The sequence below is a fragment of the Mycobacterium adipatum genome (assembly GCF_001644575.1).
GTDB lineage: Bacteria > Actinomycetota > Actinomycetes > Mycobacteriales > Mycobacteriaceae > Mycobacterium > Mycobacterium adipatum.
On record NZ_CP015596.1, the window covers coordinates 1 to 57,508 of the forward strand.

52 protein-coding genes, 1 tRNA gene and 3 pseudogenes are annotated in these 57,508 nt (G+C 65.8%); 22 read left to right on the forward strand and 34 right to left on the reverse strand.

Annotation, left to right across the window (positions count from 1 at the left end; genetic code table 11):
• Positions 1-12: 12 nt before the first annotated feature.
• Positions 13-2,747, forward strand: a pseudogene (locus tag A7U43_RS00005) ((Fe-S)-binding protein); the annotation flags it as partial.
• Positions 2,748-2,776: 29 nt separating this feature from the next.
• On the opposite strand, the gene A7U43_RS00010 reads toward A7U43_RS00005, so the two are convergent.
• A complete protein-coding gene (locus A7U43_RS00010; RefSeq protein WP_067989677.1) occupies positions 2,777-3,136 on the reverse strand; it encodes a hypothetical protein in 360 nt (119 codons plus the stop codon).
• A 113-nt stretch (positions 3,137-3,249) separates the two neighbouring features.
• On the opposite strand from A7U43_RS00010, the pseudogene A7U43_RS00015 reads away from it, so the two are divergent.
• Positions 3,250-4,589 (forward strand): annotated as a pseudogene (locus tag A7U43_RS00015) (pyridoxal phosphate-dependent aminotransferase).
• Between the two features lie 28 nt (positions 4,590-4,617).
• Complete coding sequence (locus A7U43_RS00020; protein WP_067989680.1) at positions 4,618-5,868, forward strand: YibE/F family protein; 1,251 nt, start codon at positions 4,618-4,620, stop codon at positions 5,866-5,868.
• Here A7U43_RS00020 and rfbA read toward each other — a convergent pair.
• Genes rfbA through A7U43_RS00040 form a run of 4 tightly spaced genes read right to left on the reverse strand, consistent with a single transcriptional unit; the run spans position 5,822 to position 9,166 of the window.
• Complete coding sequence (gene rfbA, locus A7U43_RS00025; protein WP_067989682.1) at positions 5,822-6,685, reverse strand: glucose-1-phosphate thymidylyltransferase RfbA; 864 nt, start codon at positions 6,683-6,685, stop codon at positions 5,822-5,824. The two genes, A7U43_RS00020 and rfbA, sit on opposite strands and share 47 nt — an antisense overlap.
• Positions 6,686-7,051: a nuclear transport factor 2 family protein gene (locus A7U43_RS00030; protein WP_067989684.1), complete on the reverse strand. Its 366-nt coding sequence runs from the start codon at positions 7,049-7,051 to the stop codon at positions 6,686-6,688. It abuts the gene before it with no gap.
• 46 nt (positions 7,052-7,097) lie between these two features.
• Positions 7,098-7,835, reverse strand: coding sequence for a maleylpyruvate isomerase family mycothiol-dependent enzyme (locus A7U43_RS00035; protein ID WP_067989685.1), 738 nt, complete (start codon positions 7,833-7,835; stop codon positions 7,098-7,100).
• Between the two features lie 2 nt (positions 7,836-7,837).
• Positions 7,838-9,166 carry a cytochrome P450 gene (locus A7U43_RS00040; protein ID WP_082901964.1) on the reverse strand — a complete coding sequence of 443 codons (1,329 nt, stop codon included), beginning with the start codon at positions 9,164-9,166 and terminating at the stop codon, positions 7,838-7,840.
• A gap of 64 nt (positions 9,167-9,230) precedes the next feature.
• Here A7U43_RS00040 and A7U43_RS00045 point away from each other — a divergent pair, with 64 nt between their 5' ends.
• Complete coding sequence (locus A7U43_RS00045; protein WP_067989687.1) at positions 9,231-9,848, forward strand: TetR/AcrR family transcriptional regulator; 618 nt, start codon at positions 9,231-9,233, stop codon at positions 9,846-9,848.
• Positions 9,849-9,856: 8 nt separating this feature from the next.
• Here A7U43_RS00045 and A7U43_RS00050 read toward each other — a convergent pair whose 3' ends face one another.
• From A7U43_RS00050 to A7U43_RS00060, 3 genes are all read right to left on the reverse strand, one after another.
• On the reverse strand, positions 9,857-11,500 hold the full coding sequence (locus tag A7U43_RS00050) for a DUF7159 family protein (RefSeq protein ID WP_082901965.1): 1,644 nt from the start codon (positions 11,498-11,500) through the stop codon (positions 9,857-9,859).
• 149 nt (positions 11,501-11,649) lie between these two features.
• Positions 11,650-12,219: a dCTP deaminase gene (gene dcd / locus A7U43_RS00055; protein WP_067989691.1), complete on the reverse strand. Its 570-nt coding sequence runs from the start codon at positions 12,217-12,219 to the stop codon at positions 11,650-11,652.
• 23 nt (positions 12,220-12,242) lie between these two features.
• Entirely contained in the window at positions 12,243-12,674 is a 432-nt protein-coding gene (locus A7U43_RS00060; RefSeq protein ID WP_067989693.1) for a cupin domain-containing protein, read from the reverse strand.
• A gap of 62 nt (positions 12,675-12,736) precedes the next feature.
• Here A7U43_RS00060 and A7U43_RS00065 point away from each other — a divergent pair.
• The 3 genes from A7U43_RS00065 (at position 12,737) to A7U43_RS00075 (ending at position 14,418) form a co-directional block, all read left to right on the forward strand.
• Positions 12,737-12,810, forward strand: a tRNA-Gly gene (locus A7U43_RS00065).
• Positions 12,811-12,954: 144 nt separating this feature from the next.
• Positions 12,955-13,614 carry a hypothetical protein gene (locus A7U43_RS00070; protein ID WP_156525798.1) on the forward strand — a complete coding sequence of 220 codons (660 nt, stop codon included), beginning with the start codon at positions 12,955-12,957 and terminating at the stop codon, positions 13,612-13,614.
• A 102-nt stretch (positions 13,615-13,716) separates the two neighbouring features.
• Positions 13,717-14,418 (forward strand): plasmid pRiA4b ORF-3 family protein, encoded by a 702-nt coding sequence (locus A7U43_RS00075; RefSeq protein WP_052543539.1) that lies wholly within the window; start codon positions 13,717-13,719, stop codon positions 14,416-14,418.
• Between the two features lie 7 nt (positions 14,419-14,425).
• Here A7U43_RS00075 and A7U43_RS00080 read toward each other — a convergent pair whose 3' ends face one another.
• Entirely contained in the window at positions 14,426-15,748 is a 1,323-nt protein-coding gene (locus A7U43_RS00080; protein WP_052545499.1) for an ISL3 family transposase, read from the reverse strand.
• A gap of 254 nt (positions 15,749-16,002) precedes the next feature.
• Positions 16,003-16,125: a hypothetical protein gene (locus A7U43_RS30520; protein ID WP_257747829.1), complete on the reverse strand. Its 123-nt coding sequence runs from the start codon at positions 16,123-16,125 to the stop codon at positions 16,003-16,005.
• Positions 16,126-16,229: 104 nt separating this feature from the next.
• On the opposite strand from A7U43_RS30520, the gene A7U43_RS00085 reads away from it, so the two are divergent.
• Positions 16,230-16,931: a plasmid pRiA4b ORF-3 family protein gene (locus A7U43_RS00085; RefSeq protein ID WP_052543539.1), complete on the forward strand. Its 702-nt coding sequence runs from the start codon at positions 16,230-16,232 to the stop codon at positions 16,929-16,931.
• A 7-nt stretch (positions 16,932-16,938) separates the two neighbouring features.
• Here the strand turns inward: A7U43_RS00085 and A7U43_RS00090 are convergent, their stop codons facing one another.
• The 16 genes from A7U43_RS00090 to A7U43_RS00160 all read right to left on the reverse strand — a co-directional run bounded on the left by A7U43_RS00090 (position 16,939) and on the right by A7U43_RS00160 (position 36,583).
• Positions 16,939-18,261 (reverse strand): ISL3 family transposase, encoded by a 1,323-nt coding sequence (locus tag A7U43_RS00090; RefSeq protein ID WP_052545499.1) that lies wholly within the window; start codon positions 18,259-18,261, stop codon positions 16,939-16,941.
• Between the two features lie 86 nt (positions 18,262-18,347).
• Complete coding sequence (locus A7U43_RS28920) at positions 18,348-18,557, reverse strand: tyrosine-type recombinase/integrase (protein ID WP_335582830.1); 210 nt, start codon at positions 18,555-18,557, stop codon at positions 18,348-18,350.
• 342 nt (positions 18,558-18,899) lie between these two features.
• Positions 18,900-20,165: a hypothetical protein gene (locus tag A7U43_RS00095; protein WP_067989697.1), complete on the reverse strand. Its 1,266-nt coding sequence runs from the start codon at positions 20,163-20,165 to the stop codon at positions 18,900-18,902.
• A gap of 323 nt (positions 20,166-20,488) precedes the next feature.
• A complete protein-coding gene (locus A7U43_RS00100; RefSeq protein ID WP_067989700.1) occupies positions 20,489-21,442 on the reverse strand; it encodes an LLM class F420-dependent oxidoreductase in 954 nt (317 codons plus the stop codon).
• 59 nt (positions 21,443-21,501) lie between these two features.
• Positions 21,502-22,749: a type II toxin-antitoxin system HipA family toxin gene (locus tag A7U43_RS00105; protein WP_067989701.1), complete on the reverse strand. Its 1,248-nt coding sequence runs from the start codon at positions 22,747-22,749 to the stop codon at positions 21,502-21,504.
• Complete coding sequence (locus A7U43_RS00110) at positions 22,746-22,994, reverse strand: helix-turn-helix domain-containing protein (protein WP_335582831.1); 249 nt, start codon at positions 22,992-22,994, stop codon at positions 22,746-22,748. The genes A7U43_RS00105 and A7U43_RS00110 overlap by 4 nt, the downstream gene beginning before the upstream one ends.
• A gap of 196 nt (positions 22,995-23,190) precedes the next feature.
• Positions 23,191-24,198, reverse strand: a complete 1,008-nt coding sequence (locus A7U43_RS00115) for an ABC transporter ATP-binding protein (RefSeq protein WP_067989703.1) — start codon at positions 24,196-24,198, stop codon at positions 23,191-23,193.
• Positions 24,195-25,223, reverse strand: coding sequence for an ABC transporter ATP-binding protein (locus A7U43_RS00120; RefSeq protein ID WP_067989704.1), 1,029 nt, complete (start codon positions 25,221-25,223; stop codon positions 24,195-24,197). Before A7U43_RS00120 ends, A7U43_RS00115 begins: the two co-directional genes overlap by 4 nt.
• The gene (locus tag A7U43_RS00125; RefSeq protein ID WP_067989705.1) at positions 25,220-26,182 is read right to left on the reverse strand and encodes an ABC transporter permease; all 963 of its coding nucleotides are present in this window, start codon (positions 26,180-26,182) and stop codon (positions 25,220-25,222) included. The genes A7U43_RS00120 and A7U43_RS00125 overlap by 4 nt, the downstream gene beginning before the upstream one ends.
• A 1-nt stretch (position 26,183) precedes the next feature.
• On the reverse strand, positions 26,184-27,221 hold the full coding sequence (locus A7U43_RS00130) for an ABC transporter permease (protein WP_067989707.1): 1,038 nt from the start codon (positions 27,219-27,221) through the stop codon (positions 26,184-26,186).
• 2 nt (positions 27,222-27,223) lie between these two features.
• Positions 27,224-28,882: an ABC transporter substrate-binding protein gene (locus tag A7U43_RS00135; protein WP_067989709.1), complete on the reverse strand. Its 1,659-nt coding sequence runs from the start codon at positions 28,880-28,882 to the stop codon at positions 27,224-27,226.
• Positions 28,883-29,066: 184 nt separating this feature from the next.
• Positions 29,067-30,737 (reverse strand): hypothetical protein, encoded by a 1,671-nt coding sequence (locus A7U43_RS00140; RefSeq protein WP_067989711.1) that lies wholly within the window; start codon positions 30,735-30,737, stop codon positions 29,067-29,069.
• A 94-nt stretch (positions 30,738-30,831) separates the two neighbouring features.
• Entirely contained in the window at positions 30,832-32,652 is a 1,821-nt protein-coding gene (locus tag A7U43_RS00145) for a glycoside hydrolase family 15 protein (RefSeq protein ID WP_067989713.1), read from the reverse strand.
• Positions 32,645-34,045, reverse strand: a complete 1,401-nt coding sequence (gene zwf / locus A7U43_RS00150) for a glucose-6-phosphate dehydrogenase (RefSeq protein ID WP_067989715.1) — start codon at positions 34,043-34,045, stop codon at positions 32,645-32,647. Before zwf ends, A7U43_RS00145 begins: the two co-directional genes overlap by 8 nt.
• Before the next feature lie 76 nt (positions 34,046-34,121).
• The gene (locus A7U43_RS00155) at positions 34,122-35,528 is read right to left on the reverse strand and encodes an APC family permease (RefSeq protein ID WP_067989718.1); all 1,407 of its coding nucleotides are present in this window, start codon (positions 35,526-35,528) and stop codon (positions 34,122-34,124) included.
• Positions 35,525-36,583, reverse strand: coding sequence for a DmpA family aminopeptidase (locus A7U43_RS00160; protein ID WP_067989719.1), 1,059 nt, complete (start codon positions 36,581-36,583; stop codon positions 35,525-35,527). Before A7U43_RS00160 ends, A7U43_RS00155 begins: the two co-directional genes overlap by 4 nt.
• A 93-nt stretch (positions 36,584-36,676) precedes the next feature.
• On the opposite strand from A7U43_RS00160, the gene A7U43_RS00165 reads away from it, so the two are divergent.
• A complete protein-coding gene (locus tag A7U43_RS00165) occupies positions 36,677-37,288 on the forward strand; it encodes a TetR/AcrR family transcriptional regulator (protein WP_067989722.1) in 612 nt (203 codons plus the stop codon).
• A gap of 14 nt (positions 37,289-37,302) precedes the next feature.
• Here A7U43_RS00165 and A7U43_RS00170 read toward each other — a convergent pair whose 3' ends face one another.
• The 5 genes from A7U43_RS00170 to A7U43_RS00190 are packed head-to-tail and all read right to left on the reverse strand — an operon-like array spanning position 37,303 to position 41,836.
• Positions 37,303-37,965: a phosphodiesterase gene (locus A7U43_RS00170; protein ID WP_068001610.1), complete on the reverse strand. Its 663-nt coding sequence runs from the start codon at positions 37,963-37,965 to the stop codon at positions 37,303-37,305.
• Positions 37,962-38,831 carry a glycosyltransferase family 2 protein gene (locus tag A7U43_RS00175; protein ID WP_067989723.1) on the reverse strand — a complete coding sequence of 290 codons (870 nt, stop codon included), beginning with the start codon at positions 38,829-38,831 and terminating at the stop codon, positions 37,962-37,964. The genes A7U43_RS00170 and A7U43_RS00175 overlap by 4 nt, the downstream gene beginning before the upstream one ends.
• Positions 38,828-39,778: a glycosyltransferase gene (locus A7U43_RS00180; protein WP_082901968.1), complete on the reverse strand. Its 951-nt coding sequence runs from the start codon at positions 39,776-39,778 to the stop codon at positions 38,828-38,830. Before A7U43_RS00180 ends, A7U43_RS00175 begins: the two co-directional genes overlap by 4 nt.
• Positions 39,678-40,916, reverse strand: a complete 1,239-nt coding sequence (locus tag A7U43_RS00185) for a glycosyltransferase family 4 protein (RefSeq protein WP_067989725.1) — start codon at positions 40,914-40,916, stop codon at positions 39,678-39,680. The genes A7U43_RS00180 and A7U43_RS00185 overlap by 101 nt, the downstream gene beginning before the upstream one ends.
• Positions 40,913-41,836 carry a glycosyltransferase family 1 protein gene (locus tag A7U43_RS00190; RefSeq protein ID WP_231963492.1) on the reverse strand — a complete coding sequence of 308 codons (924 nt, stop codon included), beginning with the start codon at positions 41,834-41,836 and terminating at the stop codon, positions 40,913-40,915. Before A7U43_RS00190 ends, A7U43_RS00185 begins: the two co-directional genes overlap by 4 nt.
• 310 nt (positions 41,837-42,146) lie before the next feature.
• Here A7U43_RS00190 and A7U43_RS00195 point away from each other — a divergent pair, with 310 nt between their 5' ends.
• The 8 genes from A7U43_RS00195 (at position 42,147) to A7U43_RS00230 (ending at position 47,855) form a co-directional block, all read left to right on the forward strand.
• Positions 42,147-42,602, forward strand: coding sequence for a phage holin family protein (locus tag A7U43_RS00195; RefSeq protein ID WP_335582832.1), 456 nt, complete (start codon positions 42,147-42,149; stop codon positions 42,600-42,602).
• On the forward strand, positions 42,589-42,846 hold the full coding sequence (locus tag A7U43_RS00200) for a DUF3618 domain-containing protein (RefSeq protein ID WP_067989731.1): 258 nt from the start codon (positions 42,589-42,591) through the stop codon (positions 42,844-42,846). Before A7U43_RS00195 ends, A7U43_RS00200 begins: the two co-directional genes overlap by 14 nt.
• Positions 42,843-43,136, forward strand: a complete 294-nt coding sequence (locus tag A7U43_RS00205) for a DUF4235 domain-containing protein (RefSeq protein WP_067989733.1) — start codon at positions 42,843-42,845, stop codon at positions 43,134-43,136. The genes A7U43_RS00200 and A7U43_RS00205 overlap by 4 nt, the downstream gene beginning before the upstream one ends.
• A gap of 2 nt (positions 43,137-43,138) precedes the next feature.
• Positions 43,139-44,482 (forward strand): cytochrome P450, encoded by a 1,344-nt coding sequence (locus A7U43_RS00210; RefSeq protein ID WP_156525799.1) that lies wholly within the window; start codon positions 43,139-43,141, stop codon positions 44,480-44,482.
• Entirely contained in the window at positions 44,479-45,552 is a 1,074-nt protein-coding gene (locus tag A7U43_RS00215) for a M42 family metallopeptidase (protein ID WP_067989734.1), read from the forward strand. Before A7U43_RS00210 ends, A7U43_RS00215 begins: the two co-directional genes overlap by 4 nt.
• 35 nt (positions 45,553-45,587) lie before the next feature.
• Positions 45,588-46,607 carry an iron-containing redox enzyme family protein gene (locus A7U43_RS00220; protein ID WP_067989737.1) on the forward strand — a complete coding sequence of 340 codons (1,020 nt, stop codon included), beginning with the start codon at positions 45,588-45,590 and terminating at the stop codon, positions 46,605-46,607.
• A 128-nt stretch (positions 46,608-46,735) separates the two neighbouring features.
• Entirely contained in the window at positions 46,736-47,122 is a 387-nt protein-coding gene (locus A7U43_RS00225) for an STAS domain-containing protein (protein WP_082901969.1), read from the forward strand.
• Between the two features lie 49 nt (positions 47,123-47,171).
• Entirely contained in the window at positions 47,172-47,855 is a 684-nt protein-coding gene (locus tag A7U43_RS00230) for a GAF and ANTAR domain-containing protein (RefSeq protein ID WP_067989739.1), read from the forward strand.
• A gap of 4 nt (positions 47,856-47,859) precedes the next feature.
• Here A7U43_RS00230 and A7U43_RS00235 read toward each other — a convergent pair whose 3' ends face one another.
• Together A7U43_RS00235 and A7U43_RS00240 are read right to left on the reverse strand one after the other, a co-directional pair.
• Entirely contained in the window at positions 47,860-48,036 is a 177-nt protein-coding gene (locus tag A7U43_RS00235) for a CDGSH iron-sulfur domain-containing protein (RefSeq protein WP_082902338.1), read from the reverse strand.
• Positions 48,037-48,083: 47 nt separating this feature from the next.
• Entirely contained in the window at positions 48,084-48,782 is a 699-nt protein-coding gene (locus A7U43_RS00240) for a HemK2/MTQ2 family protein methyltransferase (RefSeq protein ID WP_067989742.1), read from the reverse strand.
• A gap of 664 nt (positions 48,783-49,446) precedes the next feature.
• On the opposite strand from A7U43_RS00240, the gene A7U43_RS00245 reads away from it, so the two are divergent.
• The gene (locus A7U43_RS00245) at positions 49,447-51,024 is read left to right on the forward strand and encodes a cellulase family glycosylhydrolase (protein WP_197499933.1); all 1,578 of its coding nucleotides are present in this window, start codon (positions 49,447-49,449) and stop codon (positions 51,022-51,024) included.
• A gap of 285 nt (positions 51,025-51,309) precedes the next feature.
• Positions 51,310-53,136: a cellulase family glycosylhydrolase gene (locus A7U43_RS00250; protein ID WP_197499934.1), complete on the forward strand. Its 1,827-nt coding sequence runs from the start codon at positions 51,310-51,312 to the stop codon at positions 53,134-53,136.
• A gap of 6 nt (positions 53,137-53,142) precedes the next feature.
• Here A7U43_RS00250 and A7U43_RS00255 read toward each other — a convergent pair whose 3' ends face one another.
• Positions 53,143-53,976: a glycoside hydrolase family 16 protein gene (locus tag A7U43_RS00255; RefSeq protein ID WP_067989749.1), complete on the reverse strand. Its 834-nt coding sequence runs from the start codon at positions 53,974-53,976 to the stop codon at positions 53,143-53,145.
• 185 nt (positions 53,977-54,161) lie between these two features.
• Between A7U43_RS00255 and A7U43_RS00260 the strand changes: the two genes are divergently transcribed.
• From A7U43_RS00260 to A7U43_RS00270, 3 genes and pseudogenes are all read left to right on the forward strand, one after another.
• On the forward strand, positions 54,162-55,328 hold the full coding sequence (locus tag A7U43_RS00260; RefSeq protein ID WP_067989751.1) for a hypothetical protein: 1,167 nt from the start codon (positions 54,162-54,164) through the stop codon (positions 55,326-55,328).
• 178 nt (positions 55,329-55,506) lie between these two features.
• A pseudogene (locus A7U43_RS00265) lies at positions 55,507-55,913 on the forward strand (IS481 family transposase); the annotation flags it as partial.
• Between the two features lie 219 nt (positions 55,914-56,132).
• Positions 56,133-57,434 (forward strand): HNH endonuclease signature motif containing protein, encoded by a 1,302-nt coding sequence (locus tag A7U43_RS00270; protein WP_067989755.1) that lies wholly within the window; start codon positions 56,133-56,135, stop codon positions 57,432-57,434.
• Positions 57,435-57,508: the final 74 nt, after the last annotated feature.

Here is a 57,508-nt window from a genome sequence, read left to right on the forward strand (position 1 = left end):
CCCGCTGGTCGCCGCTGGCCGATCCTGGGCTTCCTGCAGGACTTCTTCGCCCTCGCCGTGCTGCTGGGCATCGTGACGTTCGCCATCATCCGTATCGCCCGCGAGCCCAAGAAGATCGGCCGCGAATCGCGTTTCTACGGATCGCACACCGGCGGCGCCTGGGAGATCCTGTTCATGATCTTCCTGGTCATCGCCACCTACGTGCTGTTCCGCGGCGCCGCGGTCAACGTGCTCGGCGAGGAGTTCCCCTACCAGTCCGGCGCGTTCGTCTCCGACGCGATGGCGTGGCTGCTGGCCCCGTTGGGCGCGACCGCCAACATGTGGATCGAGACCCTCGCACTGATGGGTCATATCGGCGTCATGCTGGTGTTCCTGCTGATCGTGCTGCACTCCAAGCATCTGCACATCGGCCTGGCGCCGATCAACGTCACCTTCAAGCGGCTGCCCGACGGCCTGGGTCCGCTGCTGCCGATGGAGCACAAGGGCGAGCTGATCGATTTCGACGATCCCGCCGAGGACGCGGTGTTCGGCCGCGGCAAGATCGAGGACTTCAGCTGGAAGGGCTACCTCGACTTCACCACCTGCACCGAGTGCGGCCGCTGCCAGTCCCAGTGCCCGGCCTGGAACACCGGTAAGCCGCTGTCCCCCAAGCTCGTCATCATGAACCTGCGCGACCACATGTTCGCGAAGGCGCCCTACCTGATCGAGGGCAAGGAGATGCCCGAAGAGGGCTCCGTCGACTTCGAGAAGCTGGGCGACAGCCTGCACGGACACGGCGTGCCCGAGGACGGCTTCGCGCGCATCGAGGGCTCCGGCCCCGAGCAGGCGCTGCGCCCGCTCGTCGGCACCGCCGAGCAGGGCGGCGTCATCGATCCCGACGTGCTGTGGTCGTGCACCAACTGCGGCGCCTGCGTCGAGCAGTGCCCGGTCGACATCGAGCACATCGACCACATCGTCGACATGCGCCGTTACCAGGTGATGGTCGAATCCGAGTTCCCCGGCGAGCTCGGCGTGCTGTTCAAGAACCTGGAGAACAAGGGCAATCCCTGGGGCCAGAACGCCAAGGACCGCACCAACTGGATCGACGAGGTCGACTTCGACGTGCCGGTGTACGGCCAGGACGTCGACTCGTTCGAAGGTTTCGAGTACCTGTTCTGGGTCGGTTGCGCGGGCGCCTACGAGGACCGCGCCAAGAAGACCACCAAGGCCGTCGCCGAACTCCTGGCCACCGCGGGGGTGAAGTACCTGGTGCTGGGCACCGGCGAGACCTGCACCGGCGACTCGGCGCGGCGTGCCGGCAACGAGTTCCTGTTCCAGCAGCTCGCGGCGCAGAACGTGGAGACCATCAACGAGCTGTTCGAGGGCGTGGAGGCCGTCGACCGCAAGGTCGTGGTTACCTGCCCGCACTGCTACAACACGATCAACCGCGAATACCCGCAGCTGGGCAGCAATTACACGGTGGTGCACCACACCCAGCTGCTCAACCGCCTGGTCCGCGACAAGCGGCTGATCCCGGTGACCTCGGTCGATCAGCAAGTCACTTACCACGATCCGTGCTTCCTGGGCCGGCACAACAAGGAGTACGAGGCCCCGCGTGAGCTGGTCGGCGCGGCCGGCGCGACACTCACCGAGATGCCGGCACGCCGATCGCGGACTGTGCTGCGGTGCCGGTGGCGCGCGGATGTGGATGGAAGAGCACATCGGCAAGCGCGTCAACACCGAGCGCACCGAGGAGGCCATCGACACCGGCGCCTCCACCATCGCGACCGGTTGCCCGTTCTGCGCGTGATGATCACCGACGGTGTCGACGACGTGGCGTCCACACGCAGCATGGAAAAGGGCCCCGAGGTGCTTGACGTGGCCCAGCTGCTGCTGGGCTCGCTGGACACCAGCCTCTACACGCTGCCCGAAAAGGGCACGGCCGCAGCGGCTTCCGCGCAGCGCGCCGAGGCACGCGCCGCCCTGGAGGCCGAGGCCGAAGCGGGGCCGCACCTGTTGTCGAAGAAGCGGCCGAGGAGCAGGCCGCCAAGCCTGCCGCACCGCCGGCCGCCGCCGCGGCACCGGTCACCGGTCTGGGCATCGCGGGCGGCGCCAAGCGCCCGGGCGCCAAGAAGGCCGCCGCACCCGCGGCAGCCGCACCCGCTACCGAGGCTGCCGCACCCGCGGCACCGGTCAAGGGACTCGGAATCGCCGGCGGGGCAAAGCGTCCCGGCGCCAAGAAGGCCGCCGCTCCGGCAGCCGAAGCCGCCCCGGCCGCCGAGACCGCTCCCGCCACGCCCGAACCCGAGGTGAAGGGGCTCGGCATCGCCTCCGGCGCACGCCGTCCGGGTGCAAAGAAGGCGCCCGCCGCGGCGGCGCCCGCTGCCCCGAAGCCCGCGGAGACCGCGTCCGCCGAGCCGGCCGCGACCGAGCCCGCCGAACCGGGCAAGCCCGAGCCGCCGGTGGTGGGCCTGGGTATCGCCGCCGGCGCACGCCGCCCCGGTGCGAAGAAGGCCGCTCCCAAGGCGCCCGCCGCCGAACCGGCTCCGGCCGCCGAACCCGCCGCCGAGGCCGAGGTGCCCGCCGAGGCACCCGAGCCGCCGGCGTCGTCGAACGGCTCGGGAGGCGACGACCGCGTCGCTCCCGGTGACGAGGCACCGGTGAAGGGGCTCGGCATCGCCAAGGGCGCCGCCGCCCGGCAAGCGCTGAGGCTCCATCTGCGCGAGTGGCCAGTTATGACACGGTTTCAGCCCGAATACGTGTCATAACTGGCCACTCGCCTGGTTCTAGACCTGTTTCAGCTGGAATGGCGTCGCACTGGTGATGCCGCCCGGACAGGCACCATGGAATCGGCGGACAGCACGCCGCGGAGCGTCGCCGGATCGAGCTCCATCGAAATGACCGCCGGCTGGAAACTGCCATCGGCACAAATGAAACCGTCGGGTTTGGTCACCGAGAAATACCAGACGCCATTTGTCAGGGTCATCGGGCTCGTCCAGCCCTGATTGCTCGCGACGGTCCCCGCGCAGCCGGCCGGCCCGCAGGTACTGGCGATCTGCCAGATGTTCTCCGGATCGCCCTCCGCACCGGAGAAGGTGCCGTTGAGCAGCGGGGGCTGCGCCTGCGCGGAGCGGCGAATGCCCACACCCACCGCCATCGTGATACCGAATACCGCACCCAGCGAACGTGTTATCGACGTCATAATGATCGGGAAAATAGCACCACGCCACCGTAAAACGGCGCATACGCACCGGATATCGCCGTCAATTTATGGCCAGGGTGTCGAATTGTTACGTCACTCAGAAAATCGGTTTGCCCGACCGTGGGAGACTTGATGCCGTGAGTACCCATCAGCTGCCGGACAAGACGTGGCATTCCAGCCAGCAGCCTCGCCTGCGCACGTTCGCCCAGTCGACGAAGCTGCAGGACGTTCTCTACGAGATCCGCGGCCCGGTACACGAACACGCCTCCCGGCTGGAGGCCGAGGGCCACCGCATCCTCAAACTCAACATCGGCAACCCGGCGCCGTTCGGATTCGAGGCCCCGATGTGATCATGCGCGACATCATCGGCGCCCTCCCGCACGCCCAGGGCTACTCCGATTCCAAGGGCATCATCCCGGCGCGGCGCGCGGTGTTCACCCGCTACGAGCTCGTCGAGGGCTTCCCCAAGTTCGATGTCGACGACGTCTTCCTGGGCAACGGGGTCTCCGAGCTCATCACCATGACCCTGCAGGCGCTGCTCGACAACGGCGACCAAGTCCTCATCCCGGCCCCGGACTACCCGTTGTGGACGGCCTCGACCGCACTGGCCGGCGGCACCCCGGTGCACTACCTGTGCGACGAGACCCAGGGCTGGAACCCCGATATCGCGGACCTGGAGTCCAAGATCACCGACCGCACCAAGGCGCTGGTGGTGATCAACCCGAACAACCCGACCGGCGCGGTGTACAGCCGCGAAACGCTGGAACAGATGGTCGCGCTGGCCCGCAAGCACCAGCTGTTGCTGCTCGCCGACGAGATCTACGACAAGATCCTCTACGACGATGCCAAGCACATCAGCCTCGCGACGCTGGCACCGGACATGCTGTGCCTGACGTTCAACGGCCTGTCCAAGGCCTACCGGGTGGCCGGATACCGCTCGGGCTGGCTGGTGATCACCGGCCCCAAGGAGCACGCCAGCAGTTTCATCGAGGGCATCAACCTGCTCGCCAACATGCGACTGTGCCCGAATGTGCCTGCCCAGCACGCGATTCAGGTCGCGCTCGGCGGACACCAGAGCATCGACGACCTGGTGCTGCCGGGCGGCCGGCTGCTCGAACAGCGCGATACCGCCTGGACGAAGCTCAACGAGATCCCCGGGGTCTCCTGCGTCAAGCCCGAGGGTGCGCTCTACGCCTTCCCGCGGCTCGACCCGGAGGTGTACGACATCCACGATGACGAGCAGCTGGTGCTGGATCTGCTGCTGCAGGAGAAGATCCTGGTCACCCAGGGCACCGGATTCAACTGGCCCACACCGGACCATCTGCGCATCGTGACGCTGCCGTGGTCGCGGGATCTGGCCAATGCGATCGATCGGCTCGGCAACTTCCTGGTCAGCTACCGGCAGTAGCCCCAGGCCCGCCGCCTACGCTGTTGCGGTGGCGCATTCACATTCGCATTCGCTGAGCGGTCCGGCGCCGCTGGGGCCGCTGGCGGCCCGCATCGTGGTCGGCTTGCTGATCGCCCTCGGTGTGCTGACACTGGCCGGCGCGGCCTGGCTGTGGCCCAGCCAGCAGAAGGTCGACATCCCGCTGCCCTTCCAGAGCTCGGCCGGTGGCAGTGTCAGCACCGAGGCCGGGCACGTGCAGGCCGTCACCATGGCCCAGTGCGGGGGCCCGTCGGTGGGCGTGGTGATCACCGCGCCGCCGGCGCCGACGACCGGCGCGGACGCGCACTGCACCCAATCGTTCATCGCCATCGATTCCGGCCCCAATGCCGGCGCCTACACCCTGCTGGAATTCAGCGGCGGCCCCGGGCAGCCGCAGCTGGCGGTCGGCGACGATATCCGGATCACCCGCGCCGTGGATCCCACCGGGACCACCGCGTACTCGTTCTACGACTATGAGCGGGCCTGGCCGTTGGCGGCGCTGGCCGCCGCCTTCGCGGTGGTGGTCGTCGCGATCGCAGGCTGGCGGGGGCTGCGGGCACTGATCGGTATCGTCGTCGCGTTCGGGGTGCTGGTGGTGTTCATGCTGCCCGCGCTGCGCGACGGCGCCGGCGCGATACCCGTCGCGCTGGTGGCATCCTCGCTGATCCTCTACGCCGTGCTCTATCTGGCGCACGGGGTGAGTCTGCGCACCAGCGCGGCGCTGCTCGGTACCCTGACCTCGCTGGTGCTCGCCACCGTGTTGTCCTGGGGTGCAATCGAACTGACCCAGCTGACGGGGTTGTCCGAGGAGGAGAACAACGCCGTCGCCACCTACCTCGGCGGGGTCTCGATCACCGGACTGCTGCTGGCCGGGTTCATCATCGGTTCGCTCGGCGTGCTCAATGACGTGACCGTGACGCAGGCGTCGACGGCCTTCGAACTCGCCGAGCACAGCGACTCGCGCCGGGCGGTCTTCTTCGGCGCCATGCGGGTGGGCCGTGACCATATCGCCAGCACCGTCTACACCCTGGTGCTCGCCTACGCCGGCAGTGCGCTGCCGTTGCTGCTGCTGTTCAGCGTGGCCAACCGCTCGCTGGGCGACGTGCTGGTCAGCGAGAGCGTGGCCATCGAGATCGCCCGGTCCGCGGTCGGCGGTATCGCGCTGGCGCTGTCGGTGCCGCTGACCACGGCGATCGCCGCGGTGCTCTCCACACCTACCGTCGCAACAACTCCAGCAGATACCCCCCGTAACCCGACTTGAGCAGACCTCGCGCCCGAGCGGCGAGCTGATCGTCGTCGATGAAGCCCAGCCGCCACGCCACCTCTTCGGGAGCGCTGATCTTCAAGCCTTGGCGCTGTTCGATGGTCCGCACGAAATCGCTTGCGTCCAAGAGGGAATCGAAGGTCCCGGTGTCCAGCCACGCGGTGCCGCGCGCCAGCGTCTCCACCGACAACCTGCCCTGCTGCAGGTAGATCTGATTGATTTCGGTGATCTCGTACTCACCGCGCGCCGACTTCTCCAACGACCGGGCGATCTCCACCACATCGTTGTCGTAGAAATACAGACCGGGCACCACGTAATGCGATTTCGGCTCGGCGGGTTTCTCCTGCAGCGACAACGCCGTGCCGTCGGCATCGAACTCGACCACACCGTAGGCGGACGGGTTGGCCACCCAGTACGCGAAAATGGCTCCGCCGCTGACATTCTGGAAACGCCGCAGACCGGTACCCAGGCCCGGCCCGTAGAAGATGTTGTCGCCCAACACCAATGCCACCGTATCGTTGCCGATGTGCTCGGCCCCGATGACGAAAGCCTGCGCCAGGCCGTCGGGTTGGTCCTGCACGGCGTAGGTGAGGTTGATGCCCAGAGCCGAACCGTCGCCCAGCAGCCGGTGGAATGCGGGCGCATCGTGGCCGGTCGTGATGATCTGGATATCGCGGATGCCCGCCATCATCAGTGTGCTCAGCGGGTAGTAGATCAGCGGCTTGTCATACACCGGCAGGAGTTGCTTGCTGATCCCCAGGGTGATCGGGTGGAGCCGGGTGCCCGACCCGCCGGCCAGGATGATGCCGCGCATCTAGGTGTCGAGGTCCCGTTCGGACAGGCCGGTCGCGGCCAGCGCAGCCTCCAGGGTCTCGTGCCGGAACACGGAGGTGACGTGGTCGTGCACCACCCGGAACGCCGAGGCATCGGGTCGTCCGTCGGCACCGGTGGCGGTCTGTTCGGCGACGACGACGCCGTCGTGCACATAGAGCCTGCCGACCTCCACCACGCCACCGCCGGAGTTCTGCACCCAGTCGAGCAGGGCCTGGTGTCCCTGCAGCGCGCCCTCGGAATCGCCGACCTCGATGTCTTCACTGCACAGGGCGAGCAGGGTGTCGTAATCGGCGGCGTTCAGTGCGTCGTGCCAGGCGAGGACGGTGGCGATCTCCGAGGTGCTCATGGGTACAACTCTAGGGTCCGGCGGGCAGGCGCGAAGCGACCCGGGATCAAAAGGGCGTGCCGGCCAGCCAGCCGTCCCACACCGCGGCGTCGCCGAGGATTTCCAGACCGGCTTGCGCGGCGGTGCGGCGGCGGGTGATGGCCAGCAGCAGATCGACCGCCCGGCCGCGCACGGCCGCGTCTCCCTTGCCGTGGGCGTGCGACCAGGACAGCCCGTCCTCGTCGTGCACGATGGTCCACTCGCCGGTCGGACCCAGCCCCTCGTCGGTGGCGTGCAGGTGCAGCGTCTGCCCGCGTGCGATGGGTGTGTACCGGGCGGTGGCGAGGTCGATCCACTCGCTGACACCATCGGCGGCCAGGTCGGCGGGCAGGGTGAATTCCCTGCCCAAGGCCATGGCGGCGTCCGCCCGGTGCACGATCTGCTCGTGCACGCGGCGCCGGATCCACCAGCCCGGAATGTGCGGGCCCACGAAGGTCCACACCTTGGTGTGCGGGCCGATGCGTTCCACGGTGTCGATGAGGGCCTGCGCGCCGTCATTGAGCCAGTCGATCGCGGCGTCGAGATCCTCGGGCGGTTTACCCTCGCGGACCTCGCGCGGGTCCAGCGGCTCGGTACGGCGTTCGGCGATGATCTGTGTGCACCAACGGTTTCCGCGCCCGACATGGCGGAACAGCTGTTTGAGCGTCCACTCGGGGCAGGTCGGGACCGGGGTCGAGGGATCGGCGTCGCGAATCAGCTCGCCGAAGCTTCTGGTCTGCTCGAGCAGGGCGGCTCGGAAATCCACACCTACGACCGTAGCGCGGTGCGGGAGTCACCGAGGGCGATTGGCAGGCTGGACCATCCGCGCAGCACCCGGGTTTCGCGGCGGGTGCCGTCCCCGGCCAACCGGGCTTCGGGGAAGCGCTCGAAGAACGTCCGCAGCCCGACCTCACCCTCGGCCCTGGCCAGCGCCGCCCCCAGGCAGAAGTGCCGCCCACTGGAGAACGACAGGTGCCTGCCGGCGTTCTCGCGTTCGATGTCGAAGCGGTGCGGGTCGACGAACACGTTCGGGTCCCGGTTGGCCCCGGCGATGTAGACGAGCACCCCGGAGCCGGCGGGTATGTGCCGGCCACCCAGCTCGAGGTCCTTGACCGCGATGCGGGCGCTGAGCTGTACCGGGGATTCCAGCCGCAGAATCTCCTCGACGGCGGTCGGCCACAGCTCGGGACGGTCGGCGAGGGTCTGCAGGTGCTCCGGGTGCTCCAGCAGCAGCCGAATACCGCTGCCCAACAGGTTGACGGTGGTCTCGAAGCCGGCGGCCAGCACCAGCCCGGCGGTGGCCACCAGCTCCCGGTGGGTCAGCGGCCCCTCCTCGGAGGCCTCCGAGGCGCGGATGATCTGGCTCATCAGGTCGTCACCGGGGTTGCGGCGCAGTTCCTCCAGGTGTGCCGAGAGCCAGTCGTTGAAGCCCTGGACGGCCTCGCTGACCACCTTGTACTGCGCCCAGGTCAGGCCGATGTCCAGGCTCGCGGCTCCGTGCTCGCCGAATTGCAGGACGCGCCCCCGATCCTGCGCGGGCACGCCCAGGATGTCTCCGATGACGGTGACCGGCAGTTGGCCGCAGTAGCGTTCGACGATATCGACGGTGCCGTGTTCGCCGATGAGGTCATCGAGGAGCCGGTTGGCGGTGTCCTGCACTCTGTCCCGCAGCGCGGCGACGGCGCGGGTGGTGAACACCGAGGACACCAGCTTGCGGTAGCGGGTGTGCTCCGGCGCCTCCACCGACAGCATCGAGGGCGGCTGCAACGGGTGCAGCACATCTGGTTTGGTGCGGTCGATCACCCATTGCAGCGGGGCGGGCAGGTTCGATCCCAGCGCGAGGACGCGGAAGTCCTCGGAGCGCAGCACATCGCTGCAGATCTTGTGGTCGACGCTCATGTACACGACGCGCGCCTTGACGATCGGGCCTCGGGCCCGCAGTTCCTCGGTGAACGGCACGGGGTTGGCCCGCACCGAGAGGTCGGCGATCAACCGCCCCTGCGGATCCCCGCGGCGGGCGAAGCGTTTGGAGACGCCACGGATGACGCCGTGCATGGCCAGCCAGTGGATGCGCTGCTTGATCGGGCCCTGCGTCATGACACGCTCCTAACCGAATGACCGTTCGGTACCGTGCTCGCAGCTTACCGAATTACAATTCGGTGTGGCAAGGACCAGGATCCCGGCGGCGCAGCGGCGCGCACGCATTCTCGACGCGGCCGTCGAAGCCTTCGCCGAGCACGGGTTCGCCGAGGCCAAGATGCAGGACATCGCCAAGCTCGCGGGCGTGGTGCCCTCGGTGCTCTATGACCACTTCGGATCCAAACGCGAGTTGCACATCGCCGTTCTGGAGCTGCACGCCGAGCAGTTGCGGGAACGTTCCCTGCGCCGGGTCGAGGGCGCCACCGCCGAGGAACTGGTGCGCGCCAGCATCTCGAATTACTTCGAGTTCGTCGAGGCCGACCCGTTCATGTGGCGGTTCCTGCACCGCGATCCCCCCGCCGACCCGCAGACCGCCGCGGTGGTCCAGGAGATCGCCGACCGCGGCACCGCGGCGATCGCCGATCTGATCCGGTTCGGCGCCGGGGACACCAAGTCGGTGCGGGGTATCACCCTCGACGATTCGGCGTGGATCCTGGCGCGCGCCACCCAGTCGGCCTGCCACGGGGTAGCGACGTGGTGGTACGAGAACCGCTCGGTGCCCCGTGAACGGGTGGTGGAACTGGTGTCGATGCTGTTGTGGCAGGGCTTCGACGGAATGCTCAAGCAGGCATCGCGTTAGGCGTTGCCTCAGTTGCAGAAGATCAGGAAGCAGTTGCCGCCCTGGCCGCCACCCTGGCCCCCTTGGCCACCCCCGGACTCGCCGCGGTCGTAGTCACCGCGGCCGTAGTCACCACGCGAGCCGGAGTCACCACGAGAACCCTCGGAATTGCCTGAGCCCGAACCGTTTCCACCGCTACCACCGGTCGGCCACGGCCACTGCGGTTGCTGCGGCTGCTGCGGTTTGGGTTGCTGCGGCTGCGGCTGTTGGGGTTGTTGCGGCGGGTAACCCGGGTAGTCGTCGTCATAGTCCGGGTAGTCGGGATAGTCGGGCTGCTGGGTCTGGCGTGGCTTCTGCTCCCACGGCGGGCGCCAGACCGGCCACTGCGGGCGCGGCAGCACGATCACCGGGGGCGGCAGCACCACCGGCGGGGTCCACACCGGGGGCACGACGGGCGGTGCGACCGGAGCCGGGGCCGGCGGCGGAGCCACCGGGGCCGGGGCGGGGGCGGGAGCCTGCGGTGCGGGAGCGCGCTCGACATACACCTGGCGTGGCGCCTGTTGTGGCGCCTGCTGCACCACTGGGATGGGCGCTTTGATGGTCTCGGCCGCCGCGGGAGGCGGCGGTGGGGCCGGCTGCACGGGCAGCGCTTCGGGCACCGGGGCGGGGGCGGGGGCCTGCGCGCTCGGTGCGACGGCGGCGCGCGCCGGCGCGGGCCGCTCGTCGGCGGTCGGCCGGATACTGACGGCCAGCGAGATCGCCAGGGCGACGACACCGATCACGAAGATCGAGGCCATGCTTCCCACCAGCAAAAACGGCTTCGGCCCCTGCTCGGCGGGCGGTTCGACGTCCAGGCCGGTGAGATCGTCGGGGACCTCGGCGTAGTTCGGGACCGATGAGGCCGCCAACTGGGTATCGGCGGCCGCGGCGAGCACCGAACCCGCCGTGGGGCCGTCGGGGTCCAGCGAGTAGGCCAGCCCGACGGTGGACGCTTCGAACGCCGGGGCGCTGGCCGAGGCCAGTGCCGCTCCCCGCGCCAGCGCGAGTCCGGATTCCTCCGGGGCGCTGACCGGGATGTCGACGAGCGCGGCCAGGTGTTCCTTGACCGACGCCACATCGACGCCGGAGCCGACGACGAACATGCCCTCCGGGGCGGTGTCCTGGCCGGCGACCGCGGCGGCCATCTCGCCGAGGACGGCCATCGCGTCGGTGCTGTGCAGGCTGCGGCTGAGCACCTTGACCACCGAGCCGTCTTCGGCACGCACCACCGAGAGGGTGGCGGTATCCCGGTTGAGGAATAGCAGGGCGGTGGAGTTGTAGCCGACAGCGCGCCCGGCCGCCTGGGCCAGCGCGCCGGCGGCGTGCAGTTCGGATACCAGCATCACGTCGTTGATGCCGTGCGCGGCGAGCGCCTCACGTAGTGCGGACGCGTCGGTGTGGTCGGTCCAGGTGACACCGATGGCTTTGAGGTGGTGACCGCCGGCCTGCGCACTCTCCTGAGTTCCGAGTACCGCCTGGACGACCTGATCGGCCACGCTCAGCGTTGCTGAATCATCCGATCCCGCCACCTCGAAGACATCATGGTCAACGGTGGCGCCATCGCCCTTCTCACCCTCTACCAGCACCATACGTACTGCGGTAGGGGTCATCGACACACCCAGTACGATGTCCACTTGCCCCTCCAAAGTGTTTGCTACGTAGCTCGTTTCATCGGTGTCGGACCCTCGACACAAACCGGCGACTAGATAGTTCATCGCCGTGAGCGGCACCGCCGTTACAGCCGGCGGCGTTAGCTAAAGCACGTAACAGACCCTACGCGGGTTCACGGTTTGACGAAGTTCAGATACGACTTCGACGGGGTCGGTCCGCGTTGCCCCTGGTACTTGGAACCAGCCTTGCTGCTGCCGTACGGATGCTCGGCGGGACTGGTCAATCGGAGCAGACACAGCTGCCCGATCTTCATACCCGGCCACAGCGTGATGGGCAGGTTCGCCACGTTGGACAGCTCCAGGGTGATGTGCCCGGAGAATCCCGGGTCGATGAACCCGGCCGTCGAGTGCGTCAGCAGCCCGAGCCGCCCCAGCGAGGACTTGCCCTCCAGCCGGCCGGCCAGATCGTCGGGCAGTGCGCAGCGTTCCAGCGTCGAGCCGAGCACGAACTCGCCAGGGTGCAGCACGAACGGCTCTCCCTCCTTGGGCTCGACCAGGGTGGTTAGGTCGTCCTGGCGCAGCGCCGGGTCGATGTGGGTGTAGCGGGTGTTGTTGAACACCCGAAACAGGCTGTCCAGACGCACGTCGATGCTCGACGGTTGGATGAGGGAGTCATCGTGCGGGTCCAGCGCCAGCCGGCCCGCGGCGATCTCGGCGCGGATATCGCGATCGGAGAGCAGCACGCGACGAGCGTAACCGGCTCAGGTCATGGACATGCCGGTGGCGCGTCGGCACGCACCGGGGCATCGGCGGGCAACGTGTAGGTGACCACGGCGTTGGCGTCATGCGGGCTGTCGTTGCGCACGACGTGCGGTGTACCCGCCGGAATGACGATGGCCTGCCCGGCCAGATACGGCGTCGGCGCGCACTGATCGGCGGTCTGCAGCGTCACGGTGCCGCCGGTGATGACCGTGTGCTCGACGCCCGGGTGGGTGTGCCAACCGCTGCTCGACGGCGGGTGCAGCAGCAGCTCCTGGACGTAGAGGGTGGTCGGGCCGGTGGTCTCGATCAGTACCGGCTCCGCGGAGGTGCCGGTGGCCAGCTCGGTACGTTCGACGTCGCCCTCGGCGGGTGTGGCGTGCGCGGCCGGGGCGCTGATGAGCGCGCCGACGAGTGCCAGGAATGCGAGACGTTTCATGACTCCCCCATGGGTCGCGTCCTATCGGTGACCAGCGGATGCTAGCCTTCCTGATCGAACATGCCGATGTAGTTCAATGGCAGAACATCAGCTTCCCAAGCTGAATACGCGGGTTCGATTCCCGTCATCGGCTCCACGAAACCCCTGTTAGGTGGGGCTTTGCACCTCTCCTGGCGGCTTCTCGGCAATTTTTTGACCGCCGTTTGACCGTGGCCCTGCGACGCGATCGATGCGTTGTTGTTTGCTGCCCCTGCCGATGCGACGTGCGACGATCCTCGGCATGGGCAAGCGCATCATCGAAGGTCACGAGATCGACATCGCGGACGCCAAAGACCTAGAAGGGGTCGTTGGCAAGCCGATCAAGATGGTTCCCGACGATCAGGGAATAATTAGCTCAACGATTCCAGTTCACCCCACAAAATCCATATTTGCGAAATTCGAGCTGGCTGGCGAGAATCTTCCGCACGAAGAATATTTTATTCTGATTCCACCGGGCGAAAGCCGCACGAGAATCGGAATGTCTGAAATACGACCCTTCCGTAACGAATGGACGCTAGAAGACATAGCCCATCAACAGCAATTATTTGACGCCATTGGCAAAATCGCAGTCTTCGGCGGCCACGTCGAAATGGCCATGAAGAAGGTCCTAATCACGCTTCGTGGCGGCAACCGTGACCTTCTGGATCCCACGCTACCGAGCGACTGGGACGGCTTAGAAAAAGAGCTTCGCAAATTATGCGATGGATCCGACGACGTCCGCACAAAGCTCTCGGCTATCCTGAATGATTCTGATGAGAAGCAACTACGAGACAAACGCAATGACGCCATTCACGGGTACTGGTGGTTAATTCCCGCTCATGGCAGGTTGATAAACGCCCGCTATTACCGTCCCAAAAAGGGCAATACTCAGATGCCCGTATCGATTTACGGCTCTTCATGATTGAGGGTGTAGAACGGTCAGCTGCTGTCGGCCTGTGATTGGGGTGTCTGGTTGGCTGGGTGTGTGCCGGAGGAGAAGCGGAAGAGTAAGAGGAAGAGCGCGGTGTCCGGGGGTGGTGTGGACCTGTCGATGCTGCAACAGCTGATGGCCGATGCTGGCCGGGATTTGTTCGCGGGAGTGTTCGATGAACCGACACCCGAGGTGGGAGCTGTGCCGGAGCGTGTGCGGGGTTTCCGGGTGCGGGTCGACCTGATGTACGCCAAGCCGCCGATCTGGCGTCGTCTGGTCCTGCCGGGTGACCTCGTGCTCGATGAGCTGCATGACGTGCTGCAGGTTGCGATGGGCTGGCAGGACGGTCATCTGCATAAGTTCGGTGTCGGGGCGGACCGGCGTACCCGTGCCTACTTCGTCACCAGATTTGATCTCAGCGAAGGCGACGACGGTCTCGTCGAGGACGGTGTGCGCCTGGATCAGGTGGTCTCCGGTAAGGGCGACCGGTTGTTCTATGACTACGACTTCGGCGACGGATGGGAGCACGTGCTGGTGGTCGAAGACGTTCTCGATGATCCACCTTCGGCTCCGGTGTGCCTGGCGGGCAAGATGGCCTGCCCGCCGGAGGATTGTGGTGGCTTGGGCGGCTATGAGGAATTGGCTGCGTGGGTTCGTGGCGGGTACGACCCGCGGGCAACACCGATGGGGCTGGGTGCGCAGGAGATGCGCGACTGGCTGCCCCGAGGCTGGCACCCCGATCGTTTCTCGGTGACCGAGACCAATGACGCTCTGGCCGCGTCGAATATGCGTTGAGGACTCTTCACTGCCGAGGTGCAAGGAGCTGAGTTCGGAAGCCTCCGGTCTCGAGCAGTGACCGGGCGATGTAGTTGGTGAGGTTGCGGAAGCCCAGCGCGGATCCGCGCAGGTGTTCGAGGCGGCCGTTGATCGCTTCGGTGGGCCCGTTGGAGGTGCCGGGGCGGTCGAAGTAGGCCAGCACGTCGGCGGCACGCTTCTTCAGGGTCCGTCCCAGGGTGATCAGTTCGGTCAGCGGCTTGGGAACGCCGGTGCTCAGCGTGGTGATCAGCGCCGCCATCATCGTGCGGCCTTTCGTGCGGTCGGGTTCACGATACGCGGCCACGGTGCGCTGATACATCTGCCAGGTGGCCTCGACTTCTGCGTGGGCGTCGGCGGCGAACAAGGCGGCCAGCCGGGTGCGCTGGCGGTCGGTGAGCAGATCGGCACCGGTGTGCAGGGTGCGTCGGCAGGTGTAGAGCGGGTCGGACTTGCGGCCGCGGTGCCCACATGTCGCCAGCTGCACCCGGCGGCGGCACTCATCGAGGGCGTTGCCAGCCAGGCGCACCACGTGGAAAGGGTCCATCACCGTCGCCGCCTCGGGCAGTTCCTCGGCGGTAGCGGTCTTGAACCCGGAGAAGCCATCCATAGCAACAACGTCCACGCCGTCACGCCAGTCCTGCGGCCGCTCGGCCAACCAGTCCTGAAACGCCTTTTTTGAGCGACCCTCGACCATGTCGAGCAGCCGAGCCGGACCGGTCCCGTCACGCACAGGGGTGAGATCGATGATGACGGTGACGTACCTGTCACCGCGACGGGTGTGCCGCCAGACGTGCTCATCGACGCCGATCACCGCCACGCCGTCGAAACGGGCCGGATCGGCGATCAGCACCCGTCGGCCTTCTGCCAGCACCGCGTTGTTGGCGGTGTTCCACGACACCGCGAGCGCTTCGGCGATGCGAGCCACGGATAGATGCTGGCAGACAATGGCTTCCAGCGCCCACCGCAGAGCACGCCGCGACAGCTTGGCACGTGGTTCGGCCATCCTGGTGGTGTCTTGTCGCCACACGTGGGCGCAGCCGGCGCACCGGTAGCGACGGATGGTCACCAGCAGTGTGGTGGGGCGCCACCCGAACGGCTCATGGGCCAGAGTACGGGTGAGGCTGTCGCGTGGGATGCCTTCTTCGCCGCAGCGACGACACCACCGGTCCTCGTCGGTCACCCGGCACGCCAGCACAGCACGGCCGGGCTCAAGGCGTTGTCCGGTCACCTGCAGCCCAAGTTCGTCGAGGCGGCAGAAAGTCGTCAGGTCAGCGCAGGCGAAGCCCGCCCGACCGGTAGCGTCAGGCACGTCGAGGTCTTTCGGATGAGGAGTGTAGGAACCCTCATTTTCGAGAGACCTCGACCTCTATCCCGGCAACGACGCGCCAACCACCTCTACACCCTCATCTGTGAAGAGCCCGATTTACAACAAGATACAGGACGTGCGTGACGTCGGTGATTCTCTCTACTTGATGTCAGACGGTCTGCAAAAGCTTGTTACTCCGCACTGGCCAATCGCGTTCTTCGCAGACACCATCACACATTCATAGACCCACAAACGGCTTAAGTCCGCTGCCGCAGCGGCACCACGTTGGACGCTTCGCGTGGATGGACCAAAGCCTCCAGCGCAGCCATCGTTTCGGCGTGATCGTCATCGAATAGATGCGTGTAAATCGGGCTCTTCATGATTGAGGGTGTAGAACGGTCAGCTGCTGTCGGCCTGTGATTGGGGTGTCTGGTTGGCTGGGTGTGTGCCGGAGGAGAAGCGGAAGAGTAAGAGGAAGAGCGCGGTGTCCGGGGGTGGTGTGGACCTGTCGATGCTGCAACAGCTGATGGCCGATGCTGGCCGGGATTTGTTCGCGGGAGTGTTCGATGAACCGACACCCGAGGTGGGAGCTGTGCCGGAGCGTGTGCGGGGTTTCCGGGTGCGGGTCGACCTGATGTACGCCAAGCCGCCGATCTGGCGTCGTCTGGTCCTGCCGGGTGACCTCGTGCTCGATGAGCTGCATGACGTGCTGCAGGTTGCGATGGGCTGGCAGGACGGTCATCTGCATAAGTTCGGTGTCGGGGCGGACCGGCGTACCCGTGCCTACTTCGTCACCAGATTTGATCTCAGCGAAGGCGACGACGGTCTCGTCGAGGACGGTGTGCGCCTGGATCAGGTGGTCTCCGGTAAGGGCGACCGGTTGTTCTATGACTACGACTTCGGCGACGGATGGGAGCACGTGCTGGTGGTCGAAGACGTTCTCGATGATCCACCTTCGGCTCCGGTGTGCCTGGCGGGCAAGATGGCCTGCCCGCCGGAGGATTGTGGTGGCTTGGGCGGCTATGAGGAATTGGCTGCGTGGGTTCGTGGCGGGTACGACCCGCGGGCAACACCGATGGGGCTGGGTGCGCAGGAGATGCGCGACTGGCTGCCCCGAGGCTGGCACCCCGATCGTTTCTCGGTGACCGAGACCAATGACGCTCTGGCCGCGTCGAATATGCGTTGAGGACTCTTCACTGCCGAGGTGCAAGGAGCTGAGTTCGGAAGCCTCCGGTCTCGAGCAGTGACCGGGCGATGTAGTTGGTGAGGTTGCGGAAGCCCAGCGCGGATCCGCGCAGGTGTTCGAGGCGGCCGTTGATCGCTTCGGTGGGCCCGTTGGAGGTGCCGGGGCGGTCGAAGTAGGCCAGCACGTCGGCGGCACGCTTCTTCAGGGTCCGTCCCAGGGTGATCAGTTCGGTCAGCGGCTTGGGAACGCCGGTGCTCAGCGTGGTGATCAGCGCCGCCATCATCGTGCGGCCTTTCGTGCGGTCGGGTTCACGATACGCGGCCACGGTGCGCTGATACATCTGCCAGGTGGCCTCGACTTCTGCGTGGGCGTCGGCGGCGAACAAGGCGGCCAGCCGGGTGCGCTGGCGGTCGGTGAGCAGATCGGCACCGGTGTGCAGGGTGCGTCGGCAGGTGTAGAGCGGGTCGGACTTGCGGCCGCGGTGCCCACATGTCGCCAGCTGCACCCGGCGGCGGCACTCATCGAGGGCGTTGCCAGCCAGGCGCACCACGTGGAAAGGGTCCATCACCGTCGCCGCCTCGGGCAGTTCCTCGGCGGTAGCGGTCTTGAACCCGGAGAAGCCATCCATAGCAACAACGTCCACGCCGTCACGCCAGTCCTGCGGCCGCTCGGCCAACCAGTCCTGAAACGCCTTTTTTGAGCGACCCTCGACCATGTCGAGCAGCCGAGCCGGACCGGTCCCGTCACGCACAGGGGTGAGATCGATGATGACGGTGACGTACCTGTCACCGCGACGGGTGTGCCGCCAGACGTGCTCATCGACGCCGATCACCGCCACGCCGTCGAAACGGGCCGGATCGGCGATCAGCACCCGTCGGCCTTCTGCCAGCACCGCGTTGTTGGCGGTGTTCCACGACACCGCGAGCGCTTCGGCGATGCGAGCCACGGATAGATGCTGGCAGACAATGGCTTCCAGCGCCCACCGCAGAGCACGCCGCGACAGCTTGGCACGTGGTTCGGCCATCCTGGTGGTGTCTTGTCGCCACACGTGGGCGCAGCCGGCGCACCGGTAGCGACGGATGGTCACCAGCAGTGTGGTGGGGCGCCACCCGAACGGCTCATGGGCCAGAGTACGGGTGAGGCTGTCGCGTGGGATGCCTTCTTCGCCGCAGCGACGACACCACCGGTCCTCGTCGGTCACCCGGCACGCCAGCACAGCACGGCCGGGCTCAAGGCGTTGTCCGGTCACCTGCAGCCCAAGTTCGTCGAGGCGGCAGAAAGTCGTCAGGTCAGCGCAGGCGAAGCCCGCCCGACCGGTAGCGTCAGGCACGTCGAGGTCTTTCGGATGAGGAGTGTAGGAACCCTCATTTTCGAGAGACCTCGACCTCTATCCCGGCAACGACGCGCCAACCACCTCTACACCCTCATCTGTGAAGAGCCGTAAATCGACAGCGTCGTGGTGACTTTCGCGTGACCCATAAAGCGCGAAAGCTGCAATGGAGGAATCCCGGCCACGACGCACAGGCTCGCGTAGGTATGACGCAGGGCATGGAACTTCAGCGCGGGCGGCAGAACGGGGTTTGATCCGCCAAGGCGGTTGGCGCGCGCGACCGCAGGACGGAACACCGCCTTGCAGAACGTTTGGTGTCGGATCGGTTATGACCAATCCAGCACCAGACGTTCGGCAGCCTTCGAAACGACACACCTACAAGCGCAACCGCAAGGGTCAGTTTGTCTCTAAGGCCAGCCGGTCAACGCGGGTCAAACGGTCGCTGCCGATGTGCGTCGTTCGCGGGTCGGTTCGTCAGACCGTGCGCGTTGGTCGCGTCGGTCCGGGCGGCAATACGCCGGGTTTCGCGCCGGGGTCGAACTCAAGCCGCGCAAGGATTCTGCGCGCTACTACGTGGGCGTGAGCGCCGGTAGCAAGATCCCGACCACACTGATCGCAGCCATCGCCGGGCAGCGGTGTCATTTACGATACCGCGCCTGGACCTCACGCGACCATAGAAAATACATGTCTTTGAGTTGAATATCGCGTGATTCCTCAAAATATTTATGAACCGCCTGCAGGGTAGTCCCACCGAAAATTGCAATTCCAGCAGGCAACAAGAGTGGGGCGTTGAATGCCAATCCGGCGATCGTCAAGACGGTGCCCAGTCCGACAGAAGTCGCCACTTTCTTGTTGAGTAAATTCTGAGACTTAACCATCGCATCATCTACCTCTCGCAGAGAGGGTCCGATGACATCGTTGATAATGTCGGCCGCGACCCCACTGGAAGGCGAATCACCGCTGGCCGCGACGGCGTCATTCATCCCAGCCCTCAATGCATCCCGGAATCGATCAAAGCTGCCGCCCTCGGCAGCGCGAATTTTCATCGCATCCTTCGGAGGTACGTCCGTGAGGATGGGCAGGTCCAACGCAAGTGCAACGTTTTCGTCGGACAAGTGGTCGGCAACCAACCGGTCATGCACGCCGGTGCCTAGGCCAAGCGGCGTCCCCAGCATCTGAGCCGTCACTACATCAGATGTCAGATGGCTCGCGAACCGCACAAAGACTCCCTCGGCGGCGGCTCGTTTGATGACCTCAGGGTCGCTCACATCGGCATGCACGTCGAGGCAAGGCCATTCCGTATGCTCAAGCATCGGATGGGTGAAGGTGCAGTGCAGGTGGTCACCGTGTGGTTCAAAATCCGCCACGGTGCCGTTTTGCATCAATTCTGCGACGATTGATTCGGAATTGCTCAGAATATGGTCGAGGCCAGCTTCCGATAGATGCTGCCTATAATGGACTCTGCACGCCGGCGCTTTTTCCGTAAATACGAGGAATTCTTCCGCCCCGACCTCCCGGATGTACAACAAACCGCGCATTAGTGACTCGACATTATGCTTCGCTTCATCGATAGACGCCCCATCTACAAGGTGGCTGACTACCTGTTTGCTCGGGCCTCGCACCGCAACCTGATCGAAGTAGAACCATGTCCGCGAAAGCAGCCGATCAAGATCCCGACGTAGACAATCAAAGGCCATGCAGCCAAGACTTCCCGAGAGATCGAGGCCGTGCGCCGCTAGAACCGTGTTCCCGGCGGATTCCAGAGGCACCAATGAGTACGTCTCATCAGCAGTCGCAACATCGAAGACCTTTGTCGCGAAGTCGCCGTTTCTGAGCGCCTTCTCTAGTTGCGCAGGTTTACGAATCTCACTCTCGTCCAAGAGATCGAGCAGCCAGAAACCCACCTAGCCCCCTTGCAGTCGATGGCAACGTTGTCCTTGCTTGTTTATACGCTCACAAAACGTTTGCTGCCATTGACCGTAGATTGACCGCGAACGGCGGGTTTACGCGGGATCGCGACAGATCTCAACAGTTCGCAGCTGGTGACTCAAAGCTATCCTCACCAGCTGAGAAGTGTTGCGACCCTGGCGACCTGGCCTGATCGAGTTAGAGCAAATTCCCAGGCTGAATACGCGGTTCGATTCCCGTCATCGGCTCCAGGTTTTCGCTGTCGACCACACCAGCTCCCCGACGCGCCGGCCGTGTCCCTCGGTCAGCACGCGCTCCCTCACCTGAGCTGGGGAAGCACGTCCTTCTCCCAGGCGGCGAAGAAGCCCTCCTTGTCCGGTCCGATCTGCTGGACGTAGACCTCGTCGATATCGGCGTCCAGATACGAACGCACCTGTGCGACATGCTTGTCCACGTCCGGCCCGCAGGTGATGCTCTCGGTCACCGATTCCCGTGGCACCAGCGACATCGCGTCCTCGAAATCCTGTGGCCGCGGCAGGGTCTGCGCGAGCTGGCCGGGCAACATGTCGTTGGCCCACAGCCGGTGCGCGGCGTCGATGCCGGCGTCGGTGTCACGATCCCAACTCACCTTCATACCGCCCTGCACCGGCTTGTCGCCGCCGCCCGCGGCGCGGAAGGTCTTCACCAGGTCGGCGTCGGCCATCGTCAAGCAGTAGCCGTCGCCGATGCGGCCGGCGAGTTCTGCGGACTGGGGACCGAACCCGGACACGTAGATCGGCACGGGCTGCTCGGGCAGGGTATAGATCCGGGCCTCCTGCACCTCGTAATGCAGGCCGTGGTGGCTGATCACCTTCCCGGTGTGGAGCGCGCGGATGACCTCCACCGCCTCTTCGAGCATCTCCAGTCGCACCCCTGGCGACGGCCACGGGTCACAGAGAATGTGCTCGTTGAGCGCCTCCCCGCTGCCGACACCGAAGACGAAGCGCCCGTCGAGCTGAACGGCCGCGGTGGCGGATGCCTGCGCGAGGATCGCCGGATGCATCCGGATGGTCGGGCAGGTCACGGCGGTGGACACCGGCAGCGACGTCACCTCAGACAGCGCGCCGATGACACCCCAGACGAACGCGCTCTCACCCTGCTCGTCGTTCCACGGGTGGAAATGGTCGGAGATCCACAGCCGGTCGAAGCCGGCGGCCTCGGCGCGACGCGCCTGATCGACCAACTCTTTGGGGTTGTACTGCTCGGCCGACAGGAAGTATCCGATGCTCGTCATGGCCCTCGGTTACCCGCTGCTTCGGCGATGAACCAGGCGTGGCACTCGTGACAACTGGTTCAGGCGGTCGACTGGTGCATTTTCAGGCCGTCGATCCGTGTGCGGAGCAGCTGCGCAAGAAGCCCGGTTTCCCTGTCACCGAACCCGATCTGCTCGCACCGCTCCGGCCAAGGCTCCGCAGCGTCGACAACGGCGTCGATCATCCTGACGACCGCGCGTTGCCGCAGCCCGAGACGTTCCCCCGCCTCGATGAAATTTGTCCGGCTCAGCTTATTGGCGCGGCCGTACAGATTGAGCGCCATCGGGTCTTTCCAGCCCACATAAGGCTGGGTGCACAGCAGGTCGTAGGCAGGAGTCGGTTGCCATATTCCGTTCGGATTGTAGATCGACAGGTTCTTGCCATGTAGATCGCCGTTGCCGATAAGCCACGAAAACACAACGGTTTTGAGCAACTCGACAACCGCGGCAACCCTGGAACCTCCGCCTCGCGCACATGCCTCGGCGAGTCCGGTGATGGCGGTTTCGGTCTTGATGCGGTATTTCGAGGCGGGATAGACATCAGCGACCTGGCACGCATCCTCCTGCGCAAGCCTGACGGAGCCTTCACGGTCGAAACGCGTTACCAGCAAGGCACTTCGTCCCTCGGCATCGTGCAGCACCGACGTCTTGGCAACCCTGAGACCGCACGCCGCGGCCATCGTCATGAAGAAATGCTCGTTCTCCACGAGCAGCGGATACTGCGCGGGACTGAGCTTCAGGATCGCCGGCCCCGACCTGGTCTGTGTAGGCGTTGACAACATGCCGGCGCTAACCTTGGGTTGAACCCCCGCCAAACCCACCGGGTCTGCCTCGACGGAGCCGGTCATCTTGGCAAAAACGGCGCGGAAGTCGGTGTCACGTTCGGGGTCGAACAGCGGTAGTGGCCGGATCGGATCCGCCCCGGCGGGGAACACCCGGACGTTGCCGATCGTGTCGGCTCCGATGGCAAGCAGCAAGGTGAGGTGGTCATCGGCAGAGGTTTTGGTCGACGACGTCACCACGCCCAGCCGGACACCCTCGGGGAGGAGCCCGGCGAAGAACGCCGGCACCGACCCGCCCGTCGTGACCACTGGATAGTCGCCCGAACGCAACAGTGACCACGAAACCGACCGGTCACGGACCCGACCTTCGAGATTGGCCCCTGCGTTGAGGTAGGCGAAACTGACGCCGTCACCACCTTGTCGCACCAAATGGGCAGCAAGGTCGTCGCCGATGTAGACGTCGGCCGTGTCGACCTCGCGCAGGTCGAGACGGTGCGGATCAGTCATTCCGCCATCGCGCTCACGTCGACGTGGAGCCCCAAAGCGTCAGCAATCTCGATGACAGACCCGAAGCTGATCGATCCGCTCCCCCGCTCAAGTGACTGAACACTGGAGCGGGACACCCCAGCCAAGTCAGCCAAAGTTTGTTGCGTGAGCCGCAGCGCGATCCGCCTCTCAGCGAACGCCACACCTATGCGTGCGATTTCAGGCATAGCACCATCGCGTTGCGATTTCCTACGCCTGGGACCCATGACCGCGCTCCTTATGCCTCCGATTTCATGCGTAAGACCATCGTGCGGCACATCCCGGTACCGTGTCAAGGCTTATGCATGCAATTGGAAGCATTGAGCGCGGAGGGCCCTGAATCCGCTCTCCGCGTCCCGCTATGTTAGGTATTCCACGCTTAAGGACCACGAAGTCGGTCGTCCTCGCCGAGCCTGACATCGCTCAGCCGGCGGCCACCGCCTCCAGATTCCGCGGGTGATGACACGCCGCCAGATGCGCCCGCTCCCGTTCGATCATGTCCGGCTCCTCGGCCGAACAGACCTCGGTGGCCCACCGGCACCGGGTGTGGAACCGGCACCCCGACGGCGGATCGATCGGACTGGGCACATCACCCTCCAGGATCAGCCGCTCCCGGGCCGCGTTGCGCCGCGGGTCGGGGATGGGGACCGCCGATAGCAGCGCGGTCGAGTATGGATGGAACGGCTTGTCGTACAGCTCGGTGGCCGAGGCGGTCTCGACGATCTTGCCCAGGTACATCACCGCCACCCGGTCCGAGACATGGCGCACCACACCGAGATCGTGCGCGACGAACAGATACGACAGCCCGAACTCGTCCTGCAGATCCTCGAGCAGGTTGATGATCTGCGCCTGCACCGAGACGTCCAGCGCCGATACCGGCTCGTCGGCGATGATCAGCTTGGGCCGCAACGCCAGCGCGCGGGCGATCCCGATGCGCTGGCGTTGCCCGCCGGAGAACTCGTGCGGGAAGCGGTTGTAGTGCTCGGCCTGCAGACCCACCCGGTCCAGCAGATCCTGCACCTGACGCTTCACCTCGGCGCCGCTGGCCAACCCGTGCAACTCGATCGGGTCGCCGATGATCTGCCCGATCCGCTTGCGCGGGTTGAGCGACGCATACGGATCCTGGAACACCATCTGGATGTGGCGGCGGATCGGCCGCAGGTCCCGGCGGGACCGGCCCACCAACTCTTCGCCCTGGAAGCGCACCGACCCCGAGGTCGGTGCCATCAACTGCAAGATCAGCCGGCACAGCGTCGATTTCCCGCACCCGGACTCGCCGACCAGCCCCAGTGTCTCGCCCTCGCGCAAGGTCAGGCTGACACCGTCCACCGCGCGTACCCGCCCGACCTCGCGCTCGATGATCGCGCCCGCCTTGATCGGGAAGTGCTTGACCAGGTCGGTGACCTCGAGCAGGGGCTCGCCGGTGCTCACAGGCTCACCACCTTGCGCAGCCCGATCCGGCCGTCCACCTCACGCAGCGTCGACTTCTGCGCCGGCTCCAGCCAACACCTGTCCAGATGGCCGGTCGCCGCCCGAGTCTCCAATGATGGTGCCTGCGAGCACTTCTCGAACGCATGCGGGCAGCGCGGCGCAAAACGGCACCCGGGCGGCAAGGACAGCAGCGACGGCGGCGCTCCCCCGATCTGCGGCAGCCGCGAGTGCTGCGGCGCGTCGAGCGGGGTCAGCGATCCGAACAGCCCCCAGGTGTAGGGATGTTGGGGGTCGTAGAAGATGTCGTCGACGCTGGCGTCCTCGACCACCTGCCCGGCGTACATGACCAGCACCCGGTCGGCCACCTCGGCGACCACGCCGAGGTCATGGGTGATCAGCACCACCGCCAGTCCACGCTCGGCGTTCAAATCGGCCAGCAGCCGCAGGATCTGCGCCTGGATGGTCACATCGAGCGCCGTGGTGGGTTCGTCGGCGATCAGCACCTCGGGTTCCAGCGACAGCGCCATCGCGATCATCACCCGCTGCCGCATACCGCCGGAGAACTCGTGCGGGTAATCGCGCACCCGACGCTCGGGATTGGGAATGCCGACGGTGCGCAGCAATTCGATGGCACGGTCACGCGCTTCGGCGCGGGAGACGTCGCGGTGGGCCCGGATCATCTCGGTGATCTGGTCCCCCACCCGGTAGACCGGATTCAGCGATGTCATCGGATCCTGGAACACCATCGCGATGTGCTCGCCACGGATGGACTGCAGTTCGCGGTCGTCGAGCGCGGTGAGATCCTTGCCGCCGAACCGTACGGCACCCTCGATGGTCGCGTTCGGTGCGCGGGTCAGGCCGAGCACGGTCTGGGCGGTGACGCTCTTGCCCGACCCGGACTCGCCGACGATCGCGAGCACCTCACCGGCGGCCAGGCCGAACGAGACGCCGTCGACGGCGCTCACCACGCCGTCCTGGGTGGTGAAACGGACTCGCAGATCCTCGACTTCGAGTAAGGGACTCATACCGGTGCTGCCTCTCCGATCCGGATGCGCGGGTCCAGGAATGCGTACGCCACGTCGACCAGGGTGTTGAACAGCACGATGAAGAATGCGCCGAACATGGTCACCCCGATCAGCGGCGGCAGATCCAGCGTTCCGATCGCCTGTCCCGCATACAGGCCGACACCGTTGAGGTTGAACACGGTCTCGGTGAGGATCGCCCCACCGCCGACGACCGCGCCGAAATCGAGGCCGAACAGCGTCACGACCGGGATCATGGAGTTGCGCAGCACGTGTTTGATGCGGACCTGTCGCTCGCTGATCCCCTTCGCGCGGGCAGTGCGCACATGGTCATCGTTCATCACGTCGAGCATGTTGGAGCGCAACACCCGGCTGTAGAAGCCGACATACAGCACCGCCAGCGTCAACCACGGCAGGATCAGGTGATACGCCCAGTCCAGCGGGTCCCTGGACAGTGGCACGTAACCACTGGTGGGAAAGAGTTCGGCCTTGAAGCTCAAGTAGTACAACAGTATTGCCGCCAGCCAGAACACGGGTACCGATATGCCGACCAGCGACAGGATGGTCAACGCCCGGTCGGTGAACTTGCCGGCATGCACGGCGCTGAGATAGCCGAACCAGATGGCCAGCACCATCCAGAGCACCGCGGCGCCGATGCACAGCGACAACGTGGCGGGCAGACCCTTCCAGATCTGTTCGACGACGTTCTGCGAGCTGGCATACGAGGTCAGCTGGCCGGTGAAGATCTGCTTCATCATCGTCAGGTACTGCACATACAGCGGCTGGTCGAGTCCCAGATCCGCACTCACCCTGGCGATCAGCTCCGGGTCGGCGTTCTTGCCCGCGATCCTGGCGGCGGGGTCGGAGTTGGGAATCACGTTGAAGATCAGGAACACCAGCACCGAGATCGCGAACAGCACCGCGACCATCCCGCTGAGGCGTCGAATCACGAATCGCAACACGTCAGTGCTCCAACCGGATCTTGGCCCGCGGATCCAGCGCGTCCCGCAGGCCGTCACCGAACACGTTGAGCGACAACACGGTCAACACGATCATCAAACCGGGCACGATCGTCAGGTGCGGCGCGGTGTAGATGGTCTGATAGCCGTCGGCGATCATGGTGCCCCAGGAGGCATTCGGCGCCCGCACGCCGGCGCCCAGGAACGACAGCGCGGACTCCAGCAGCATATTGTTGGCGATGTTCAGGGTGAAGAACACGATGATGGTGGACACCACGTTCGGCAGCAGTTCGCTCACCATGATGCGCACCGGCCCCTTTCCCTGGGCCACTGCCGCTTCCATGAACTCCTTCTCCCGCAGTGCGAGGATCTCACCGCGAATCGGCCGCGCCATGTAGGGCACGTACACCAGACCGATGATCATGATCGGTATCCACAGCGAATCGCCGGCGATCTGCAGCGCACCGATCTTCAAGCCGCCCAGTGCGAGTGCGGTGCCCAGCGCGATACCGAGCAGCAGCACCGGGAACGCCCAGACCACATCCATGATCCTCGACAGCGTCGCGTCGACCCAGCCGCGGTAGTAGCCGCACAGCAGCCCGACCAGGACGGCCAGCACCGTGGTGATGGCCGCCGCCGCAACACCGATGTAGATGGACGTCCTACCGCCATACATCAGGCGCACCATCACATCTCGGCCGTTCTGGTCGGCGCCCAGCAGATAACGGCCGTGCAGGCCCGGCCCGATCGGAGTGCCATCCGGTGACACGACGTCGGTTTGCTGCCCGTCGATCAGCACCGTGTCGGTGATGTGGTTCTCGTTGGGACCGGTGTGCGCCACCTGGTCGGCCCACAGCGGCGCCGCCAGGCAGAACAGCACGATCAGCAGGAACAGCGCCCCGAAAGCGAGGCTGATTCTGTTGCGCCGCAGCCGAAGCCACGCCAGATACCAGGGGCTTCGGCCTCGGATCCGCGCCGCGGGGACCCCCGCCGGTGGGACGGGGTCCCCGGGCGCTTCAACGGCGTCAGTGGGCGTAGCCATACCTACTTCAGCGCCAGCGCCGACCAGTCCTGGTTGAACAGGAGATGATGGTAGGCCTTGTCGAAGTCGATCCGGTCGGAGACGAAGGTGGTGAACTGTTCGTTGCCGTACGGCGCCCACGCGGCCCGCTCCATATAGGCCTTGTCCAACGCGGCGTATTGAGCCTCGGTATCACCCTCGGTGAGCTGCTTGGTCAGCAGCTCGTCCATCTTGGCGTCCAGCTCCGGGTAGGACGCGCGGGAGAAGTTGTTGCCGTTGGTGGGCAGGATCGCGTCGCTGTTGAGCAGCGGCCGGAAGAAGTCGTCCGGATGCGGGAAGTCCTGGAACCAGTTGCCGAACCCGGTATCCAGGTCCGGGGTCGACTGGTTGCCGATCGTGGTGAAGTACACGTCACCGGCGATCACCTTCAGCGTCGCGTTGAAGCCCAGCTGGTTGAGCACGTCGTGGTAGTACTCACCGATCCGCTTGCGGTCGGGCTCGTCGTTGGTCCACACCGTGATATCGCGGTCCGCCGGGTTCGCCTCGGCCAGCAGCGCTTTGGCCTTGTTCATATCCGGCCCCGGGTAAAGCTTGTATTCTTCGTAGCCCGGCATGCCCGGCGGCAGGATCTGCTGCGTCGGGTGCAGCCGCCCGCCGAACACCCGGTTGAGCGCTTCGGGGTCGATGGCGTAGTTGACGGCCTGACGCACCCGCACATCGTTGAACGGCGCGGTCTGGTTGTTCATCCAGAAGTAGTAGGTATTGATCGACTCCTCCATCCGGAACCGATCGCCGAAGCGGGTTTTGACCTCCTGCAGGCGGTCCGCGTCCGGCGGGTCGACCATGAAGTCGATGGTGTTCTGCTCGACACCGGTGACCTGAGCGGAGTTGCTCTTGTTCTGGGTCACCACGATCTTGTCGACATTGGCATCGGCGACCTCGGTGGCCCCGGCATCGAGCACGCTCTGGAAGTTCGGGTTGCGCTCCATCGTCATGCTCTGCGGGGCTTCCACGCTCGTGATCATGAACGGTCCGCTCGATGGGGGCGGATTGTTCGTCGCGTCATCGGCGAGCGGGGTGCTCGCCGGCACGGGCGCCGCGAACGGCAATCCCAGCACGTTCTCGAAGGTTCCGTTCGGGGCGTCCAGCGTGATGGTGATATCGCCGGTGGCATCGTCGGTGACGATCCCGGAGATGGTGTCGGCGGTGCCGTCGGCGTATGCGGGCGCACCGACGATGCCCGAGTAGAACACCGAACCACCCGAGTCCGCCTTGAACAGCCGCTGAATGGCGTAGGTGAAGTCCGAGGCCTTGATCGGTGTGCCGTCGGAGAACTTCATGCCCGACCGCAGCTTCAACTTGTAGGTCTTGCCGTCGTCCGAGATCTCAGGCATCGCTTCGGCGAGACCCGGCACCACCGCGGTGCCCTCTTCTCCCCTGGCGTGTTTATAGGTCAGTAGCGGCGTGTAGACGTTGTAGAGCACCTCCCACCCTTCGAGGGTGTAGGACAGCTGCGGGTCGATGTAATCCGGGAAGGATGTCATCGAGATGTTGATCTCACCCCCGCCACCGGAGGCGCCGGAGCCGTCGTCGCTGCCGCACGCGGCGACCCCGAAGACGGCGACGGCGGAGATACAGGACAGGACAGTTACCTTGCGCAGGGCTGTGCGCAGCTTGCTCATCTGGCTCCCTCAGTTCGCGGCACGGGCGAGTCCCGTCCACGTTTACGCCTCAAAAGCGATCCGGGTAGCCATCTTGGACGGAAATCTAAGAGATGGCATCCCGAATGGCGTAAATTTTATGGTCTCTCAGGTGATTGGCAGGAAACATTCCTGTAATTAACGCGGACAAAAGTTTGGGTGAGCGTCAGGGGCGGATCAGGATCCCGTCCTCGGAGGCCGCCTGCAGCAGTTGTTGAATCGTCAGTTCCCCGTAGCCGGTGTGCACCGTGCCCTGCCCGGTCCCCAGCCACGGCACCACACCGGGGTCGGGATCGACGTCGAGGTGATACGCCTGCACCCCCATCAGGTGGTACTGGAAGAAGTTGCCCAGAAAGTCCACCGCGAAGATGAGGCTGCCGATCAGGCTCTTGCCCCACATCGCCGAGGCATTGACCATCGGGTTCATCGCCGCGCGGTCACCGATCACCACGATCGGCCCGTAGTGCGGTTTGGCGCCGCCGCCGGGCACATAGGACGGGAAGAACGGTTGCAGCCCAGGCAGATCGGTGGCCATGAATGCCGCCGGGCTGCCGTACTGGGCGATGTTGACGAAGTTCGTGTCGGCGCCGTTGCCGGCCACCTTGGTGTTCAGGCCGGGTGACTCGAACCCGATGCCGGCCAGACCCGTGCGCTGCGCGACGAACTGGGCCTGCCAGCCACCCAACGAATGACCGGTGACGAAGACGTCGTCGGCCGCATATCCCTGCAGCGCGGCTTCCTCCTGGACCCGACGCGCGAAGCGCAGCGCGTCGTAGAACGCCAGCGGCGTTGTCCCGGTGAGGATCACCTGCATGTCCGCGGCGATCTGAGCCAGCGTGATCAGCGGGTTGATCAATAGGTTCGTGCCGCCGGTGGTGCCCTGATAGGCGATGATGATCTGGCCCTGCGGGGTCACCCACGCCTTACCGGACATACCGGAGAAGACGTTGGTCGACTGCAGCTGGAAGCCGTTGACGGTGAGGGGCACCATACCGCCGGGTGTCGTGCCCCAGCCGTACGCGGCCGTCGACGCGTTGAGGAACTGGGCCACGGTGGGGGTCGGCCGGTCGGTGGGGCCGGTATAGGTCATGGTGGGCAGCACCGGCTGCACCGCCGGTGTCCGGTGCAGACCCACCAATCGTTCGATCTCGCGGAACGCGGCGAACAGCAGGTCGTTGATGGGCGCGATGTTGAACGGGCTGCGCGGGCCGACCGCGGAGGTGAGGTCGAGGAACTGCAGCACCGCGTTGACGATGCGGCCGGGCAGTTCGAGCACCTGCGCGATCGGTGAGAGCGGCTTGGGCGGAACGGGTGTCGTGACCTGGACCGCGGCCGACGCGAGGGCACCCGCCAGCGCGGGGGCCGCGATCTCAGCCGCCGCGTCAGCCGTCGGCTCAGGTGAAACCGGCTGCGGAGTCGGGTCCGCGATGGCCACCGCACCGGCCCCCGCGATGGCCACCGCGCTGTCGGCCGCGGCGCGTGCGGTGCGCACGGAGCGCTCGACCCGGCGGGTCGTCAGCGGCTGGCCACGGTCCAATCTCGGCCCGGCGCCGGCGCGCTTGGGATCCGTCTTCGGTTGCAGGGCCGCGGTGCGCGGCTGACCCGACGTGTCCTCTGCCTCGTCCGCGCGTTCCGTACCGGGCGTACTCGGTGCCGCGGGGCCGCCGGAGGTCGACGGGGAATCGCTCGAGGTGGCGTCGTGCGAGGTGGACGCGGGGTCGCCGGTGTCGGCCCAGGCCACGCCGTGCACGGGTGCGACCACCAGGCCCGCACTCATCGCCATGGCCGCCAGGCCGTAGCGCCACGACTTGGCCGTCACATGCCTCTCGGCGTTCATCGCCGCCCCCCTATGCCCTGACAACATGCGATGTCATGTGGAGGCTAGGTCACCGCGGCCCGCGCCAGGGACGTTTTCGCCAGGGACGGCCGGATCAGCCGTCCAACGCCCGGTTGAGATTCATCGCCGCGCTGATCAAGGCCAGGTGCGTGAAGGCCTGCGGGAAGTTCCCGACCTGGTCGCCCGTCGCGGAGACCTGTTCGGCGTACAGCCCGACATGGTTGGCGTAGGTGAACATCTTCTCCAGCGCCAGCTGCGCGTCGGCGAGCCGCCCGGCCCGGGTGAGCGCCTCGACGTACCAGAACGAGCAGATCGAGAAGGTGCCCTCCCTGCCATCGAGGCCGTCGGTGCCCGGTTCGTAACGGAACACCAGACTGTCGGTGACAAGGTGCTCTTCGACAGCGGCCAGCGTCGACAGGAACCGCGGATCGGCCGGCGACAGGAACTTCACCATCGGCATCAGCAGCACGCCCGCGTCGAGATCGGTCCCACCTTCGATCCGCGTGAACGCCTGGAGGTCCGGATTCCACGATTTGGTCATGATGCGGTCATAGATCTCGTCGCGCGCCGCACCCCAGGCCACCAGATCACCGGGAAGCCCCCGTGCCCGGGCGATGCGGATGGCGCGCTCGATGGCCACCCAGCACATCAAACGCGACGTGGTGTAGGGCAGCGGTTCGTCGCGAACCTCCCACATGCCCGCGTCGGGGCAATCCCAGTTCTCCGCGACCCAGTCGACGATCCGCCGGACATCGCACCACGCATCGTGGCTGATTCCGGGGCCGTACTTGTTGAACAGGTAGACCGAATCGATGATCTCGCCGTAGATGTCGAGCTGCAACTGGTGGGCGGCGGCGTTGCCGACCCGGACGGGACGCGATCCCCGATGCCCCGAAAGGTGCGGCAGTTCCTGTTCCTCGGGAAGGTCACCGTCGATGTCGTAGAGCACCCGCAGCGGGCCGAGGCGGCGGTCCTCGTCACCATCGCGCTGCCCCATCCGCTCGGACAGCCAGCGGGTGAATTCGCTTGCCTCGTTGACGAATCCGAGGCGCAGCAGCGCGTACAGGCTGAACCCGGCATCACGAATCCACACGTAGCGGTAGTCCCAGTTGCGACTGCCGCCGATCGGTGCAGGCAGGCTGGTGGTCGGTGCGGCGATGATCGCGCCGCTGGGCTCGTGGGTGAGCAGTTTGAGCGTGATGGCCGAGCGGTGCACCGTCTCACGCCAGCGTCCGGTGTAGGTCGAGGTCGCGATCCACTCGCGCCAGAACGTTGTGGTCGCGTCGAGTAGCGCATCCGTGCGGTCCATCGAGTCGGCAGTGACCTCGTCACCGCTACCGAGCATCTCCAACACGAACAATGCGGTGTCACCGGTGCTGAGCTCGAAATCGGCTGTCACAATGCTGTTCTCGCCGCTTTCATCGATGGCCAAGTCGGTGGAGGCAGACAACCCCAGCCGTACCCCGTCCCCGGTGACCAGCACCCCGTCCCCGGAACGCTGCGCGGTACACGATTGACGCGCGTAATCGGGCCGCGCGTCCAGTCGCATCTGCAACTTCAGGCATCCGCGCACCCCGCTGATCCGCCGCACCAGCCGCTGTCGGTGTTCAGGTTCGTCGGGCGAGATCACCGGCATGAAGTCATGTACCTCGACGACGCCGTCATCGGTCAGAAATCGGGTGATCAGCACCGCGGTATCGGGGTAGTAGAACTGCTGGGTGCGGGTGACAGCGGTGGTGGGTGTCAATTGCCAACTGCCACCGCGGTCTTGATCCAGGATCGATCCGAACACACTGGGCGAGTCGAATCTCGGCGCACAGAACCAGTCGATGGTTCCGTCGGTGCCGACCAGCGCACAGGTGCGCAGATCGCCGATCAGCCCATGCTGGGAGATCGCGAGTGGACGCTCACTCATCGGGTAGCCACCAGTCGGTCAGCGCCAGCGCTTCTTTGGGGCCCCACGACCCTTGCGCATAGGGCTGCGCGGCCGGCGGTGCGTCGAGCACCGGCTGGCACACCTGCCAGAGCCGATCCACCTCGTCGGAGCGGGTGAACAGCGTCTGGTCGCCGCGGATGACGTCGAGCAGCAGCCGCTCGTAGGCCTCCAAAGGAACCTCGTCGGACACCGTGTCACCGACATCGAAGCTCAGGTCGACCGGCATCAACTCAAGCTCCGGACCGGGACGCTTGGCAAGCAGCCGGCCGCCGATCGCGGGTTCATCGGTCAGCTCCAGAACAAGCCTGTTCGGACCATGCCCGTCGCCACCGAAGGGACCCGCGCTCGGAGCCCGGAACGTCAGCGTGACGGTGCGGCGGGTGTCGCCCAACGTCTTGCCGGTCCGTAGATAGAACGGCACGTCCTGCCAGCGTGGGGTGTCGACGAAAGCCTCCAATGCCACAAACGTCTCAACCGCCGAATCGTCTGAGACATCCTCCTCGTTGCGGTAGCCGTCGTACTGACCGAACACCACACGGTCCGGATCGAAGGGGCGCAATGCCTCGAACACCGCGGCTTTCGCATCGCGCAACGACACCGCGTCGACACGTGGCGGTGGCTCCATCGCGACGAAACCGAGCACCTGACACAGGTGGGTGGTGATCATGTCGCGAAAGCAGCCGGTCGATTCATAGAAACTGCCGCGGCCCTCGATGCTGAGTTCCTCGGGCACGTCTATCTGCACCGACTCCAGATGCTCGCGGTCCCAGGCGGACTCGATCAAACCGTTGGCGAAGCGCAGCGCCAGAATATTCTGCACCGCTTCCTTCCCCAGGAAGTGGTCGATGCGATACACCCGGTCCTCGTCGGCAATCCGCTTGAGCGCCGCATCCAGATCACGCGAGGACGCCAGGTCGGTGCCGAAGGGCTTCTCGACCACGATACGAGCGTCCTCGGCCAGCCCCTCACGGCCGAGCATGTCGATCATGGACTGCATGGCCTCGGGCGGAACCGACAGATAGATCACCACCCGCGCATCGTTGCCGAGCTTCTCCCGTACCTCGCGCACCACCGAAGCCAGGTCGGCGCCGTCATCGGCGTCAGATATCTGGAACCTTATCCGGGACAACAGATCCGACAGGACATCATCGTCCAGGGTGTCGGACGACCCGCGTAGAGCGGTGGCGATGTCGTCGCGAAACTCGTCATCACTGCCCGGTGAATGGCGGCCTGATCCGATCACGGCGTAGTCGGTGGGCAGCCGCTTGGTCGCCGCAAGACGATACAGACCGGGAAACAACTTTCGCCGGGCCAGATCGCCGGTGGCGCCGAACACCACAAAGACATGCGGGCTCAGTTCCGGGCGGGACACCGGGACTTAATGCCCGGTAGACACCCTCGGCTAAACACCAGGCCATGATCACCACATACGCGGCAACAACACTCGATCAGGTCAACGTGGCGCCGGCCGGCTTCCACAACAGCGCCCCGATCGCCAGGCCGACGAACGGCACCGCGGCCAGGATCGTACTGAGCGCGGCGCTGCCACCGGTGACGAGGGTGAAGTTGGACAACACCAGCCACAGGCTGGCGAGCAGACCCAGCACGGCCAGCACGGGAGCGATCCGGGTTCGCCACACCGCCGTGCCGCCGAGCTCGCGGTTCTTGAGGAAGAAGACCAGCACCGCCACCGATGTGGTCAGCATCAGCAGCACCATGCCGACGGTGGCGACACCCGCCATGGAACCGAAAACACCGACCAGGGGATCGATTCCGAGGATCGCCAGGATGGCGACGATGATCGCTGCCGTCACGGTCTGCACCACCGAGGAGAAGGCGGGGGACTCATGGCTGCCGTGCACCGTGCCGAGGCGAGCCGGCAGCAGACCCTTGCGCGACAACACGAACTGGTAGCGCGCGATCACGTTGTGGAAGGACAACACACAGGCGAAGAGACTGGTCAGCAGCAGAACGTTGACGATGTCGCGACCCGCACGGCCCAGTGTGGCATCGGTCGTGTCGAGCAGCATGTTGCCCTCGCCGTCGAGGGTCTGCTGCGCGGTGGCCGCCACCAGGTCCGGGCCGATCGCCACCACGAACGCCCACACGGTCAGTGTGTAGAACGCGCCGATCAGAAGAACGGCGGCGTAGGTGGCACGCGGAATCGTGCGCTCCGGGTCGCGGGCCTCGTCACGGAACACCGCGGTCGCCTCGAACCCGATGAAACCGGTCAACGCGAACAGGATGGCGATGCCGATGGCGCCCTGGCCGAACTCCGCCGGGGTGAAGGAAGCGAAGGTGATGCCGGCCGGGCCCGGGTCGGCCACGATCGCCAGGTTCAGGATGACCACGATGCCGATTTCCAGCGCCAGTGCCACGCCCAGCACCTTGGCACTCAGCTCGATATGGCGGTAGCCCAGCACGGCGACGATTGCCAGCACCGCGAACGAATAGACGGGCCACGGGATGACGGGGCCGTTGTAGAACGCCACCGTGTCACCGATGGCCCAGCCGATGTATCCGTAGATTCCGATCTGGATGGCGGTGTAGGCGATCAGCGCGACCACCGCGATCCCCTTGCCCATCCGCTCACCGAGACCGACTGTGACGTAGGAGAAGAAGGCGCCGGCCTCCGGAACATGCGGTGTCATCGTCACGAATCCGACGCTGAACACCAGCAGTACCAGCGAGGCCAACAGGAAGCCGACCGGAGCACCGGCACCGTTACCCAGTCCCATGGCCAGCGGCATGTTACCGCCGATGACCGTCAGTGGGGCCGCCGCGGCGACGACCATGAAGACGATGCCGACGGGTCCGAGGCGCCCGGACAGGCGCCGACTTTCGGTGGTGGTCATGGGCTCTCCTCAAGGGCCGATGTGAGCAATGCGTGGTCGATGGCGTGCACGGTGTATCCCCGGTGTCCGGTCACCGTCTCGGCGGCGACCATGGCGTTGACGATGGCTTCCTCGGTGGCCTCGATGGTCAGGTCGAACAGCAGGTCCATCGCCTGCGGGCCCACCATGCGCAGCGGGATCTCCGGCGCCATCACGTCGGCGTCCGCGGTCATCCCGTAGGGCGGGATGCCGCGGTTGCCGGTGGCGAACGCCAGCATCAGGTCACCGCTGTACTGCTCGCCGGTACCGCCGAGACGGCCGACGCCCAGTGCGCTGCGCTGGGCCAGCCGTCGACACTGGTGCGGCAGCAGCGGTGCGTCGGTCGCGACGATGACGATGACGGACCCCGACCCCGGCGCATATCCGGGCGGATACGCCGGCAGCGGAACGTCGGGCTGCGTCACTGGCACGCCGTTGATCCGAAGGCGTTCGCGGCGACCGTGATTGGCCTGCACCAGAACTCCCACGGTGTATCCGTCGACCCGCGAGGCGGTGCCGATACCGCCCTTGAACTGGTGGCAGATCATCCCGGTACCGCCACCGACATTGCCCTCGGCAACGGGCCCGCCGGATGCCGATGCCAGTGCCGCGCGCACGTGTTCGGAATGAACGTGAAAACCGTTGATATCGTTGAGGAAACCGTCGTAGGTCTCGCCTACCACCGGCAACGACCAGTACGCCCCGTCGCCGCGGACGCGCACCTGCTCGGCGACCAATGCGTCGCGCACCACGCCGACGCTGTGGGTGTTGGTGAGCCCGATCGCGGTGGTCAGTTCGCCGGATTCGCGAATCCACTCCAGTCCGGTCAGTTCGCCGCTGCCGTTGAGGACGTGGGAGCCCGCGAAGACCGGCTCGGTCCAGATGTCGTCGTGCGGGACGATCACGGTCACGCCGGTGTTGACGCCCTCGCCCTGCAGCGTGGTGTGGCCGACGCGCACACCCGGCACATCGGTGATGGCGTTGTGGGGTCCGGTCAGGTGCTTCCCGACGACCACCCCGAGATCTCTGGCACGCATTGGTTTCTTTTCGTTCAGGAGTTATTTTCCTATTTGGAAAAGAACTATGCGCCCGCGTGCGCCACCGCGCAACAGGAACGGCAAAATAGGGGCATGGCGCGACCGAACCGGCAAGAGGAGCGACGTGGCGAAATCCTGGACGCGGCCATCGCCGTCATCGAGCGCCACGATCTGGCCACACTCAAGCTCGCCGATGTGGCCGCCGAGATCGGCCTGACCACCAACGCGCTGCGGTACTACTTCAAGGACATGGCCGAACTCCTCTCCGAGCTGGCGCTTCGCTCCGATGTCCGGTTCTACGACGAGCGCCTGCGGCTCGGCACCCAGACCGACGACCCAGCCACCCAGCTCGCCTTGACCATGGCAGCCGGGTTGCCCACCGGACCCGAGGACGCCGAATGGCGCGCGATCTGGCGGGCCGTGCTGGCGGCGGGGTTCGAACTCGACCAACGCCGCGATGTGCAGGCGATCTATCACCGGCAGGTCGACCTCTACAGCGACCTGCTCACCGCCGGGGCCCAAGCGGGCGCCTTCCGGCTAGCCTCCCCCGCCCGCGATATCGCCATGACGCTGATGTCGATGGAGGACTATTTCGGCTACCGCATCGTCGCCCGCGATCCGGCGCTGGACCGCCGCACCGCGCTGCGGCTGATGCGTGAGTACGCCCGACTGGCCACCGGCGCCGCGCTGCCCGACACGCTGTGACGCACGGTCACGTCCTACTGCGCGTCGCGCCCCTGCCGACTGCTGCGATACGCCCGTCGCCGCAGCGCAGTCAGCCACTGCGGAAGCAGGCTCACGCCGGGCGCCAGGTTGATGGCCGGATCGAACGATACATCCTTTGGTGGCCATGATGTTTCGACAACCCGATCGAACTCGAGTATCGCCAGCGACTCGAAGCCGCCGGCACCCTGGGCCTGCTCGACATCGAGCACCACCCCGCCCGCTTGCAGCCGCGACCGGATGCCTTCGATGGACAGGCCCGGCAACTGGGCGGGAGCGCTCAGCCGGGCCCGTAACCAAAAGGTCTTCCCGTCATAGCCCAGCGGCATCAGCGTGGAGAACACCGCCGATGACCACGAGGCGGACGGCATCAGCGCCACCCGAGTGAGGGCCGACACCATCAGGACATCCCACGGACGTCCACCCGCTGTCTGCGATCGCCACGCCAGCCCCGCGAAGTCGGGCAGCGAACCGGGCAGACCCACCCCTTTGGAGAACCTGCCGACCACCTGGCCGTCGGTCAGCGGCAACCCGCGTCCAGGGTCGGCGGTGCGGAGGACGGTTCCAGAACACAGCACCCCCTCGGGGTGAAACAGCCGAGCATGACGCACCGCTGCGCCCGCCCGGAAAGGCAACCCGGCAACCTCGGAGACTCTCATGAAGCCGGGATGCCCCGCGGCGCGGCCGTCCAACCACCGGTGTGCACCCGATGCGGTGTCCCGTCGCCGTCCCGATCGATCAACCCGAGCGAGGCGAAACTCCGCAGCCAGCCTTCCATCGGCCACCATCCCCAGCGTCGATGGAACACAACGGCGTTGCGCAAGATGTCGCCGAGGTGCTCGACCGGTGGATCGGACACCGGGTGGTACTGGTGGAACGCGTCGGCACCACCGATCCATCGCATCGAGACACCCCGCGTTGCAGCACACTGCGCGAAATCGGTGTCCTCTCCCCCGTAGCCGCGGTACTCCTCGCAGAAGCCGCCGATGCGCTGCCAAGTGGATGGCCTGACCGCGAACGACAATGACCAGAACAAGCGGTAGTCGGCTCCGACGATGATCTGATGGCCGACCGGCGCCGGGCGCGCGGGATGTGGCCGCACCAACTCGTGCAGTCGATCCACCGGGTAACCCTGCTCTCCCGGCGGGGGTAGGTAGGTCACCGGCCCACACAGCAGCGCATCGGCATGCGGTGACTGGGATGCCGCCGAGTGGTAGCGGTTGACCAAATCGCACCCTGGTATGCAGTCCACGTCGAGGAAGATGAGCAGTTCCGCCCCGGCTTCGATTGCCGCGGCGGCACCGGCGTTGCGCGCGCGGGCGAGCGGCAACGCGTCCTGGGCTGTCGCGCAGTCCACCACGATCGCGGGTGGGCCACCGTCATCGAGGTCGTCCCTGACCGCTGGGTCGTCCATGGCGACGATAACGTGCATATCGGTCGGCCGACCGCCGCGGGTCAGGCCTGTTCGTTGATTGCGCAGATGCGCTGACCGGCGGTGTGTCAGGGTGATCACCGCGGTTCTCATGGCGCCGCCCTGCCCCGGCAGCGGCGCGCCGTCTCCTCGATCGCCGCGGCGGCCCGGGCCGCGGCCCCTTCGACCTCCCACAGTTTCCACTGTTGGCAATCAATGCCTTTCGCTCGCTTCAGCAGCGCGGGCCAGGCGCGAGCAGGTGGCCAGCACGGTGTCACGACGGCGAGTCGGTGGTGGTGCAGCACCTGCGCCGTCACACGCTGCTCGTCGAAGGGGCGGTTCTGTGGTATCACGACCGCCGGGCGCTGCGCCGCGGCGACATCGGCGATCGCGTTCTGGCCGGCATGGGTGACCACCACGTCCGCCGCACTGATCTGCGGCCAGGGATCTGCCGTCCAGTCACCTCGCGTTGCACCCAGCGATGTCCACGTCACCTCGCCCGTCGCGGGGCCATTGCACTCCCCACTCCCCACCCCCATTCCGTCAGCCCCGGCGAGCACGACCACCCGTGTCCCGTCCTGGCTTCCGACGGCACGGGGCCTGCCGTCGAAACGGCTGATACCCCCCACGAATGCGGTCTTGCTCTCGTGGGGCCGCAGCCAGGGCGGTACGCGCAGCGCACGCGGCCAGGCGGCGATGATCTGGTCGGCCATCCTGTGCACCAGCCGATGCGGGTGGTCGATTCGGTTGCCCGGCAACGCCGTCACCACGACCGGTATCCCGAGCAGCCGCACGAGCACCGCGACCTCGACGGACACATCGACGACGAAGACTTCCGGCCGCGCCTGCCGCACCCACTCCACCAGGGCTCCCATGCGTGCGCCGTATCCATCATCGAGATGTGGCGCCCAGTGCAGCGCCCCGTTGGCTGTCGGCCGGCGCACCTCGTCGGCGTCGTCATCACGCGGAAGCTCGACAACGGCCGTGAACGGGTTCGACGCCGGCACCGGACGGCTGGTCAGCACGGTGACCGGTCGGTTGAGGTGTTGGCAGATGCTCATCGCCCGCGCAAGGTGGCCGAAGCCGTGATGGTGCACGTAGTAGCCGATCATCGTTTCTGTCCCTCGGGTCGCGGATAATCTGCCGGTACAGGCTCAGGTAGGAGCGCAACATCGCTTCAGCCGAACAACGGTCCTTGGCGTGTTGCCGAACAGCGAGCCGCGACAGACCCACGACCTCGGGTATCGCCGCGGCCATGGCGTCGATATCGCCGGGCGCCACCAGCCGTCCGGCCTGTGGGTCCAGCAGTTCCGGGATGCCGCCGCGGTCGAAGGCCACCACCGGTGTGCCACAGGACATCGCCTCCGCGACCACCAGGCCGAAGGGCTCATCCCACATCGGGGTGACCAGCGCGGCGGCCGACGCACCCACCAGGTGCGACAGTTCGTTGTGAGTGAGATGCCCTGCGTAGCACACGCGTTCACTGAGCAGCGGTTCGACGTGCGTGGTGAAGTAGGTGGGGTCCGATATCGGTCCGGCCACCACCAACGGCAGACCGGCACGGTTCGCCGCAGCAATCGCCAGGTGCGTCCCCTTCTCCGGCGTGATCCGCCCAAACCAGACCAGACCGTCCCCACCCGGCCCCAACGGCCAACGCGTGGTGTCGATTCCGTTCGGCACGACCTCGATACTCCGACTCACATGCGCCCAGGATTGTGCGGTGTACCGGCTGACAGCGGCCAGTCGGGTGCCGGTACCCGACGTCGCCGTCAACCCGGATTCCAACCAGGGTGTCGGCGGGGTGTGCACGGTGGTGAGCATGGGCACCTCAAGCAGCGGTGACATGGCGACCGGCAGGTGGTGCAGGCTGTGGTTGTGCACGATGTCGAAATCGTGGGCGCCCCGCTGGGCCATTTCCAGCATCACGCTCAGGTACGCGTGGTGGTCGGCCATGAAGGACCGCGCAGGCATCGAGATATCACTGCTGGCCCCTTCGGAGAGCGTGAGGTGACGGACGGCGAGCGCGGTGCAGCCCGGCGCAGCATCGGATCCCGCGCCCGCGAACAGGGAGACGGCATGGCCCTGGCCGGCCAATGCGCGGGCCAGATGCCACACATGCGATTCCAGTCCGCCGGCGAACGGTTGACGGATGGGAAAGCGGTTGGAGGCGATGACCGCGATCCGCAGGCTGTCAGTCATGCCACCGCCTCGCGATACAGCTCGGCATGCGCCCGGGACAGGGCGACCCGCTCATTTCGACGTTGCGCCCAGCTCGCCCGCGGCGCCGAAATGCCCGCACTCCAGCGCCGATGCGCTGTGGTCACGGCCCGCTGCAAGGTCTCGGGCTCGAATCTGCTCTCGTTGAGTTCGAAAAGTTCACACGGTCGTTGTTCACCGTAGAACCCGCAGTTCGGCGCAATGACCTCGGTGCCGAGGTCATGACAGGCCTCCAACCAGCCCGAATGCGATCCGAAGCGGTAGGGCAGTACCGAAACCGCCAGCGAGTCGAGGTAGTCCCACAGCTGGGCGTCGGTGAAGTACGGGTGCACGCGAACCCTGACACGGTCACGATGGCCGTATGCCAGCAGGGCGCGGCCCACATCCGGTGCGAACCAATGGTTGTCCGGATCGAAAATCTCGTCGTGCACATCGATCTGCAGCACTGCGCCAGGCAGCGCGCTGACCGTCTCGGCCAGCGTGTCCAGGATGGCCAGCGGATCCATGTTGGCCCGCAGGCTCTTGACGTGCACGCCCACCACGAAGTCCTGCTGGCGAGCTCGTGCACGTTTGATCCGTTCACTGCTCAGGACATGAGGATGGGGAAGCACCTGGGCTTCGCGACCCCACCGCTGCTGGACCGCATGGGCGGCACCCGGGGTGAGGGTGATGAGGGTATGCGCAGCGGACGTCAGGAGATCAAGTTGGTCCTCATGGACCCCGGGATCGGGGTGATGGGGGTTGCGCAGATCATGCACGGTGTAGACCAAGGGCTTGCGGTGCCGACGCAACTCATCGATGAGCTCCACAAGATCCTTGGTGGTGACGGCGTCGAATCCGAAGTGGACGTGGAAGACGTCGAACTCGTCGTGGTGTTCGGCGATCCATCCGGGTTCGAGCATCAGCGGAGGCCACCAACCGCCGGGAACTTTCCTGTTGTCCGCCGGTATCGGATCGGCCAGGCGCACAACCGGTTCGATGCCATTGGGGTGTGATAGATGCCGGACGTACACGTGCGACGCCGGAACTGAGGCAACTCGCAAGACAGACTCCTCGATGAAATCGTCGGATTCGATGACGGAGACGACCTATGAAGGACACAGATCGCCATTCCCACCTGCTCTGGAGGATGTCGTTGTGATGGGGTACCCGAGCCGCGACGGCCCAAACGGCCAGGTTTAGCCGGTGGCAGCGCCGGCAATGCACACGTGCATGGGCGGTAAGCCCGCCGATAATCAGCGATTGGATTCTCCCATGACAGATCTCGACGCCAACCCTGTCGAACAGCCCTCGATACCCGAACTGGTCAACCGGCTCACGACACAGACCTCTCGACTCATTCGAGACGAACTGCAGCTTGCCCAGAAGGAATTTCAGCTCGCAGCGAAGAAGACTGCGGTAGGTGGCGGTTTGTTCAGCACCGCGGGTCTGCTTGCCGGTCTGGGCCTGCTTGCCGTGGTGACCGCCGCTATCGCCGGGCTCGCGCTGGTGCTGCCCGTGTGGGCCGCCGCCGCGGTCGTGGCCGTCGCGCTCTTCGCCGCTGCCGGAATCGCAGCCGTCGTGGGCAAGCAACAGGTACAGCGCGCGCCCGATGCGGCACACGAAGTGCTCACCAGCGTCACCCAGGACGTGCAGGCAGTTCAGGAGGCCCGCCATGGCCGGGCCTGAGCAACGCCCAGACGCCGACGCGCCGGACATCGCACAGCTCTCCGAGGACATCGAACACACCCGCGCCGCCGTGGGTGAGACGGTGGCAGCGCTGGCCGACAAGCTCGACGTCAAGAAGCAGACTCAGCAGAAGGTCGCTGCTACCAGGGCGAAGATCCCCGCAGCCCCTGCCACGGTAGCCACCGTGGCGATCGTGGCGGGGCTCATTCTCTGGCGCCGCCGTCGACAAGGAGGATCATCATGACCACCCACAAGCCGACCATGACGGCCAAGATCATGTACCGCCCGTTCGGACTGGCCGGCTCACTGGCCGGTGGCCTGATCGCCGGGGCCATCTTCAAGCAGGTCTGGAAGCGTGCCTCCGATGGCGATCATCCCGACCCCCCGGGTCCGCTGGAACGCGAGTACTCCTTCAGAGAGGTCGTGCTGGCGGCGGCGCTGCAGGGGGCGATCTTCTCGGTGGTCAAAACGGTGATCGACCGCCAAGGGGCGCGGGTCTTCGAGCGGTGGACCGGTGAATGGCCGGGGAGCTGATGATGACGGACCAACCTCGACTCACCGGCCCCGCGGCGGCATCTGCACTGCTCGATCTCGGGGGAGCCTCGATCGCCGCCGGAGTCATCGCCCGCAGACGCCCCGTCGTCGGAATGCTCGAACGTCTCCAAGCAGACCGGCGTGCGGTTTCACGCATCCGCAGTCTGCGCCGTCAATTCGGCTCTGGCCCAGTCGAACTGGCCATCCCCGGCAGGCGCATCGTCGTCATCCTCGACCCGGAACACGTGGGCTCCGTGCTCGAATCGACGCCAGACCCGTTCCACCCGGCCAGCTGGGAGAAACGCCGAGCACTGGAAAAATTTCAGCCGCACGCCGTGTTGATCTCCGACGGCGAGACTCGCAGCAAACGCCGTACGCTGAATGAGGCGGCACTCGACACCGATGCGGACACTCATCACCTTGCAGACGCCTTTCTGACTATTATCGCCGAGGAGTCCGACATTCTCGCCAAGGCGGCGATCAGCGCGGGCAGCCTCGACTCGGCGATGCTCACCCGCACATGGTGGCGGTCGGTCCGCCGGATGGTATTGGGTGACAAAGCCCGTGACGACGATGCCGTCACCGATGACCTATGGCGGCTGCGCAAAGCCGCCAACTGGTCTTTCCTGGGCTTGCCGCACACCCGCCTTCGGGAGCGCTTCTTCGAACGGCTCTACCACTACGCCGAGATCGGCGACTCCCGCAGCCTAATCGGGTCGCTGGCACGCATTCCCGCGACCGGGGCGCTGGATCCCATCGGGCAGGTACCGCATTGGCTCTTCGCCTTCGATGCCGCCGGGATGGCGATGGCGCGCGCTGCCGCCCTGCTCAGCACCCACCCCCATATTCTCGACCGGTGTGAGACCGAGGCCGCCGAGGAGGCGCGGCTGCGGCCGGTCCTGCGCGCAACGATGCTGGAATCGGTCCGGCTGTGGCCGACCACGCCCGCCATACTGCGCGAGCTGACCACCGACCATTCGTTCGCGCCCGGCGGTGCTCGGTTCCGAGCCGGCTCGTCGGTCCTGGTGGTTGCCCCCGCTTTCCACCGGGACCCGGACCTGCCGTTCGCCGATACTTTCGAGCCAGACATCTGGTTGGACGGACGCGCACGTTCACTCCCACAGCTGGTGCCGTTCAGCTCCGGCCCCGCCGAATGCCCCGGCCGTAATCTCGTCTTGTTGACCACGAGTACAGCTCTGGCTCAGTTGTTCTCGGCCCTCGATCTGCAGCTCGACTCCTCGCCCGCATTGGACCCGCAAGCTCCACTGCCGCTCACGCTCAACCAGTTCGGTGTGCGGTTCACTGCTCGGCCGGTGGCACAACCAGCAACGAGTCCCTTGCCATGAGTCCCGACGCCGTGCTGCAGGAACTCGTGAGCACCTACGGGCCGTGCGGTCACGAGGACGCCATCCGTGACATCTGCCTACGCGAGCTCTCCGCCCTCACTGATGAAGTCTGGGTCGATGCGGCCGGAAACGCGATAGCGCTGCTGCGGGGAGACCCCGGTGACACTCACGCTCCCCCGGTGCGCGTCATGGCCCACATGGACGAGCTGTCGATGGTCGTCAAACGGGTCGAGCCGGACGGAACGCTGCGGCTTTCGCCACTGGGGACCATGTACCCCGGGAATTTCGGTCTGGGTCCCGTCGCGATCCTGGGGCGGCACGAGACGCTGACGGGTGTGCTGACCCTTGGCTCGGAGCACACCACCAAAGAGAGCCAGCGCATCTGGGAGACCAAACCCGATCAGGGCGACAAGGCGCTGGACTGGTTACATGTCTACGTTTTCACCGGGCGCACCTGCGCGCAGTTGGAACGGGCCGGGGTCACGGCCGGCACCCGGGTAGCCGTCCATCGCAGCAAGCGCGACCTGATCCGCTTCGGCGACTACATCGGCAGCTACTTTCTCGACGATCGGGCAGCGATCGCCGTGCTGCTCGCGACCGCCCAGCGGCTGCAAGACAGTCCAGAGTCCTACCGTGGCGACATCTACCTGGTGTTCACCACGGCCGAGGAGGTCGGCGCCAACGGTGGAGTTTACGCCGCCCGAACCCTCCCGGACGGGATCACCGTTGCCGTGGAGGTCGGTCCCACCGAACAGGAGTACGGCACCTCGGTTCACGGCGGGCCGATCGTGGCCTACAGCGATGCCCTCACGGTGTATGACAAGACGGTTGCCGACGGTTTGATGGACGCCGCGAAACGACAAGGTCTCGCCCCACAGCCCGCGGTGCTGGGCGCCTTCGAGTCCGATGCCTCGCACGCAAAGGCGATTGGTACCTGTCCCCGTGCCGGTCTGCTGTGCATTCCCACGCTGAGCACGCACGGCTACGAGGTCATCGCCGCAGGTGCCATCTCCGATGCCACCGATGTGTTGGTGTCCTTCCTGCTCAGCCCGGGTTCCTCAGCGACCTAGGGTTGAGACCAACCCGCAGTGGGTACCGAGTCGGAGTGAGCGTTGCACCCATCAGTGTCGAACCTCGGCTGCCGGACCCGCGGGGCCCGCTGTCGCTGGCCGTCACCGAACTGCTCGCCGAGCGAGCGCCTGTCAACACGCTGATTCAGGTCGAGGCCTCCATCGGCGATTCCGATCCCCTCGGCCTTGATCTTCAACTGGCGCTGTACATCTGCTACGAGCTGCACTACCGCGGCTTCGAGAACGTGGACCCGGGTTGGGAGTGGAATGCCGGACTCCTGCACCTGCGTGGTCGGTTGGAGAACACCTTTCTCGCCGAAGTCCGCGACCGAGTGGGCGATATCGGGGCCGAGGAGACCGCGGCAGAGGAGATGCGGCGGCTGTCCATCGAACCGGCCGACGGCACGGGACTGTCCTACCACCTACGCGACGCCGGCACCTGGGCCCAGATGCGCGAGTATTTCGTCCACCGGTCGCTCTATCACCTCAAGGAGGGCGATCCGCACGCCTGGGCCATCCCGAGACTGATCGGGCAGGCGAAGGCGGGGTTCGTCGCGGTCGAGTTCGACGAATTCGGTGCGGGACGTGGGGCACGCCTGCATCAGCAGCTGTTCGCCGATCTGCTGGAAGCCGCGAACCTGGACTCCAGCTACCTCGGTTACATCGATCAGGTCCCGGCCGAAGCACTGGCCGCGGTCAATCTCATGTCCCTGTTCGGCTTGCACCGCAGGCTCCGCGGCGCCGCGGTCGGCCACTTTGCTTCCACCGAGATCACCTCGCCGCCAGGCTCACAACGTCTGGTGGACGCGCTGCGGAGGATGAACGCACCCCAGCCCTGCGTCGATTTCTACGCCGAGCACGTCGAAGCCGACGCCGTGCACGAGCAGGTGGTGCGCACCGACGTCGTCGGCGATATGGTGGCCCGCGAACCGCACCTCGATCGCGATGTGGTGTTCGGGATCCGGGCACACGCACTCGTCGAAGACCGGTTGGCCGACCACATGATGCGGTGCTGGGCTGACGGAGACACCTCGCTGCGACGGCCGCTCGATTGAGCCATGTTCGCCGTTTGGATACGCTTGCGCCATTTGGCCTTCCGGCGCCACCGGTAGCGCTGCACACCTCGACCACGGCTACTATTCGGTCAATTATCGGGTCGGGGTTGAAACATCGGAGGTAGACGATGGCGGGCGAGCCCGAATCGGTCATGGGTGGTCCCAAAGCGACCAATAGCTGCACCATCGAAGAACGGCGCGTCGGCGACGTTGCCATATTGGCCGTGGCCGGCACGCTTGACGTGCTGACCGCCCCCGAACTCGAAGCAAGGATCAAAGCGGCGGCCGCAACCTCCCCCGCCGCCGTCATCGTTGACCTGGGCCGGGTGGACTTCCTCGGCTCGTCCGGAATGGGCGTGCTCGTGGCCGCGCACGAAAATCTCGCGCCGTCGGTACGCGTCGTGCTCGTCGCCGACGGGCCCGCCACCAGCCGCCCGCTCAAGCTGGTCGGGATTGCCGACATCATCGACATCTTTCCCACCCTCGATGACGCGCTGACCGCCCTCAACGCCTGATCATCGAAGGTTTGTGCGACCACTCGCGCTTTAAGGGAGACTCTCAAACATGACGTTCTTGGACAAGCAGGACTTGGCGGCACGAATGGCCGAGTTGGCTCGCTCTCTTGCCGGGCCGCGGAGCCTCGAAGAGGTGCTGTCCGGCGTTGCCGCCGCGGCGCTGGAGCTGATCCCCGGGGTCGACACAGCGGGTGTTCTGCTGATCGGCAAGGAGCGCACGTTCGAGACGATGCCCAAGGATGCCCGTCTCACCACCGAACTGCACCGGCTGCAGATGCAGTTCGACGAGGGCCCCTGCGTGCAAGCGGCGCTGGAAGACCTGATCGTGCGCACCGACGACTTCCGCGAAGAGACGCGCTGGCCCCGCTACGCACCGGCGTGCGTCGAGATCGGCGTGCTCAGTGGGCTCTCGTTCAAGCTGTACACATCGGATCGCACGGCCGGCGCCCTGAACCTGTTCGGCTTTCAGCCCAACGTGTGGCGGGGAGAAGCCGAGACCATCGGTGTGGTGCTCGCCGCGCACGCCGCGGCGGCCATACTGGCCAGCCAGGAAGGCGAACAGCTGGAAGCGGCGTTGTCCAGCCGCGACCGGATCGGGCAGGCCAAGGGCATCATCATGGAGCGCTACAAGGTCGACGACGTGCAGGCCTTCGAGATGCTGCGACAGGTGTCGCAGGAGAGCAACACCAAGCTGGTGTCGGTCGCTCAGCAGGTGATCGACACCCGCGACTGATCGGTCACGCGGTGCTCCGAGCATCCTTCGTGCGGGTGCCGCCGGTACGGCACCGCCGGTGGCTGGTATCACACAACGGATAGTTCTTGCTGCGCCCGCAGGCGCAGACCGCGACCATGAACCGGTCGGACTCCACGTGGGCGCCATCGGGCAATTCGATGCGCACCGGTCCCTCGATCATGACCGGTCCGCCGCGCACCACCCGCACGCAGCGCGGCTCCCGATCGGTCACGGCTTATCCGCCCGGATCACCAGCAGCTCCTCCTCGCGCCGGCCCGGCTGCAGACGTCCCGTGTCTTCCAGCCACTGCGCTCGCGAATGCATCACGGGCCCGAACGGGATCCATTCCCAGGCAACGATATCGGCGTCGAGGCCGGCAGCAGAAAGCGACTCCAGCGTTTTGCGCGGATCGGCGAATTCCGACTGCACCAACAGCAGGCTGCCGCCGTCGGCGAGCAGGCCAGGCACCGCCTCGCACAGCGGGTCGAGGATGAGCCGCCCGTCCGAGCCCGCGTCCCAGGCTCGAGCGGGTCCCACCGTGGACGGGAGCGATTCACAGTGCGGGTCGTTGGGCACGTAGGGGGGATTGCACACCACAAGGTCATAGGGCCCGAACTCCGCTGCTCGCGCCCAAGACCCGAGGTGCACGTCGACCTGAGCCTCGTGCAGCTGCGCGTTCGTCCGGGCACAGCGCACCGCTTTGGGGCAGATGTCGAAGGCGGAGACCCGCGCGGCACCTTGAGCGGCCGCGTTGACGGCGATCACGCCGCTGCCGGTGCATAGGTCGGCGACCTTCGAGCCCAGCGCCAGCCCGGTTTTGTACATGACGTCCACCAGTAAGGCGGAGTCCTCACGCGGCGCATACACACCGTCGGCGACGGTGCCGATCAACCGGGAGTCGGGTTCGTACGAATGTGCGGTGGTCACGTGTACCTCTCAGGGGTTCTCAACGGGCCGAGACGGAATCGCGGCCGGCACTGCCGCCTGGATGCCCCGGATGCCCGTCAGCCAAACGACGGCACCGCGTAGACCTCGCAAAATGGACGGTCTGCGCTGCGCGGCCCAGGGCCGTAATCCGTTACGGCGCAGTCGGACCGAGGAGTCGCGCGCTGCCGATGCCGCTTGTCGCGAAGTCCCATCACGCGGCCAGCGGGAGCGGCCAGCAGGAAAATCGGCAGAGGCATCGATGCGCAGCAAATTTGACCTTGATACACGTGGTTACCCTCACGTTTGCCAGACAGCGATAAATGGCGTGTATGAAAATTACAGATCCGGCAATTGAGCCAAAATTTTCGACCTTGATAAATACGCATCACGACGCGCTTAGGCAGGGTCTTCTCAATGAGAAAGTCGACACAAATATGAACCGATAAATGGTCCTGAAATGCGCTTACATGTTTTTTTCAAGATCGGCGCGACATTATACGAATACATTTTCCCGAACGGGTCGATTGAACTCTTCAACGGCCGGGTACTGCTCGAGTTGTCCGGGGTGTGAAGCACACCACAACTACTGATCCTGAGTTTGCGGAAGTTTGGAGATGGCATGATGCGGGGCCCCAATCAGCGGGCAGCAAAGCCGATTCGCTCGATGGCTGCACCCTTGTTCGCGTGCACGCTCGTCGGCGCAGCAGCGCACGTGGGTGCCGCGCCGCCGTCGAGCATGTCGCCGCACGAGGATGCGGTCCGGCAGGTCGCGGTGGATGTGTCGCTGACTGCGGCGATCGACACCTCGTCCAACGCCGTCGGCATCGCCGAGTCCGAGCTGTACTTCATGACGCCGGAAGAGGTCGGCGTCGCGCTGGACACCATGCAATCCATGGGCGTCACGCAATTTCGGATGTTCATCCCCTGGCGTGCAGTCGAGCCCATGCCCGGTGTCTACAACTGGACCGAGGTCGACAAGGTCATCGACGCCGCCGAGCAGCGGGGCATGGCCGTCCTGGGCGCCGTCACGAGTACGCCTACCTGGGCATCGGATGTTCAGGACTCCGCATATGGTGCCCCACGCGACCCGGAGGACTTTGGTGCATTCATGGGCGAACTGGCCAGCCGGTACGGCGCCGGCGACGGCGATCCCGAATCCGCACGCATCTCCGCCTACGAAATTTGGAACGAGCCACAGAGTTCCGTCTTCTGGTCACCGCGGCCCGATCCGGCCGCGTACACCGAACTGTTGAAAGCCGGCTATACCGCGATCAAGGCGGTCGACCCGAGCGGCACCGTGGTGGGCGGGGTGGTCACCGCCGGCCTCACGTGGGGTGGGGTCAACATCAGCCCCGTCGAGTTCGTCCAGACGATGTACGAGAGCGGGGCGGCGGGCTATTTCGATGCGCTGTCGTACCACCCGTACAACTACGACTGGAAGTTCGGCGACGGCGCCGGCAATGCCATTTCGGCGGTGGGTCAGCTGGAGGCCATGCAGGCATTGATGGAACAGTACGGTGACGGTGAGAAGGAGGTGTGGACAAGCGAATACGGTCTCCCCACCTCGTATGTCTCGGAAGCACAGCAAGCCGAGTTCATCGACGACTTCATGGACACCTGGTCCGAACACGAAGGCACCGGCCCGATGTTCATCTACTCCCTCGTCGACCGGAACAGCGCGTCGACCGACGTGGAGGACACCTGGGGACTGTTCCGCGACGACTACACACCCAAACAGGCCGCCGCGGTCGTGCAAGCATGGATCGCAGAGAACGGCCCCGCACCCACCGAGGAGCTGCCGCCGATCGACGAGATCCCTGACCTCGGAGTGCCGACGGAACCGATCGACCCGGTCACCGAGGAGCCGAGCACCGAGGCGGTCGATCCGGTGGCAGAGGCGGTGGCCAACTGGCAGCAGTCACTCGCCGATGCCGCCGCGAACTGGGCCGCGGCATGGGGCCAAACTGACTCCACGACAAGCACATCGACCACCGTGCCCTCGACCACCGGGTTCGAAGCAGAGGATGAAGAACCCGCCGACGCAACGGATCCCGCACTGGAGAGCACGGACTCCGCACGCGCCGCGCTGGTGGAGGCTACCCAGGCCGAGCCGACCACGACCGAGACGGAGTCGGAGTCGGAGTTGACCGACACTTCGACCACGACGGGATCGGAGTCCACGGACGCCGAATCCGCGGGCAGTACCGAGAGCGACAGCTCGACCAGCGCCGCGCAAGGGTAACCACGACCGGTCAGCCGGGGCAGGAGTCCGCCTACCCCGGCTGACCCCCGCTCACCGCAAATCACGCGTGCATCGAGCCCCGCCGTCGAGAACGAATTTCCACACGGAGCACCCGCGGCCGCACAGCCCGGCGCAGCTAAGCCCGTGCACTGTCTGGCGGCGCCGCAGTCCACTCCCGACAACCGCTGGCAATCGGTGTCATTGCGGTTTTTGGCCGACCCCGTTGCGCTAATGTCTGCATTGGCCGAGCTACCGCCGGCCGATGTCGACCGGTCGGGAGTCGTCATGAGCAGGTCAGCTCTTCGAAGCCTTCGACGGCGGGCGGTCATCACCGTGTCCTCGACCGTGGTCCTCGCCGCTGTCTGTGCCACCACCGAACTCCGGCCGCCGATCGAGCCGCGCGCGGCGTCCTACGCCGTCGACATGGCCGCCGCCATCGACGAGACACCCACCACCATCGGTCTGGCCGATTCCAACCTGGTGCGCCTGGGCGACGAGGCCCTCATCGACGAACAACTCGACATGATGCAGGCCTTGGGTGTGCAGAACGTCCGCATCGGCATCTCCTGGGTATCCACCCAACTCACGGAGAACGGAAACTTCTTCTGGGGCGCCACGGACTACGTCATCAACGAGGCCAACCGGCGCGGGATGGGTGTACTCGGGGTGTTGCACGAGACGCCGGCGTGGGCGGGCAGCCCGCCGCTGTCGGGCACACCCGATCTCGAAGCATTCGGTAAGTTCGCCGGCGCGGTCGCCGAGAAGTACGAAGGCAAGATCTCCGCTCTGGAGGTGTGGAACGAACCGAACGGACGGTTCTTCCTCAACCCGGTCGACCCCGTCGCCTACACCAACATGGTGAAGGCGGCCTACACGGCCATCAAGGCGCATGACGATCCCGACGATCCCGACGACGACATCACCGTTGTCGCAGGCGTACTGGGCTCCGGCCGGACCCTCGGCGACAACTTCACCATGAACCCGGTCGACTTCCTGCAGGGCATGTACGACGCCGACGCCCACGGCTATTTCGATGCGTTCTCGTTCCATCCCTACCACTACGACATCCCGTTCTCCGAGGGCGAGACACAGTCGGACTCCCCGATACTGCAGCTGCGTGAGCTCAGGACGCTGATGGAACAGTACGGTGACGGCGCCCTCAAGGTATGGGCGAGCGAATATGGGCTGCCCACAACTCCTTTCGACCCGCAGCATCCGCTGCTGTACAACTCTCCGGAAAAGCAGGCCGAGTTCCTCGCGGACTTCCTGGCCAGTTGGCAGCGGGAGGCCGGCACCGGTCCGATATTCATCTACTCGACCCGGGATATCAACAGCGGCAGCCCAAGTGATCAGGACAACTTCGGTATCTGGTACACCGACTGGCAGGAGAAACCGGCGGTCCAGGTGATCCGCGATTTCCTCGAGGATCTCGAACCCGACAATCCCGTCCTCGACGCCATCAGGGCGTTCGTCACCCGGGTCGTCGAGATCACCGGCGAGGTGATCAACGATGTGGTCGACTTCGTGGTCTGGGGCGCGGAGGTTCTCCTCGATGCGACGGTGTGGGTGGTCAAGACCATCGCCGAGGTGACCGTCAACGTCGTCGAGGGCATCGTGGACATCACCTCCAAGGTGGTGCACGGTATCGCCGACGTCATCACCACCGCGGCGAACTGGGTCGTCGAGAAGGTCAGGAGCTGTCTGGGGATCGAGAGTGCGCCGCCGGCCGAACGCCGGATATTGCCCGCCGCAACGGCATTGGCGATCGATGACTCCACGGTGGACGAGGAGCGAGAGTCACCGGGCGCGGACGAAGCGACCGGGCCGGACGTCGTTCAGCCCGACGTCGGCGACGCTACAGTCACCGAACTCGCAGTCGCCGAACCCGAAGCCACCGAACCCGAGGCCACCGACGTCGTCGAACCCGGCGTCTCCGAGGCCGACACGGTCGAAGACCCACCATCCGAGCCTCTCACCGCGGCACCCGATACCGAGGAGGCCGAGGAAACCGAGACGGTGCCGGTCACCACCCGGGCGACGGCAAGGACCGCGCCGCGAACGGTGCAGACAGCCAAATCGCCCAGGACCGCGGCGTCCAGCGGTTTGCGGTAGCGGGCGTCAGAAGACCCGGATCCAGTCGACCAGCATCTCGGCCGGGTAGGTTCCCCCGGCGGGCTCGCGCCCGCCGGATCCCCCGACCGCGATATTGAAGATCGGTGCCAGGGTGTAGCCGGGATCGTTGAAGGGCCAGGGGTCCAGCGAGTTGGCCGGCACCGTGAAGTATGGCTCCATCCCCGGCTGGTAGTCCTTCCAGAAATACAGACCGGTCGGCTGCCACGTCATCCGCCAGGTATGCCAGGCGCTGTCCACCGGATGCTTGTCGGTCGCCATCATGGTGCCGTCCAGTTTCGCGTGCACGGTGGTGCCCGACGGCCAGTCACGGTTGCCGTACCACTCCACCAGGTCGATCTCGCCACCGCGGACCGGGTCGTCATTGAGCAGCCAGAAGGCCGGCCACGCGCCGTCGGTCAGACAGTTCAGCTTGATACGGGCTTCCCAGGTGGTGCCGATGCCGCCGCGCCAGTTACCGATGATCTTCGCGCTGGCGTACTTCTCCTGGATATTGGCGCCCTCCCCGCGGGTGGCGCGGATGACGAGGTTGCCGTTGCCGTCCTGGAAGACATGTTCCTGGTCGGTGACGTAGCGACCCATGTTGTAGGGCTTGTCCCATTCCACCGGGTTACGGATGGTTTCCCGCTGCGGAACGATGAACCATGCGGCCGGGTCCGGGGGCGAACCCGCGGGGCCGTTGAATTCATCCTGGAACAGCATCGTCGGCACCGCGGCCCCCGGGCCGGGGACCGGTCCGGGGGGTACATCACCGGGCACCGGCTCTGCGTGGGCCACCGGGGAGGGCAAAGCCGCGGCGGCCGCTCCCAGTCCGAGCATCATCAGGGCGCTGCGTCGATCAAAATCAGGCACAGCCGAACCATAAACGAGGTCGCACAGGTTTCGCGCGCAACCACGCGAACAGCGAACTCCATGGACCGTGAAAAGGAAGCCCCCACTTTCACCGCCAGCTCGGCTAGCGTTTGCGTCGGCAAACTACCAGATCCGATGCAGGAGTCATTAAAGGCATGGCCAACAACGTATTTCGGCAGACCCTGACCGCGGGCGTGGTTCTTGCCAGTGCCGGTGCCATCGCGCTGGCACCCGTGACCGTGACTCCCGATGCTCCTGCGGTCATCGACACACCACGCGTCGTCAGCACAGCCGTGATGCCGGCCGGGCTGGTCCAAGACCTACAGCTCATCGGCACCGGGGCCCGGTCGGCGGTGGAGCAGAGCGTGGACGCACTCACCCGCAAGATTCCCGATCTGTGGTGGACGGTGCACGAGCAGTGGCCCGACGCCGACCTGCTGCATTGGAACTACGCCCTGGTCAGCGACATTTTCCTGGCACCGATCACACCGCTGCTCATCGGCCCGTTAAACGACGCGGTGGCCGAGGCCGTGGCCCGCAACTTCCCGATCCTGGGCGACGAGATTCGCCGAATTCCCGATTTCGTCGAGTACGCGTTCGTCCGGTTGATCGGGCCGGTTCTGAGCGCGATCGGCGGGGCCGGCGTGGCGCACTCCGAAATCTTCTACTCGATGACGACGCTGCGCATCGAGCCGTTCATCGAGGCCATCGTCAGAGCGCCGTTCCACGTGATCGACGGCCTGCTCTTCGGCGGGTACGGCGACCTCGGCCCGATCCTGCCCGGCCGAGAAGGGCAGTACATTCCGGCGCCCGGCCTGTTCACGCCGTGGGGCCAGCCACCGCGGGTCCGCAATATCAAGACGCCGAACGACATCGCCACCACCACGTCCGTCCCCGACGCCGGCGCGAACATGGTCAGTCTGGTCACCGATGCCACCGATCAGGTCGTCGAGACCACGGTGCGTACCGCCGTCGAACCGGTTGTCGAGACGGTCGGCACCGAGACCGAGACCGTCGGTGACACTCCCGAGCCGACCACCGCGGTAGCCGGGGACACCACCTCACCTGAAGCCGACGCCGAACCCGAGACGGTCGCCGACGAGGCGGGCACCACGGCCGAAGCCCTCAAGCCGGTCAGGCCAGTCAAGGTCGACCCGGCGGCCAGAATTCGACAGGGCATCAAGAACTTCCGCACCGGATTGCACAACACCGCGAAGAAACTGACCGGCCGCGGACCATCGTCACGCCCGGACTCGCGGTCGGAGAGCTCCCCGAGCGATTCCGCCGCGTCGGAATCCCCGGGCGCGAAGGACGCTGAATAACTCGGTAGCAATGTGGGCAGTCGTCTGCACCCGAAGCGCCGGTCGTGCGTCGGCATCCCTGAGAGATCGCCCTTGCGCGCGTGTCATGTCTCAAGACATCGGTGACAGTTCTGCATCAGGACATCGGTGACACTTCGAGGGTTCTTGGTGGTGACACTTCTGCGCCGAGGCTGCGGGGGTGGCCGTTAATGAACCTATCGATCCTCGTGTCCGGTTGGCGATCTCACAGTGGCTGATGACGCGCCGCGTGGGGCGGTCTCGACGTTCTGCGCCGAGCACGGCATCTCCCGAAAGTCGTTCTACGCGTTACGTCAGCGCGCGAAGACCGATGGGCAGGCCGAGGTGCTCGAACCCAAGTCTCGGCGGCCCAAGTCGAGTCCGTCGAAGTTAACTGAGGAGGTTAGGCAGCAGGCCGTGGCCGTGCGTGCCGCTCTGGAGGCGTCCGGCCGCGACCATGGACCGATCAGCGTGTACGACAAAATGCACGCGATGGGCTTGCCGCAGGTCCCTTCCGTCGCCGCGTTGGCACGGATCTTCCGTGAGGCCGGTGTGGCTCGTCTTGAGCCCATGAAGAAGCCCCGCTCGGTGTGATGTCTCAGGACATCACATCGCCCTTGCGCGCGGCCTTGATTCGGCGTAGTATCGAACACAAGTTCGAATGCGACGTAGCTCCCATTAGCACCCGGTGAGCTGCAGACCGCGACTCCGGTCGCCGCGAGGTTCATTACGTCCTGGGGGACTTAATGAACCGTAGTACTAACTGATCGTGCCTTGTGGGCACCTTCTGTGAAAGCCGGTATCCCTATGGACGCCACTGATCTCGAGACGTTTGTTGATGCGTTGATCGATGACCTCACCCCTGTCGCCGCGCGGGAGGGCGATCGCCCCCTGTTCCATCTGCTCGACGCTCCCCGCCGCGGTGTTGACGACGAGGCGGTGGTGGCGGTGCTGGCCGCCGCGGTCACCCTGCGCAACCTGGCCGACCATGTCATCGCCTCCGCGGTCGTGGCCGCCGAGCGGGCCGCGATCCCGGCCCGACAACACCTGCGCACGGGGACCGATCTGCTCACCAGCATCGGCGTGGCCCCCGGCGCAGCGCACCGAGCCGTGCGGGTGGGCCGGGCGGCGCACACCCTGCCGGCACTGACCGCGCAGCAGCGCCTCGGTGCGGTCGGGATCGAATTCGCCGACGCCGTCGGCAAAGGCATCAGCCACATCACCAGTCGGGTGGCCCTGTCCGAGGAAGACCGCGCCGAGATCGTGACGACATTGATGACCCAAACCACCCCCTCGTTGGTGGACAAGAAGGCCCGCGGGATCGCCATCACCAAAGCCGCCACCTCATCCCCCGAGGAGGGTGCGGTCCCGGTCGCGGAGAACACCGACCTCAACGACATGACCGTGGTGCAAACCGAGGACGGGCGGGTGGCGGCCACCCTCGACCTCGATGCGCTCACTGGCGAAGAACTGCTCGCCGCCCTGGACCCGTTAACTCGGCCGATCCCGCTGCCGGACGGATCGCCGGACCCCCGCCCGGTCGGGCGGCGCCGCGCCGACGCATTCGGGCAGATACTGCGCACCTACCTGTCTGGCTCCGGGCGCCCGATGTCGGGTGGGGTGCTCCCGCACGTCACCCTCATCCGACCCGCAACGCAGGGCGTGGACACCCTCGGATTCGGTGGCCCCATCAGTACCGCGACCGCTGAGCTCATCGCCTGTGACAGCACTTTGACTTCGGTGATCGTCGACCACTCGGGCGCACCACTGGATGTGGGACGCAGCGAAAGACTGTTCACCCCGCTCATCCGCAAAGGGTTAGCCGTGCGTGACGGGGGCTGCGCACACCCCGGGTGCGGGCGGCCGGTGTCCTGGTGCGATGCCCACCACATCACCCCCTGGTCCGCCGGGGGCACCACCAGCCTCGACAACGGCGTCCTGCTCTGCCGACTCCACCACACCGCGATCCACCACGGCGGCTGGCAGGTCTACCTCGGCCCCGACCGCCACCCCTGGTTCATCCCACCCCACGCCCAGGGCACACCAACACCCGAGCATCTGCGCTCCCACGCCCGACGCACCATGACCGACCTACCCACCGCCGCATAAACCACACCTGCACCGCACCTTGAAAACTGCACGGCACCTTGAAAACTCCACAGTGAAACCGCCCGCACAGCGGG

Excerpts from the sequence above, each read along its gene's own strand:
- A7U43_RS00010 (WP_067989677.1), bottom strand. The coding sequence starts at position 3,136 with ATGGCGGTGGGTGTGGGCATTCGCCGCTCCGCGCAGGCGCAGCCCCCG.
- A7U43_RS00245 (WP_197499933.1), top strand. The coding sequence starts at position 49,447 with ATGGCTGCACCCTTGTTCGCGTGCACGCTCGTCGGCGCAGCAGCGCAC.
- A7U43_RS00210 (WP_156525799.1), top strand. The coding sequence starts at position 43,139 with ATGACGGACCAACCTCGACTCACCGGCCCCGCGGCGGCATCTGCACTG.
- A7U43_RS00175 (WP_067989723.1), bottom strand. The coding sequence starts at position 38,831 with ATGAGAACCGCGGTGATCACCCTGACACACCGCCGGTCAGCGCATCTG.
- A7U43_RS00110 (WP_335582831.1), bottom strand. The coding sequence starts at position 22,994 with ATGGGTCCCAGGCGTAGGAAATCGCAACGCGATGGTGCTATGCCTGAA.
- A7U43_RS00230 (WP_067989739.1), top strand. The coding sequence starts at position 47,172 with ATGACGTTCTTGGACAAGCAGGACTTGGCGGCACGAATGGCCGAGTTG.
- A7U43_RS00100 (WP_067989700.1), bottom strand. The coding sequence starts at position 21,442 with ATGACGAGCATCGGATACTTCCTGTCGGCCGAGCAGTACAACCCCAAA.
- A7U43_RS00255 (WP_067989749.1), bottom strand. The coding sequence starts at position 53,976 with ATGATGCTCGGACTGGGAGCGGCCGCCGCGGCTTTGCCCTCCCCGGTG.
- A7U43_RS00200 (WP_067989731.1), top strand. The coding sequence starts at position 42,589 with ATGGCCGGGCCTGAGCAACGCCCAGACGCCGACGCGCCGGACATCGCA.
- A7U43_RS30520 (WP_257747829.1), bottom strand. The coding sequence starts at position 16,125 with ATGAAGAGCCCGATTTACACGCATCTATTCGATGACGATCACGCCGAA.
- A7U43_RS00170 (WP_068001610.1), bottom strand. The coding sequence starts at position 37,965 with ATGAGAGTCTCCGAGGTTGCCGGGTTGCCTTTCCGGGCGGGCGCAGCG.
- A7U43_RS00160 (WP_067989719.1), bottom strand. The coding sequence starts at position 36,583 with ATGCGTGCCAGAGATCTCGGGGTGGTCGTCGGGAAGCACCTGACCGGA.
- A7U43_RS00120 (WP_067989704.1), bottom strand. The coding sequence starts at position 25,223 with ATGAGTCCCTTACTCGAAGTCGAGGATCTGCGAGTCCGTTTCACCACC.
- A7U43_RS00145 (WP_067989713.1), bottom strand. The coding sequence starts at position 32,652 with ATGAGTGAGCGTCCACTCGCGATCTCCCAGCATGGGCTGATCGGCGAT.
- A7U43_RS00155 (WP_067989718.1), bottom strand. The coding sequence starts at position 35,528 with ATGACCACCACCGAAAGTCGGCGCCTGTCCGGGCGCCTCGGACCCGTC.
- A7U43_RS00225 (WP_082901969.1), top strand. The coding sequence starts at position 46,736 with ATGGCGGGCGAGCCCGAATCGGTCATGGGTGGTCCCAAAGCGACCAAT.
- A7U43_RS00185 (WP_067989725.1), bottom strand. The coding sequence starts at position 40,916 with ATGACTGACAGCCTGCGGATCGCGGTCATCGCCTCCAACCGCTTTCCC.
- A7U43_RS00130 (WP_067989707.1), bottom strand. The coding sequence starts at position 27,221 with ATGGCTACGCCCACTGACGCCGTTGAAGCGCCCGGGGACCCCGTCCCA.
- A7U43_RS00195 (WP_335582832.1), top strand. The coding sequence starts at position 42,147 with ATGGGCGGTAAGCCCGCCGATAATCAGCGATTGGATTCTCCCATGACA.
- A7U43_RS00260 (WP_067989751.1), top strand. The coding sequence starts at position 54,162 with ATGGCCAACAACGTATTTCGGCAGACCCTGACCGCGGGCGTGGTTCTT.
- A7U43_RS00235 (WP_082902338.1), bottom strand. The coding sequence starts at position 48,036 with ATGATCGAGGGACCGGTGCGCATCGAATTGCCCGATGGCGCCCACGTG.
- A7U43_RS00250 (WP_197499934.1), top strand. The coding sequence starts at position 51,310 with ATGAGCAGGTCAGCTCTTCGAAGCCTTCGACGGCGGGCGGTCATCACC.
- A7U43_RS00105 (WP_067989701.1), bottom strand. The coding sequence starts at position 22,749 with ATGACTGATCCGCACCGTCTCGACCTGCGCGAGGTCGACACGGCCGAC.
- A7U43_RS00165 (WP_067989722.1), top strand. The coding sequence starts at position 36,677 with ATGGCGCGACCGAACCGGCAAGAGGAGCGACGTGGCGAAATCCTGGAC.
- A7U43_RS00135 (WP_067989709.1), bottom strand. The coding sequence starts at position 28,882 with ATGAGCAAGCTGCGCACAGCCCTGCGCAAGGTAACTGTCCTGTCCTGT.
- rfbA (WP_067989682.1), bottom strand. The coding sequence starts at position 6,685 with ATGCGCGGCATCATCCTGGCCGGCGGGTCGGGCACCCGGCTCCACCCG.
- A7U43_RS00190 (WP_231963492.1), bottom strand. The coding sequence starts at position 41,836 with ATGCTCGAACCCGGATGGATCGCCGAACACCACGACGAGTTCGACGTC.
- A7U43_RS00060 (WP_067989693.1), bottom strand. The coding sequence starts at position 12,674 with ATGAAACGTCTCGCATTCCTGGCACTCGTCGGCGCGCTCATCAGCGCC.
- A7U43_RS00040 (WP_082901964.1), bottom strand. The coding sequence starts at position 9,166 with ATGACGCAGGGCCCGATCAAGCAGCGCATCCACTGGCTGGCCATGCAC.
- A7U43_RS00030 (WP_067989684.1), bottom strand. The coding sequence starts at position 7,051 with ATGAGCACCTCGGAGATCGCCACCGTCCTCGCCTGGCACGACGCACTG.
- A7U43_RS00180 (WP_082901968.1), bottom strand. The coding sequence starts at position 39,778 with ATGAGCATCTGCCAACACCTCAACCGACCGGTCACCGTGCTGACCAGC.
- A7U43_RS00270 (WP_067989755.1), top strand. The coding sequence starts at position 56,133 with ATGGACGCCACTGATCTCGAGACGTTTGTTGATGCGTTGATCGATGAC.
- A7U43_RS00205 (WP_067989733.1), top strand. The coding sequence starts at position 42,843 with ATGACCACCCACAAGCCGACCATGACGGCCAAGATCATGTACCGCCCG.
- A7U43_RS00070 (WP_156525798.1), top strand. The coding sequence starts at position 12,955 with ATGGGCAAGCGCATCATCGAAGGTCACGAGATCGACATCGCGGACGCC.
- A7U43_RS00215 (WP_067989734.1), top strand. The coding sequence starts at position 44,479 with ATGAGTCCCGACGCCGTGCTGCAGGAACTCGTGAGCACCTACGGGCCG.
- A7U43_RS00140 (WP_067989711.1), bottom strand. The coding sequence starts at position 30,737 with ATGAACGCCGAGAGGCATGTGACGGCCAAGTCGTGGCGCTACGGCCTG.